Origin of the sequence: Pseudomonas sp. R15(2017), from assembly GCF_002112685.1 — a bacterium.
Taxonomy (GTDB): Bacteria; Pseudomonadota; Gammaproteobacteria; order Pseudomonadales; family Pseudomonadaceae; genus Aquipseudomonas; species Aquipseudomonas glycinae.
Map to the genome: position 1 here is coordinate 1 of NZ_NEII01000016.1, position 55,507 is coordinate 55,507.

Annotated in this window: 56 protein-coding genes and 1 pseudogene (1 of these 57 cut by a window edge); 26 read left to right on the forward strand and 31 right to left on the reverse strand. The window is 61.1% G+C overall.

Annotation, left to right across the window (positions count from 1 at the left end):
* Positions 1-317 precede the first annotated feature (317 nt).
* From CAF77_RS26275 to CAF77_RS26285, 3 genes are all read right to left on the reverse strand, one after another.
* Entirely contained in the window at positions 318-1,694 is a 1,377-nt protein-coding gene (locus CAF77_RS26275) for a VOC family protein (protein WP_064382391.1), read from the reverse strand.
* Between the two features lie 111 nt (positions 1,695-1,805).
* A complete protein-coding gene (locus tag CAF77_RS26280; protein WP_011333489.1) occupies positions 1,806-2,744 on the reverse strand; it encodes an alpha/beta fold hydrolase in 939 nt (312 codons plus the stop codon).
* A gap of 16 nt (positions 2,745-2,760) precedes the next feature.
* A complete protein-coding gene (locus CAF77_RS26285; RefSeq protein ID WP_064382390.1) occupies positions 2,761-4,215 on the reverse strand; it encodes an NAD(P)/FAD-dependent oxidoreductase in 1,455 nt (484 codons plus the stop codon).
* A gap of 190 nt (positions 4,216-4,405) precedes the next feature.
* On the opposite strand from CAF77_RS26285, the gene CAF77_RS26290 reads away from it, so the two are divergent.
* On the forward strand, positions 4,406-5,479 hold the full coding sequence (locus tag CAF77_RS26290) for a diguanylate cyclase (RefSeq protein ID WP_064382389.1): 1,074 nt from the start codon (positions 4,406-4,408) through the stop codon (positions 5,477-5,479).
* Positions 5,480-5,563: 84 nt separating this feature from the next.
* A complete protein-coding gene (locus tag CAF77_RS26295; RefSeq protein ID WP_064382388.1) occupies positions 5,564-6,790 on the forward strand; it encodes a M20/M25/M40 family metallo-hydrolase in 1,227 nt (408 codons plus the stop codon).
* An 88-nt stretch (positions 6,791-6,878) separates the two neighbouring features.
* Here the strand turns inward: CAF77_RS26295 and CAF77_RS26300 are convergent, their stop codons facing one another.
* From CAF77_RS26300 to CAF77_RS26350, 11 genes are all read right to left on the reverse strand, one after another.
* Positions 6,879-7,748, reverse strand: coding sequence for an oxaloacetate decarboxylase (locus tag CAF77_RS26300; protein ID WP_007956238.1), 870 nt, complete (start codon positions 7,746-7,748; stop codon positions 6,879-6,881).
* A gap of 180 nt (positions 7,749-7,928) precedes the next feature.
* Positions 7,929-8,111, reverse strand: a complete 183-nt coding sequence (locus CAF77_RS26305; protein WP_064382387.1) for a hypothetical protein — start codon at positions 8,109-8,111, stop codon at positions 7,929-7,931.
* Between the two features lie 37 nt (positions 8,112-8,148).
* Positions 8,149-8,790: a hypothetical protein gene (locus tag CAF77_RS26310; RefSeq protein ID WP_064382386.1), complete on the reverse strand. Its 642-nt coding sequence runs from the start codon at positions 8,788-8,790 to the stop codon at positions 8,149-8,151.
* On the reverse strand, positions 8,787-9,551 hold the full coding sequence (locus tag CAF77_RS26315; RefSeq protein ID WP_139831642.1) for a hypothetical protein: 765 nt from the start codon (positions 9,549-9,551) through the stop codon (positions 8,787-8,789). Before CAF77_RS26315 ends, CAF77_RS26310 begins: the two co-directional genes overlap by 4 nt.
* Positions 9,552-9,863: 312 nt before the next feature.
* Positions 9,864-10,898 (reverse strand): arginine N-succinyltransferase, encoded by a 1,035-nt coding sequence (gene astA, locus CAF77_RS26320; protein WP_064382384.1) that lies wholly within the window; start codon positions 10,896-10,898, stop codon positions 9,864-9,866.
* Between the two features lie 55 nt (positions 10,899-10,953).
* Positions 10,954-11,970 carry an arginine N-succinyltransferase gene (locus CAF77_RS26325; RefSeq protein WP_085655673.1) on the reverse strand — a complete coding sequence of 339 codons (1,017 nt, stop codon included), beginning with the start codon at positions 11,968-11,970 and terminating at the stop codon, positions 10,954-10,956.
* 118 nt (positions 11,971-12,088) lie between these two features.
* Positions 12,089-13,438: an APC family permease gene (locus tag CAF77_RS26330; RefSeq protein WP_085655674.1), complete on the reverse strand. Its 1,350-nt coding sequence runs from the start codon at positions 13,436-13,438 to the stop codon at positions 12,089-12,091.
* A gap of 87 nt (positions 13,439-13,525) precedes the next feature.
* Positions 13,526-14,278: an N-formylglutamate amidohydrolase gene (locus CAF77_RS26335; protein ID WP_085655675.1), complete on the reverse strand. Its 753-nt coding sequence runs from the start codon at positions 14,276-14,278 to the stop codon at positions 13,526-13,528.
* Positions 14,262-15,593 (reverse strand): glutamine synthetase, encoded by a 1,332-nt coding sequence (locus CAF77_RS26340; RefSeq protein ID WP_085655676.1) that lies wholly within the window; start codon positions 15,591-15,593, stop codon positions 14,262-14,264. Before CAF77_RS26340 ends, CAF77_RS26335 begins: the two co-directional genes overlap by 17 nt.
* Positions 15,590-16,234, reverse strand: coding sequence for an isochorismatase family cysteine hydrolase (locus tag CAF77_RS26345; RefSeq protein ID WP_085655677.1), 645 nt, complete (start codon positions 16,232-16,234; stop codon positions 15,590-15,592). Before CAF77_RS26345 ends, CAF77_RS26340 begins: the two co-directional genes overlap by 4 nt.
* A gap of 2 nt (positions 16,235-16,236) precedes the next feature.
* Positions 16,237-17,091: a MurR/RpiR family transcriptional regulator gene (locus tag CAF77_RS26350; RefSeq protein ID WP_007956246.1), complete on the reverse strand. Its 855-nt coding sequence runs from the start codon at positions 17,089-17,091 to the stop codon at positions 16,237-16,239.
* Between the two features lie 320 nt (positions 17,092-17,411).
* Here CAF77_RS26350 and CAF77_RS26355 point away from each other — a divergent pair, with 320 nt between their 5' ends.
* Both CAF77_RS26355 and cobF read left to right on the forward strand, forming a co-directional pair.
* Entirely contained in the window at positions 17,412-17,984 is a 573-nt protein-coding gene (locus CAF77_RS26355; RefSeq protein WP_085655678.1) for a histidine phosphatase family protein, read from the forward strand.
* The gene (gene cobF, locus CAF77_RS26360) at positions 17,981-18,736 is read left to right on the forward strand and encodes a precorrin-6A synthase (deacetylating) (protein WP_085655679.1); all 756 of its coding nucleotides are present in this window, start codon (positions 17,981-17,983) and stop codon (positions 18,734-18,736) included. Before CAF77_RS26355 ends, cobF begins: the two co-directional genes overlap by 4 nt.
* On the opposite strand, the gene ftrA is transcribed toward cobF, so the two are convergent.
* The gene (gene ftrA, locus CAF77_RS26365; protein ID WP_085655680.1) at positions 18,705-19,694 is read right to left on the reverse strand and encodes a transcriptional regulator FtrA; all 990 of its coding nucleotides are present in this window, start codon (positions 19,692-19,694) and stop codon (positions 18,705-18,707) included. The genes cobF and ftrA overlap by 32 nt on opposite strands.
* Before the next feature lie 100 nt (positions 19,695-19,794).
* On the opposite strand from ftrA, the gene CAF77_RS26370 reads away from it, so the two are divergent.
* From CAF77_RS26370 to CAF77_RS26385, 4 genes are all read left to right on the forward strand, one after another.
* Positions 19,795-20,229 (forward strand): rhodanese-like domain-containing protein, encoded by a 435-nt coding sequence (locus tag CAF77_RS26370; protein ID WP_085655681.1) that lies wholly within the window; start codon positions 19,795-19,797, stop codon positions 20,227-20,229.
* Between the two features lie 253 nt (positions 20,230-20,482).
* The gene (locus CAF77_RS26375; protein WP_007956251.1) at positions 20,483-21,262 is read left to right on the forward strand and encodes an ABC transporter substrate-binding protein; all 780 of its coding nucleotides are present in this window, start codon (positions 20,483-20,485) and stop codon (positions 21,260-21,262) included.
* Positions 21,263-21,390: 128 nt separating this feature from the next.
* Entirely contained in the window at positions 21,391-22,503 is a 1,113-nt protein-coding gene (locus tag CAF77_RS26380) for a succinylglutamate desuccinylase/aspartoacylase family protein (protein WP_085655682.1), read from the forward strand.
* Between the two features lie 66 nt (positions 22,504-22,569).
* Complete coding sequence (locus CAF77_RS26385; protein ID WP_085655683.1) at positions 22,570-23,286, forward strand: alpha/beta hydrolase; 717 nt, start codon at positions 22,570-22,572, stop codon at positions 23,284-23,286.
* A 3-nt stretch (positions 23,287-23,289) separates the two neighbouring features.
* On the opposite strand, the gene CAF77_RS26390 is transcribed toward CAF77_RS26385, so the two are convergent.
* Together CAF77_RS26390 and CAF77_RS26395 are read right to left on the reverse strand one after the other, a co-directional pair.
* Positions 23,290-23,856: a hypothetical protein gene (locus CAF77_RS26390; protein ID WP_064384130.1), complete on the reverse strand. Its 567-nt coding sequence runs from the start codon at positions 23,854-23,856 to the stop codon at positions 23,290-23,292.
* Positions 23,857-23,941: 85 nt separating this feature from the next.
* Positions 23,942-24,709: a hypothetical protein gene (locus CAF77_RS26395; RefSeq protein WP_085655684.1), complete on the reverse strand. Its 768-nt coding sequence runs from the start codon at positions 24,707-24,709 to the stop codon at positions 23,942-23,944.
* Between the two features lie 147 nt (positions 24,710-24,856).
* Between CAF77_RS26395 and CAF77_RS26400 the strand changes: the two genes are divergently transcribed.
* Together CAF77_RS26400 and CAF77_RS26405 are read left to right on the forward strand one after the other, a co-directional pair.
* On the forward strand, positions 24,857-25,396 hold the full coding sequence (locus CAF77_RS26400; RefSeq protein WP_064382372.1) for a chalcone isomerase family protein: 540 nt from the start codon (positions 24,857-24,859) through the stop codon (positions 25,394-25,396).
* A gap of 127 nt (positions 25,397-25,523) precedes the next feature.
* Entirely contained in the window at positions 25,524-26,792 is a 1,269-nt protein-coding gene (locus tag CAF77_RS26405) for an Nramp family divalent metal transporter (RefSeq protein WP_371915553.1), read from the forward strand.
* 86 nt (positions 26,793-26,878) lie between these two features.
* On the opposite strand, the gene CAF77_RS26410 is transcribed toward CAF77_RS26405, so the two are convergent.
* Complete coding sequence (locus tag CAF77_RS26410) at positions 26,879-27,778, reverse strand: LysR family transcriptional regulator (RefSeq protein WP_085655685.1); 900 nt, start codon at positions 27,776-27,778, stop codon at positions 26,879-26,881.
* 114 nt (positions 27,779-27,892) lie between these two features.
* Between CAF77_RS26410 and CAF77_RS26415 the strand changes: the two genes are divergently transcribed.
* Positions 27,893-28,495, forward strand: coding sequence for an NADPH-dependent F420 reductase (locus tag CAF77_RS26415; protein ID WP_085655686.1), 603 nt, complete (start codon positions 27,893-27,895; stop codon positions 28,493-28,495).
* Positions 28,496-28,600: 105 nt separating this feature from the next.
* Here CAF77_RS26415 and CAF77_RS26420 read toward each other — a convergent pair whose 3' ends face one another.
* From CAF77_RS26420 to CAF77_RS26430, 3 genes are read right to left on the reverse strand one after another with little or no spacing between them, the layout of a single operon-like run.
* Positions 28,601-29,782: an acetyl-CoA C-acetyltransferase gene (locus CAF77_RS26420; RefSeq protein WP_085655687.1), complete on the reverse strand. Its 1,182-nt coding sequence runs from the start codon at positions 29,780-29,782 to the stop codon at positions 28,601-28,603.
* Positions 29,783-29,793: 11 nt separating this feature from the next.
* On the reverse strand, positions 29,794-30,459 hold the full coding sequence (locus tag CAF77_RS26425) for a CoA transferase subunit B (protein WP_011333516.1): 666 nt from the start codon (positions 30,457-30,459) through the stop codon (positions 29,794-29,796).
* Positions 30,460-30,483: 24 nt separating this feature from the next.
* Positions 30,484-31,182 carry a CoA transferase subunit A gene (locus CAF77_RS26430; protein ID WP_064382369.1) on the reverse strand — a complete coding sequence of 233 codons (699 nt, stop codon included), beginning with the start codon at positions 31,180-31,182 and terminating at the stop codon, positions 30,484-30,486.
* A 274-nt stretch (positions 31,183-31,456) separates the two neighbouring features.
* Between CAF77_RS26430 and CAF77_RS26435 the strand changes: the two genes are divergently transcribed.
* Entirely contained in the window at positions 31,457-32,335 is an 879-nt protein-coding gene (locus CAF77_RS26435) for a LysR family transcriptional regulator (RefSeq protein WP_085655688.1), read from the forward strand.
* Between the two features lie 10 nt (positions 32,336-32,345).
* Here the strand turns inward: CAF77_RS26435 and CAF77_RS26440 are convergent, their stop codons facing one another.
* Positions 32,346-33,188, reverse strand: a complete 843-nt coding sequence (locus CAF77_RS26440) for an NAD-dependent protein deacetylase (RefSeq protein WP_085655689.1) — start codon at positions 33,186-33,188, stop codon at positions 32,346-32,348.
* A gap of 82 nt (positions 33,189-33,270) precedes the next feature.
* Complete coding sequence (locus CAF77_RS26445) at positions 33,271-34,317, reverse strand: class I SAM-dependent methyltransferase (protein WP_085655690.1); 1,047 nt, start codon at positions 34,315-34,317, stop codon at positions 33,271-33,273.
* A 303-nt stretch (positions 34,318-34,620) separates the two neighbouring features.
* On the opposite strand from CAF77_RS26445, the gene CAF77_RS26450 reads away from it, so the two are divergent.
* Positions 34,621-35,460 (forward strand): DUF692 domain-containing protein, encoded by an 840-nt coding sequence (locus CAF77_RS26450; protein WP_085655691.1) that lies wholly within the window; start codon positions 34,621-34,623, stop codon positions 35,458-35,460.
* Positions 35,453-36,202 (forward strand): DUF2063 domain-containing protein, encoded by a 750-nt coding sequence (locus tag CAF77_RS26455; RefSeq protein ID WP_085655692.1) that lies wholly within the window; start codon positions 35,453-35,455, stop codon positions 36,200-36,202. The genes CAF77_RS26450 and CAF77_RS26455 overlap by 8 nt, the downstream gene beginning before the upstream one ends.
* A gap of 1 nt (position 36,203) precedes the next feature.
* Here the strand turns inward: CAF77_RS26455 and CAF77_RS26460 are convergent, their stop codons facing one another.
* From CAF77_RS26460 to CAF77_RS26475, 4 genes are all read right to left on the reverse strand, one after another.
* Positions 36,204-37,238 (reverse strand): NAD(P)/FAD-dependent oxidoreductase, encoded by a 1,035-nt coding sequence (locus CAF77_RS26460; protein ID WP_085655708.1) that lies wholly within the window; start codon positions 37,236-37,238, stop codon positions 36,204-36,206.
* Positions 37,225-39,405 (reverse strand): hypothetical protein, encoded by a 2,181-nt coding sequence (locus tag CAF77_RS26465; RefSeq protein ID WP_085655693.1) that lies wholly within the window; start codon positions 39,403-39,405, stop codon positions 37,225-37,227. The genes CAF77_RS26460 and CAF77_RS26465 overlap by 14 nt, the downstream gene beginning before the upstream one ends.
* 92 nt (positions 39,406-39,497) lie before the next feature.
* A complete protein-coding gene (locus CAF77_RS26470) occupies positions 39,498-40,802 on the reverse strand; it encodes an ATP-binding protein (protein WP_085655694.1) in 1,305 nt (434 codons plus the stop codon).
* Entirely contained in the window at positions 40,799-41,539 is a 741-nt protein-coding gene (locus tag CAF77_RS26475; RefSeq protein ID WP_007956289.1) for a response regulator, read from the reverse strand. The genes CAF77_RS26470 and CAF77_RS26475 overlap by 4 nt, the downstream gene beginning before the upstream one ends.
* Before the next feature lie 306 nt (positions 41,540-41,845).
* Between CAF77_RS26475 and CAF77_RS26480 the strand changes: the two genes are divergently transcribed.
* From CAF77_RS26480 to CAF77_RS26500, 5 genes are all read left to right on the forward strand, one after another.
* On the forward strand, positions 41,846-42,115 hold the full coding sequence (locus CAF77_RS26480) for a DUF2790 domain-containing protein (RefSeq protein ID WP_007956290.1): 270 nt from the start codon (positions 41,846-41,848) through the stop codon (positions 42,113-42,115).
* Positions 42,116-42,144: 29 nt separating this feature from the next.
* A complete protein-coding gene (locus tag CAF77_RS26485; RefSeq protein WP_064382360.1) occupies positions 42,145-42,441 on the forward strand; it encodes a hypothetical protein in 297 nt (98 codons plus the stop codon).
* A 77-nt stretch (positions 42,442-42,518) separates the two neighbouring features.
* Positions 42,519-43,733, forward strand: a complete 1,215-nt coding sequence (locus CAF77_RS26490) for a cytochrome c biogenesis protein DipZ (RefSeq protein WP_064382359.1) — start codon at positions 42,519-42,521, stop codon at positions 43,731-43,733.
* 218 nt (positions 43,734-43,951) lie between these two features.
* The gene (locus CAF77_RS26495) at positions 43,952-44,224 is read left to right on the forward strand and encodes a DUF4242 domain-containing protein (protein ID WP_064382358.1); all 273 of its coding nucleotides are present in this window, start codon (positions 43,952-43,954) and stop codon (positions 44,222-44,224) included.
* Positions 44,225-44,256: 32 nt separating this feature from the next.
* Entirely contained in the window at positions 44,257-45,069 is an 813-nt protein-coding gene (locus CAF77_RS26500; protein ID WP_064382357.1) for a class I SAM-dependent methyltransferase, read from the forward strand.
* A 52-nt stretch (positions 45,070-45,121) separates the two neighbouring features.
* Here CAF77_RS26500 and pcsA read toward each other — a convergent pair whose 3' ends face one another.
* Positions 45,122-45,844 (reverse strand): phosphatidylcholine synthase, encoded by a 723-nt coding sequence (gene pcsA / locus CAF77_RS26505; RefSeq protein WP_064384128.1) that lies wholly within the window; start codon positions 45,842-45,844, stop codon positions 45,122-45,124.
* A gap of 260 nt (positions 45,845-46,104) precedes the next feature.
* Between pcsA and CAF77_RS26510 the strand changes: the two genes are divergently transcribed.
* The 4 genes from CAF77_RS26510 to ligD all read left to right on the forward strand — a co-directional run bounded on the left by CAF77_RS26510 (position 46,105) and on the right by ligD (position 51,900).
* Positions 46,105-46,827, forward strand: a complete 723-nt coding sequence (locus CAF77_RS26510) for a tellurite resistance TerB family protein (protein WP_085655695.1) — start codon at positions 46,105-46,107, stop codon at positions 46,825-46,827.
* Between the two features lie 167 nt (positions 46,828-46,994).
* Entirely contained in the window at positions 46,995-48,371 is a 1,377-nt protein-coding gene (locus CAF77_RS26515; protein WP_085655696.1) for an iron-containing redox enzyme family protein, read from the forward strand.
* An 11-nt stretch (positions 48,372-48,382) separates the two neighbouring features.
* Complete coding sequence (locus tag CAF77_RS26520) at positions 48,383-49,336, forward strand: methyltransferase (protein ID WP_064382354.1); 954 nt, start codon at positions 48,383-48,385, stop codon at positions 49,334-49,336.
* A 17-nt stretch (positions 49,337-49,353) separates the two neighbouring features.
* Entirely contained in the window at positions 49,354-51,900 is a 2,547-nt protein-coding gene (ligD, locus tag CAF77_RS26525; RefSeq protein ID WP_085655697.1) for a DNA ligase D, read from the forward strand.
* Here the strand turns inward: ligD and CAF77_RS26530 are convergent, their stop codons facing one another.
* Complete coding sequence (locus CAF77_RS26530) at positions 51,901-52,305, reverse strand: hypothetical protein (protein ID WP_170929003.1); 405 nt, start codon at positions 52,303-52,305, stop codon at positions 51,901-51,903.
* 114 nt (positions 52,306-52,419) lie between these two features.
* Positions 52,420-52,734 carry a DUF2388 domain-containing protein gene (locus CAF77_RS26535; RefSeq protein ID WP_039770957.1) on the reverse strand — a complete coding sequence of 105 codons (315 nt, stop codon included), beginning with the start codon at positions 52,732-52,734 and terminating at the stop codon, positions 52,420-52,422.
* Positions 52,735-52,982: 248 nt separating this feature from the next.
* Here CAF77_RS26535 and CAF77_RS29820 point away from each other — a divergent pair.
* A pseudogene (locus CAF77_RS29820) lies at positions 52,983-53,741 on the forward strand (MCP four helix bundle domain-containing protein); the annotation flags it as partial.
* 129 nt (positions 53,742-53,870) lie between these two features.
* On the forward strand, positions 53,871-54,596 hold the full coding sequence (locus CAF77_RS29825) for a methyl-accepting chemotaxis protein (protein WP_371915554.1): 726 nt from the start codon (positions 53,871-53,873) through the stop codon (positions 54,594-54,596).
* A gap of 40 nt (positions 54,597-54,636) precedes the next feature.
* Here the strand turns inward: CAF77_RS29825 and CAF77_RS26545 are convergent, their stop codons facing one another.
* Positions 54,637-55,062 carry a nuclear transport factor 2 family protein gene (locus CAF77_RS26545; protein ID WP_064382349.1) on the reverse strand — a complete coding sequence of 142 codons (426 nt, stop codon included), beginning with the start codon at positions 55,060-55,062 and terminating at the stop codon, positions 54,637-54,639.
* Between the two features lie 432 nt (positions 55,063-55,494).
* Here CAF77_RS26545 and mqo point away from each other — a divergent pair, with 432 nt between their 5' ends.
* Positions 55,495-55,507, forward strand: partial view of a malate dehydrogenase (quinone) gene (gene mqo / locus CAF77_RS26550; RefSeq protein WP_064382348.1) — the 5' portion only. The gene runs 1,637 nt beyond the window's last position; the window shows 13 of its 1,650 coding nt (coding positions 1-13); the start codon lies at positions 55,495-55,497; the stop codon falls past the right edge of the window.

Sequence of the window (55,507 nt, forward strand, 5' to 3'; positions counted from 1 at the left end):
CATGGGAGGTGCTCCTTGCGGATAAAGTTAGGGTGCCCGGGAGGCGAAATCGCCCGGTGGGTGCCTGACTGTTATCAAGGAGCGTGCCAGCTTTTGGTGCGCCCCCGGGAGCCGGGGACTTGACCGCTCTGGATCGAGGCTTTGAGCGTTTTTTGATCAGCCAGGTAGCTCGAAGTGCGCAAGAAGTTGCGCAGTACTGCGCAACTTCTTGCGCACTTGGCTGGAAGCCTTGAAACACATGGCCTCCAGCGGAATTGGTGAGCATTTTTACGAAACAAGTGCGCAACTTCTTGCGCAGTATGGCCAATCGCCGCTGTTCACGCGGAGCGGGCAATTGCAGTGAGGCATTCCTCGATCGAACGTTGCTGGGTTTCGGCATACAGGCCCAACTCATCAATGGTCGAACGCCCCAAGGCCAACTCGAACGCCTGTCGATTGGAATGTTCGCCATAGTGCGCCTGCGCCGCGTCCCCCAGGTTCGACTGAAAAATCCCTGCCGCACTGACTGGCAGGAAATCTTCGTACACCAGCGGTTCGGCTTTCACATAGCCGTCGCGTAATAATCCTTGCAGCGTTACATCTGCGGGACGACCTACTTTGCCTGTCAGGAAATAACGGAAGTACGCCAGTTCCTGCTCGCGCATGCCCTCGAGGCTGTCAGGGAATTCGCTGAAATGCTGGGTCATAAGGGCGTTGTAGCGTGAGGCGTTGGCTTCGTTGGGGAAATCGCCCAGTTCATCGCGCGCCGCGTTCAGCAGGCGGTCGTACAACGCACGGCCCTTGGGGGTCAGCGCTGCGCCACGTTGTTCGATTTCGCCGAAGCGGGCGCTGTGGCTGCCGCGGGTTTGTGTCTGGTCGGTGAAGGCGATCGGCTCGTCCAGCGCCTTGAAACTGGTCTGACGCAACAGGATCGGATGCTGCCGGCGCGGCGGGCCTTCGATCACCGCTTTGGGCGTGATGCCGTGCAGCGGCATCTGTGCCTGGACAACGTCGATGTCCAGTGTGCGCGGGGTCAGGTGGTTGATGTGCGGGCCCTTGAAGGCCACGACATCGGCGATCAAGCGATGCTGGGCGCTGAGCGTCTGGTATTGCGCGGCAGTGACGGTGGCGCTGTGGTGCCAGCGAAAAGTCTCCAGCGCTTGCAGGACAAATTCCCCGGCCTCGGATTCATTCAGACCGCCAGCCGATTCGGCCTGTTCGATCAACCTTAGCGCCGATGGCGTAAAGATCGAACGCTTATCCAGCACCGATTGCGCGAAGGCCCGCAGCTCGGGGTCTTCAATCAATACCAGTCGCAGCAACGAAGTGAACACCCGGAACGGACTGACCTGCAGCGCATCTTCATGCACCGCCCGGAACGCCGTGGAGTGCACCGGCACCCCGGCAGGGGTCAGGTCGTAATAGCCCACCGGTTGCATGCCCATCACCGCAAACAGGCGGGAGAGGGTGGCCAGTTCGGTGGCGGTGCCGACGCGGATGGCGCCGTGGCGCTCCATGTCCAGCCGTTCGATTTCGCCAGTGCTGTGCAGTTGACTGGCGATTTGCGGCTCGCGTGCCAGCACGTCGCGGTTGGTCTCTTCCACCAGTTCCATCAACGCGCCGTACAGCGGCACTTCTTCGCGGTACATGTCGGACATCGCTTTGGAAAAGCGTTGGCGGATCAGGTCGGGGCTGACGAAAGGCTGCACGGTCATGAAAAAAATTCCTGGCACGGTCACGTAAAAGGTGTTGGAAAAGATCGCAGCCTTCGCCGACGCGGGCAAACGAAGAATCCTACGGACTTCATTCTGCCAACGACTGACCGTTTACCTGTCCTGGCGCGAATGCTCCCCCAGAAACTCCCGATACAGACGTGCCGTGTTCGACGGTTGCTCGACCATCGGCATATGGCCGACGCCATCCCAGACATCGACCCGCAAATTGCTGATGCCTTTGCTCCACACCGGCACGCTGCTGACGTCGATCAACCGGTCCTTGCGGCCCCAGAGCAACAGTGCCGGGCATTTGATGTCCGGCAGTTTCGGCTCCATCGGCGGGCTGGCGCGAAAATCGCGGAAGATCTCTTCCAGTTCGTCGCGGCATTGTTCGTAACGCTGGGCGATGGCGTCCAGCACCAGGCCGGGCACCCACGGTGGCGAGGCCATGGTCATGGCATAGAAACGTCGGAATTCTTCCCGGGAATTGATCAGGAACGGATTGTGCCCACGGGCCAGGTGGCGCTCCATGTCGCTGGGCTCGGGCGCAGTGACGCCCGCCGGGTCGATCAGCGCTACCGAAGCGATGCGATCCGGGTAGGTCGCCGCCAGCCACGCGGCGATGTAGCCGCCCATGGAGTTGCCGATCACGTGGACTTTCTCGACGCCGCAGACGTCGAGCAACTGGATCATGCGCTTGGCCTGCACCGGGATGTCGTAGCCACCGCCGGCCTTGAAGCCGGTTTCACCGTGGCCGGCCAGGTCCGGGATGATCACCCGATACTGCCCGACAAAATGCCGGGCAAAGCGCAGCCACAGGTTCTTTTCGGCGCTGTAGCCGTGCAGCATCAAGATGCTGCTCGACGCTTCATAAGGCCCGCCTTGCCAGGTCGACACGGTCATTTCGGCAATCGGCACTTCGATCTTGTGTAACCGGTACAGCCTGGCCTCCAGGGCCGCGCTCAGATCGTAGAGCCAGTGGCCGACCGCCGGGTAACTCAACCAGCTCCAGGCCACGAAAACCGCGAGGGCGACAAACAACAAAAGCATCGTGGGTCTTCCTTGTTCAAGACAGAATGTGGTCGGCCGGTTTCAGCGCCCGGGTCAACCGGTGATAGCTGAAACTGAAGCCGGGAAACATCGCGATCACATGACCGCTCCTGCTTTGATACCAACTGTGGCAGCCGCCGGTTTTCCAGACCGTGCGCTCCATTTCCCGGTGAATCATCTGAGTGTAGGTACGTTCTGCTTCGGGGCGAACTTCGATGCTGCGCAGACCTTTGGCCTGCACCGTGCGGATACAGTCGAGGATGTAGTTCATCTGCGATTCGATGATGAACAGCGCCGAAGTATGCCCGATGCCGGTGTTCGGCCCGGTGACGATAAACAGGTTGGGAAAGTCCGGCAGGCTGGTGCCGAGGTAGGCGCGCGGGTATTGCGCCCACACGTCGCGCAGTTGCACGGCGTTTTTTCCGCTGACCGGGTAGGAAATCACGCCGTCGGTGGCGTCGTAACCGGTCGACCAGACGATCAGATCGACGTCGATGTGCTGGCCGTCCGTGGTGATGATGCCGGTTTCGTCGAGGCTGGCGATGCCTTGCTCGCGGCTGTGCAATGTGACGTTGGGCCGGGTCAGCGCCGGGTAATAGGTGCTGGAGAGCAGCACCCGTTTGCAGCCGATGGTGAAGTCCGGTGTCAGTTTTTTCCGCAACTCGGGGTCAGTCACTTGGCGTTTGAGAAACTTCAGGGCTTGGCGCTGCACCATGTGAATCGCCGGTTTCGAGTATTTGAAGGCGATGACCCGGGTTTCGAATTGCCAGTAGATCATCCAGCGCAGCAGTTTGTAGGCGGGTTTCAGACCCAGCAGCCAGCGCTGGAACCGACCGAACGTACGGTCGGCCCGGGGCAGCACCCAGTGCGCGGTGCGCTGAAACACGTGCAATCGGGCGACCTTCGGCGCAATCGCCGGAATCACCTGAGCCGCACTGGCGCCGCTGCCGACAATCGCTACTCGTTTACCGTGATAGTCGTAGCTGTGATCCCAATTGTTTGTATGAAAGGTCTTGCCCTGAAAGCGATCCTGACCGGGGAAGTGTGGGACAACCGGTTGGCTCAACGGCCCGGTGGCATTGATCAGGAACTGCGCATAAAAAATGCCTTTGGTGCCAGTGTGTACGGCCCAGCGCTTTTCGGTGTCGTCCCATTCGACGCGCTCGACGTTGGCCTCCAGTTCCACCCGGTCGCGCAGGCCGAAGCGTTCGATTACATGGTCGGTGTAGCGGTGCAGTTCGGCCTGTTCGGCGAACATCTGCGTCCAGCGATAAGGCGCAAATGACAAGGAATACAGCGGCGACGGCACATCCACCGCTGCGCCGGGGTAGGTGTTCTGGCACCAGGTGCCACCGAAAAAGTCCCGGCGTTCCAGCAAGCGAAAGTCGTCGATACCCGCCTTGAGCAGATTGACCGCCGCGCATTGGCCGCCAAAACCGCTGCCGATAATCAACACTTGGTAGGTCTGCATGGGCCTCCTTCTTAGAGTCTTTTTTCCATTTTCATCCTTTCATGTATAGCCAATCATTTGCCTGCCGTGTGGTGCTGATGACGGGGTATTCGGCCCGCTGGCCGGTGATGGCTATTTAACGTTGCCCTGATAGACTCCCAGCACATCCGGTCTGCGGTCTGCGCAGTGCCGTCGAGTGGTCGAGGCCCTTATGGGAAGAACGGGAGGAAAGGGACTTTCACTGGCCAGGAGGCTCTATGCATCGCGAATCCTCGGGCTGGTCCTGGGGCTTTTGTGCGTGAGCGTCGCGATGTACCCGCTCGATCCACCCGCCTGGGTCTGGGCGCTGATGCTGTTCAACGGCCTGGTCTGGCCACACCTTGCTTATCAATGGGCTCGTCGGGCGAAGGTTCCTTACCACGCCGAACACCGCAATCTGTTGATCGATGCTTTTCTCGGTGGCTTCTGGGTGGCGTCCATGCACTTCAATCCCTTGCCCAGTGCCACGACCATTTCGATGATGGCGATGAACAACGTTGCCATCGGCGGCTTGCGTTTTCTGCTGGCCGGGGCGGCGGCGCAGTTGCTTGGTGTCGGCGTTGGGCTGGTGGTATTTGCCCCGGCGTTCGTCCCGATGACCACGCCGGCACAGCTTTATGCCTGTCTGCCGTTGTTGACGCTGTATCCGCTGGCGCTGGGCTGGATCTGCTTTCGCCAGGCCTACACCCTTGGCTTGCATAAACGTGAACTTCTGGCCCTGAGCCGCACCGATAGCCTCACCGGTCTGCTCAATCACGGCGCCTGGAAGGATCAACTGGAAATCCAGTTCGAACGCTGCAAGCGCCAGCAGACCGGTGCGGCGATTGCGCTGATCGACATCGACCACTTCAAGGCGATCAACGACACCTACGGCCACGTGGCCGGCGATATCGTTCTGCGTCAACTGAGCAAGATGCTCAAGCAGAACCTGCGCATGGCCGATGTGGCGGGGCGCTACGGCGGTGACGAGTTCTGCGTGATCCTGCCGGACTTGCCGCTGTTCAATGCAGCGCAGGCGATGGAAGCATTGCGTGAGCGTTTTTCCTTTCTGGTGTATGACCAGAATCCGGCGCTGAAAGTCAGCCTGAGCATTGGTCTGGCGGCGCTCGACCCGGCTCACGGCGACGCGACGCGCTGGCTCGATGACGCCGATCAGGCACTGTATGAAGCCAAGGCCGGCGGACGTAACCGGGTGATTTGCTGCAGCGATAACAACCCGCGACGCGAGGTATTTGATTCGGTTTGAACAGATCGGGTGTCGCATCGGGGATAGAGCCTTGGGCGGATGTCAGGTACGGTTCAGTACCCGACACGAAACAAGGATTGATTCATGACGTTCAAATTCCGTCGTTCTCTGCTGGCCGGCCTGTCCCTCACTTTTGCAGCCTCCGGTGTCTTTGCCGAACCGCACAAACAAGTGCTGGCCGATGCCGAGCAATACAAGCCCGAAGCCCTGAAATTGCTCGAACGGCTGGTCAATATCGATTCCGGTTCCGGCTATGAACCGGGGCTCAAGCAAGTCAGCGACATTGCCATCGATGAGCTGAAAAAGCTTGGCGCAACTATCGAGTTGGTGCCGAACATCCCGGAAAAAACCAACCATGTGCTCGCCACGCTCAAAGGCACCGGCAAGGCGAAAATCCTGCTGATGGCGCACATGGACACGGTGTTCAAGGAAGGCTCCGCCGCCGAGCGACCGTTCCACATCAAGGACGGCCGCGCCTACGGGCCGGGTGTGATGGACGACAAGGGCGGAATCGTCGCCGGCATCTATGCGCTGAAAATCCTCAAAAACCTCGACTTCAAGGACTACGCGCAAATCACCTTTCTGCTCGATGCCAGCGAAGAAACCGGCTCGGACGTCGCCACCGACCTGATCAAGAAAACCGCCAAACTCCACGACGTCACCCTCAACCTCGAACCGGGTCGTCCGGCCGATGGTCTGGTGGTGTGGCGCAAGGGCAGCGCCACCGCGCTGGTGGAGGTCAAAGGCAAGGCTGCCCACGCCGGCGTCGCGCCGGAACTGGGGCGCAACGCGGCGATGGAGGCGGCGCATCAGATCCTGCAACTGGGCAAACTCGGCGACGAGGCCAAGAAAACCACCATCAACTTCACCGTGCTCAAGGCTGGCGACCGCACCAACGTGATCCCGGATCAGGCCACGGCCAAGGCTGACGTGCGAGCGGCGGTGCCGGAAGAATTTGACCGGATCGAGAAGGATCTGGCGCGGGTGTCGCAGGACAAGTTGATTCCTGACACGGAGGTGAAGACTTCATTGCAACGCGGTTTGCCGCCGATGCCGCAGACGGCTGAGTCGGATCGCTTGATGGCGATGGCCCAAGGGATCTACGGTGAGATTGGCCGCAAGTTGACCGAAGAAGGTAGTGGCGGGGCGGCGGATGCGAGCCTGTCGGCCGGGGTAGGGACGCCGACGCTGGACGGGTTCGGGATTGTCGGCGGCAACATTCATACGCCGGAGGAATACGCGGAGGTGGAGAGCGTGGCGCCGCGGATTTATCTGTTGTCGCGGATGATTATGGAGTTGGCGAAACGGTAACGGCAGGCAGCGGTTTCGCGGCGGGCGCCATGCGAGTGAACTCGTGATGGCGTCGGGCCGCTCTGCCTCTTTGTAGCGTGGTGCGAGGTTACTCTTTGACGCTCATGTATTCCTTGGCCCAGAGGATGTATTCCTCAGGCTGGGTGTAGGTGTGGGTCAGTTCGGTGGCGCTCAGGTCGGAGGCCTGGGTGAAGATCTGGCGCTGTTCGCGCAGGCTGTCGTAAGTCGCCTTGATCGCCGCGAAGTAAGCACCGTGGCCGTCGATGGTGACGCGCACGCCCAGTTCGGCCAGGCGTTTGTCGTCGCGCAGCGCCGGGTTGCCGTAGGTCACCAGCATCAGCGGGACGGTCAGGTGTTCGGCGATCTGCTCGAGTTGATCGAAGTCCTGGATGCCAACCATGCAGATACCGTCGGCGCCTGCTGCCTGGTATTGCTTGGTGCGGCTGATGATTTCCTGGTTCGGCAGGATACCGGCGTTGGTCCGCGCGATGATCGCCATTTCCGAATCGACCCGGGCTTCCAGTGCTGCGCGGATCTTGCCGACGCCTTCGGCGACGGTGATCAGGTCGGTGGATTTACGGCCGAACTGGGCCGGCAGCAGGGTATCTTCGATGGTCAGCGCGGCGACACCGGCGCGTTCCAGTTCGACGATGGTGCGCATTACGTTCAGGGCGTTGCCGTAGCCGTGGTCGGCGTCGGCGATCACCGGCAATTGGGCGACACGGCCGATGCGGGTGGCCTGCTCAGCGAATTCGCTGAGGGTGATCAGGGCAAAGTCCGGAGCGCCCAGAACCTGCAACGAGGCGACCGAGCCGCCGAGAATCCCAACTTCAAAACCCAGGTCAGCGGCAATGCGGGCGGACATCGGATCGAACACCGAGGCTGTGTGATAGCAGGTGTCGGAAGCCAGCAGCTGACGGAAGTTACGGCGCAAATCTTGATGAGAAAGCCTGGTCATACGAGTTCCACCAATACAAAGGAATGGAAAGGCTTGAGCAAAGGTGTCAACGCCGAAGGTGAAAAGGCTATCACGCGAATGGGTCAAGGATCATGACGAATTTTTACAGGGCGACAAACAAAAGAGGCCGCAGACGTTTACCGTCTGCGGCCTGATTCGCTCCTGGGCGAAGGCAAAAAATTAAGCCTTCTGGATCTCGCCCCAGATTTTTTTTATTTCGTGGATGTTACCGACGTTGAAACGCGGAATGACCAATTGGGAGCAAAGAATCGAGGGCTCATCCGTTTTCAGGTTAGTGTTGATGACGCTGCTGTCTGCACGCAGAAGCGGGACGTCGTTGAAGTTGTACTGAGTCATGCTCATGTGATTTTCCTTTTTTATTTGTGTGGTCGGCATATGGCTAACCGTGGTTGAACAGGGACATCGTCTTCTCGTAAAAAGCGATTTCCTGCATGGCAATGCCGGGGTAGATCGGCACGTAGTTTTCGTCGAAGCACCAGGCTTCTTCGCTTTCTTGTGCCCGCGGAGCATGAATTAACAGACTCAGCGAGGCAGACATCTGTTGCGGCGGCAGTTGGCGATGAATCTCATAAAGTGGCTTCATATGAAGAACTTCACCGGGCGCCAGTTTTAGTTCGTGTTCCTCTCCAAGTTGTGGTCGTACTCCGCAACTGATAGGCGTGTGATCGAGAATTTCGCGTTTGATTGTCGTGTAGCCATCTCCGGCATAACCGACGCAATACATCTCAAAGTCGTGTGTATGGTTCAGACCGTAGATGAATGTATCGCCTTCTTCTTTCGAGTTGACGGGTGACCAGAATCCCAGGCGAACAGTGTATTTTTCGTTTGAGTGCAGCACGAAGGCATAAGCGTTATAAAGCATGTGTTTAACGCTGAAGCCATTCTGCTGGATGCCTTGGTATAAATATTCGCTTAATAAGGTTCTATGCGTAGCTAGACTTTTCAGGTCCTCGATTATTTTGTTGTGGTCACACTCTGTGTCGTACGTGTTCATGCGCTGAATGAACGTCTCGATATTCATTGTGCGCACTCCTGTTGGTAATCGAGGAAGCTGTTCAACTTGTCATTCCGCAACAGCCTCATCACTGGCGCATAAGCCAATGCGGCTTGTCTGTCTTGCTCCGCGATCACATTGAAAGCATTCCAGGCCACAGCCGCATGGCTGTGATAGACGAGTTCTTCGGCAACCTTTCGACGTTGCGGGTCTTGGGCAACTTCCAACAATTCCAGAGCGACCAGGAAGCGCGCTGCGCTTTGATCGTTCGGCAACCAGGCAACTTTTTGCAGCGTCTGTCGATCGTAGACGCTGATGTCTGCACGTCTGTCCACCAGGGTCATCGCACCGAAGGCAATGTCTGGGGCGCATTCATACAGTTCTTTGGTGCCGTCGATGTACAACGGGCTACCCTCGTTTATGGTAACGCTGCCAATATGCTTGAGGCCGTTGTCGTCGATCTGGTAGTGCTGAACGTCGAACGAATGACCGTCAATGGAAAACAAAAAAGTCTTGCCCGGAATCGAGTACATATAAGGCGAAGCTGCGTTATTGCCGGGGATTTTGATGCTGATATTGCCAATGTCGTTGCAATAAAGCGTCAGGTTGTTGTTGTGTAAGTTGGTGATGTTGAGAATGCGTGTCTTGTAGAGAATGTGTTCTGGTGTTTTGTTTTTGTTATTGATTGTTTTTACAAGTTTCTCGACTTCCGCTCGCATGTTGCAAGTTCTGATTTCTTGCAGTAGCTCTGATGGCGAGAGACTGTTGGTTAATAGTTTGGTGATCATGCTGTTTCAGTTTGGTGTTGAGTTGGGGTGACTTTAGTCAGTTGGATGTAAAGTCGCAAACCTTGAGGTGTGAGTAGTTGTGTTTATATATGTTTGTTTATGTTTTTATTTGAAATGGTCGATGATGAAACGAATGGGATGGTTGTTTTCGGGCTGTTTGACTGTTCGCCCACAGCTTTACGCCCGGTGCAAGCCATTGGCTTTGACCGTTTCGGGAGTACTTCAAGGTTTTGCGCTGCGATTAACGAGGAAGGGGGAGGGCGGGGCTGCTGGTGCGATTGTGGAGCAGCCCTTGGTTGGAACGGTTACCGCTCAGGCCGCCACCGCCTGCTGCTGTTGATTGGGTAACGGCACCGCCCGCACCGAATTACCCGGTTGCAATTGCAGGCGTTTGGCAGTGAGACGGTCGATCACCAGACTGCTGCCTATCCGGCGTCCCGCTGCGACGGTAATGCGGCAGTTTTCCAGGCGTCGGTTGTGGATCAGCCACAGCGGCGCCTGATCGTCCGGTGTGCCAATGCTCAGGGTCAGTTCCAGGCTGTCGCGCACCGTGCGGATGCTGCGGATCGGCGCCTCGATGACCGGGCCGCCGTCAAAAATGTCGATGTAGCCTTTATGGGCGAAACCCTCGGCCTGGAGAATCTTCAGTGCCGGCTCGGTGTTGGGGTGGGCCTGGCCGATCACGGCCTGTGCCTGTTCGGTGAGCAGGCAGGTGTACAGCGGCTGGCGCGGCATCAGTTCGGCGATGAACGCCTTGTTGCCCAGCCCGGACAAGTGGTCGGCGTGACTGAAATCCATCTGGAAGAAGTGCCGGCCCAGACTGTCCCAGAACGGCGAACAGCCTTGTTCGTCGGCGCTGCCACGCAGTTCGGCAATCATCTTTTCGCCGAACAGGTGCGGGAACTCAGCGACAAACAGCAAACGCCCCAGCGACAGCAGACGTCCATTGCTGCCGTGGCGCTGATCGTGGCGCAGGAACAGCGAGCACAGTTCCGATTGGCCGGTCAGTTCATTGTTGAGGAACAGGGTCGGGATCTGCCGCTGGATGCCAAGATCTGGTGCCGAGCTGACGGTCAGCCCGACCCGGTAGTTGTACCAGGGCTCGCGCAGGCCGACGGCGCCGGCCAGGGCGCTGACCCCGACCACTCGCTGCTCGTCGTCTTCAAGCACGAACAGATAATCGGCATCGGCCCGCTCGACCTGTTCAGCGAACGCCCGTTGCGCCCAGCGTACCCGGTGGGCCAGGCGATCTTCATTGGCGGGCAGGGTGGTGAACCCCGGCCCGGCCTGTTGCACCAGCGTCATCAACGCTGGCAGGTCGCTGACTTTGACCGGACGGACAATCATGCTGCAACTCCTTTTGCGCGCCAGTTCGGGCACTGTCGTTGGGTAGGGGCGCGGTTCACAGGGCGATTACCCGGATCGTGCCGCCAGCGCGGACGTTGAGCGCCGCGCACAGGGCCGGATTGAGCGCCAGGGGCTGACCGGGCTGAAAATCCAGCTCGGCGACCACGGCCCGAAAACCATGCAGAGCATCGTTGCTCACCAGATAGCGACCGCGAGCATCGATCAGGGGTTCCTCCTGAACCTTGGCTGTCTGGCTAAGGGCGATCGAACGAATATTCGCGGTGCGTGCATATAAGGTCGGGCCGGCATCGAACAGATCGATGTAGCTGTTGGTTTCAAAACCCTCGCGCTCGAGGATGTCGAAAGCTTCCTGGCCGTCCGGGTGGATACGGCCGATGCAGTCCTGCGCCGCCTGCGGCAGCATCGGCACGTAGATCGGATATTGCGGCATCAGTTCGGCGAGAAACGTACGGCTCTGCAAGCCGCACAGTCGCTCGGCCTCGACGTAGGGCAGGTCAAAGAAATGTTTGCCCAGCGCATCCCAGAACGGTGAATGGCCTTGCTCGTCGCTGTAGCCGACGATTTCAGTGATCACTGCTTCGGCAAAACGTGACGCGTGAGCGGCGATGAACAGCAGCCGTGCCCGCGACAGCAATTCGGAAAACGGCGTGCGCACCAGTGCCGCGTCGATGTGGAAACCGCGCAGCAGTGTGTGTCCGCTCAGGTCGTGGCACAGCGACAGCGCCGGCACGCCGTGCTCGATGTTCAGCTCCCGCGAAGCGCTGGTGAAGTGGCGGTTGCGCAGGCTGTAGAACGGCTCGTTGAAACCTGCGGTGGCGAGAATTTCCGAACAGCCGACCAGTCGGCGGCTGTCGATGTCTTCCAGCACGAAGAAGTAATTCTCCGGGCCCTGGGCCACGGCATCGCTGTCGAACGAGGCGCAGGACGCGGCGATTTTTTCGCCCAGGCGTTCGCTGTCGTCCGGCAGGGACGTGACGCCCACCAGGCTGTCGCGCGCCAATTGTTGCAATTGAGGCAGGTCGTTTGGCTCGACTGGACGTAAGACCAGCATGGATGCACTCCTGTATCAAAAGGTTCGGTCCATTCGCCGAACCTGACTATCACTGTCGGTTTCCACGCGTTAAAGCGGCGGTCGCCTGATTTGTTGTCAGACGCCGCTCTTTTTCTTGTCAGCCATTGCTCGGGTCAGGCAGCGCGGTACTGGCGCCGAGCTTGTTCAGGAAGAACAGGTACACCAGACCCAGTGCGATCCAGATCAGGCCGAGTTTCTGTGCATCGACGCCCATGTTGTACATGATGGCCGCGACGATGATGAAGCCGATCACCGGGCAGATCAGGTGACGGATCACCTGGCCGGATTTCTGCCGGCGCCAGTAGTAATTGATCACGGTCAGGTGCAGCAGCATGAAGCCGCTCAGGGCGCCGAAGTTGACCAGCGAGGTCAGGGTGTCCACCGAATTGATGAACAGGTAGCAGATCACCAGCGACAGCACGGCTACCAGATAGATGCTCAGGTACGGTGTGTTGTGTTTCGGATGCACCTTGGCCAGCACTTTCGGCAGCTTGCCGTCGCGGGCCATGCCGAACAGCAGACGCGAGACTGCCGCTTGCGAGGTGATCGCTACCGCCACGCCCCAGGCCAAAGCGGTCGCGACACCGGTCAGGGTCGCCAGCCAGCTGCCGGCAGCGATTTCGGCGATTTCATAGAACGCGGTATCGGCGGATTTGAAGCCCATGCCGGCTGCCAGATCGGTGGCGATCCAGGTTTGTGCGACGAAAATCACACCCATCACCACCAGAGTGATCAACGCCGCTTTGCCGACACTGCGGCCCGGATCGCCCTTGATCTCTTCGGCAAGGGTGGAGATCGCATCGAAGCCGAGGAACGACAGCACCGCAATCGAAACCGCTTGCATCAGCAGAGCGAAGTTGAAGGTTTCCGGGTGATACAGCGGCGCCAGGGTCAACTGGCCGTTGCCGCCACCGTTGTGCAGGGCATTCCAGGCGTAGAACAGGAAAATCCCCAGTACCACCAGCTGTGCCAGCAGGAACAGGATGTTCATGCGGGCGGTAAAGGTGATGCCGCGCAGGTTGACGAAAGTCGCGCTGACCAGGAATGCCAGAATGAAGCCGACCTTCGGGATGTCCGGATACAAGTGGTTGAGCGCCATCGCCGCGTACACGTACAGCAGCGGCGGAATCAGCAGGTAATCGAGCAGCATCAGCCAGCCGGCGATGAAACCGACATGTTGATTCAGGCCCCGCTGTGCGTAGGAATAGACCGATCCGGCAATCGGAAAGGCTCGCGCCATGCTGTCGTAGCTCAGCGCGGTGAAGACCATCGCCACCATGCCGATGATATATGCCAAAGGCACCATCCCCGGTGCCTCGGCATTGACGTAGCCATACACGCCGAACGGGGCGATGGGGATCATGAAGATCATCCCGTACACCACCAGATCGGTCAGTGTCAGGCTACGTTTCAACTCCTGTTTGTAGCCAAACTCTTCTATTTCCATGAAGCGCAACTCCTTGTCAGCCAATCGGTCGTTTTAGTTGTTATATCGGTCCGTCGTTTACAGCGTCAGCGGTGGTTACAACAATCCTTACAACAATGGAGCCAGATAATCCGCCCAGCGAGAAACCGCTTCCGGGCTGCGCAGCAGGTCATTGCGCACCTCGATCAACACCGACTCCAGGCCCCGGGCATCGCCGTGCACCGGCACGGTCATGTCGCCCAGCGGGTCGATCCTGTAGGGCTGGTTGCCGGCGACTTTCAACGGATGTCGCTCCAGACCGTCGAGCATCCGCTGGGCATAGGCCCTGGCCTGACCGAACAACACGCCGACTTCCAGCTCCCGCGGCTGGCCGTAGTACACCGGGGTGAAGCTGTGAATCCCCACCACCCGCACCGGCCGACCTTCGGCCAGACGTGCATCGATCAATTGCTGCAGCCGCGTATGAAACGGCTTGAACAGGCTCTGGCGACGGTATTCGCGGGTGGCCTCGTCAAGCTCACGGTTGCCCGGCACCTGATAGATCTCGCTCTGCGCCGGAATGCTGTCGAGCGCATGCCGAGGGCGGTTGAGGTCGATCAGCAGGCGCGAATAGTTGGCGCTCAACAGCGTGGCGCCCAGTTGCTCCGACAATTGCTCGGCCAGCGCCAGGGCGCCGATGTCCCAGGCAATGTGTTCGCGCGCCGCCGTGTCATCCAGGCCCAGATTGTTCAGGGCTTCGGGGATGTAGCGACTGGCGTGTTCGCACACCAGAATCAGCGGGTGCGTCGAATCTTCACGGCTCAGGTTGTAGACCGGTCGGGTGTACAACCCAAGCTCGGCGGATTCAGTACAGGCGTGCATAGTGCTCACACAGGTCAGCGGGCGAGAGCTGTTCCGTCAGCGCCAGTTCCTCGGTTTTAAGGGCGAAAAAGGTTTCGAGCAACACGCCAGGCAGCGCTTCGACCAGCGCTTCACTGCGACGCAGGCAATCCAGTGCCTGGGCCAGGGAGGCGGGCAGGGCGACGATGCCTCGGGCCTTGCGTTGTTCGTCATTGAGTGAATCGGGTATTTCATCAGTGATGGCGTTTAGCGCCAGACGCTGCTCAATGCCCAGACGCCCGGCAATCAACAGCACGGCCATCGCCAGATGCGGCGAGGCGGTGGCATCCAAGGCGCGGAATTCCAGGTTGTACTGCACTGCCACGGGTTTGCCGCCCAGGCTGACAGTCGGGCAGATGCGCAGCGCCGCTTCGCGGTTTTGCTGGCCCAGACAGGCGTAGGACGCGCTCCAGTGATGCGGTTGCAGACGTTCATACGACACCGGCGTCGGTGCAGTGAACGCGCACAGCGCCGGCAAGTAATGCAGCACGCCCGCCGCCCAGTGCTGACCCAGGGTCGACAGACCATTGCTGGTGCCGGCGTCGTAAAGCATCGGCTGACCGGCCAGGTCCAGCAGGCTGACGTGCAAGTGCACGCCGTTGCACACCGCGTCGGCGGCGGTCTTCGGTGCGAAGCTCAAGTCCAGGCCCATCTGCCGGGCGATTTCACGGGTGATCTCGCGCACGTTCACCGCGCGATCCGCCGCCGCCACGCCAAGGGCGGGACGGCAGGTGATTTCGTATTGATGCTTGCCGTATTCGGGCAGGAACATTTCCGGCTCGACCCCACCGGCGCGCAGCGCACTGAGCAGCCAGCCACCGAATTCCGCACCTTGGCGCTGGGCTTCGAGCGAGAAGGCCAGATGTTCGGCAAACCCGGCGTGCAGGTTGAATTCGTGTTCGAACGCGGCGTTGATCTGCAGGCCAAGCTCATCGCGATAGCGCTCGACCTCATTGCGCAGCAGGGTGCGCGGGCAGGCCGCCCATGGTCGGCCATCGGTTTCGCGGATGTCGCCATGGATGAAATCCAGTGCTGGCGCTGCGGCGTCCGGGCCGTTGCCGACCCTGACGCGGCTGGCCAGATCGGGAATCAGCCGCAGGTCGCCATAAGCGCCCCACGGACTGGTCGAGGCGATGATGTCCTGCGGCGTCAGCGCGCTGTTGGCGGGCACCCAGCCACAACCGGCGGCCTGATAGTGCTCCAGCTCATCGGTTGGAAACGAGCGACCACGGGTGACGCCGATCAGGTCGGTGGTGACGATGGTGGTCATCGGCAACGGCGACAGGCGTTCGCTCATGGCTGCATCTCCTGCAACCGGCCGAGCACGATGTCGGTGTCGGTGATCCAGCAGTAGCCCTTGATCGCATTCAGACAGGCGTCGTGGCGTGCTTCGGTGTACGTCGCGCAGGCGTCCGCCACCAGGGTGACGAGGTAGCCACGATCGGCGGCGTCGCGCACGGCCATGTCCACGCACTGGTCGGTGACGATCCCGGCGATGATCAGGTGACGGGTTTGCAGATTGCGCAGCACGTAGTCGATGTTGGTCGAGTTGAAGACCCCGGACGAGGTCTTGGGCAGCACGATTTCGTTTTCTTTCGGGGTCAATTCGGCGATGACCTGGGCCTGCGGGCTGCCCTTGGGCAGGTGCATGTCCGACAGTTTGTGATCCAGCGAGCGATCGCGGCCGTCGGCGGTCAGGCTTTCGATCAGGGTGTGCAGCACGTTCTGCCGTGTGTCGCGGAAGGCGTTAAGCAGTCGGACTTGATTGGGCACCACTTGCGAGCGCGTGCGGTTGAGGAAGTACGCGGCGTCCGGGCCTTCGAGGTGCGGGTCGAACTGTGGCTCGAGCCAGGCGCGCTGCATGTCCACCAGCAACAGGGCGGTGTGGTCGGTGACAAACGGCAGGTCCCGTGGCGAGCGATGGGGAAGGCTGAACATCCTTATTTATCCTCCAGCAAATGGGTGTCGAAGTCGTTGCGCAGGGCATCGATGCCTTCCAGGCGATCGGCCAGGTCCGGGCAACGCAGGGTCAGGCAGGCAATCAATGCCTCGACCTGGGCCAGCGCCGGGACCATGGTGTCGAACGGCGAGGCCGACTCCACCGGAGCGCTGATGATCATGTCGGCCAGTTCGCGCAGCGGCGAGGCATAGATGTCGGTGAACAGCACGACGCGGGCGTTGTTGTTCTTCGCCGCGCTCGCCACGCGCAAGGCCTGGGTCTGGTAGCGGCGATAGTCGAACACCAGCACCACGTCCTGACGTTGCAGGTCGAACAGGCGGTCGGGCAGTTGCGCGTTGTCTTCCAGCGCAAAGCAACCGGGGCGCAGCAGACGCAAATGATTGAGCAGGTAAGTCGCCATCAAACTGCTGAAGCGTCCGCCGAAGCAGTAGACCTGATGGCGGGTGTCGAGCAGCCAGTCGGCCAGGATTCGTACATCTTCCGGTTGGGTCAGGGCCTGGGTTTCGGCCAGCAGGTTATGGCTATGAGCCAGATAATGGCTCCAGGCATCGTCCTTGTTCTGATGCGAGCGCGGTTGCAACAGAGTGCGCGGCGAGCGCAGGCGATGGTCCATGTCGCTGAGCAGGGCGTCCTGGAATTCGGCGTAACCACCGAAGCCCAGTTTTTTCACCAGCCGCACGATGGTCGGATCGCTGACGCCGGCATGTTCGGCCAGGCGCGCCATCGGGCCAAGCCCGTTGCGTGGATACTGATCGAGCAAGGCGCGAACGACTTTGCGCTCCGACGGCGTCAGGTCAAGGCCGGGGTCGGTGATCAGGTCTCTGAGAGGGGGCATCCGGGCTCCTGCTGGATGGGGTGTTGAATTCGCTTCATAATCCGTTAAAACAGTATTTATGTAACTGACGCTACATGTCTAGTGAATTTTTCCGCGTTTAAACCAAGCCCCAAAATGGGGCGGGATGCCCGTAACGTAAGGGTTACACGGATGTCGATCAGTCTTGTAGTCCATTGCTCGTTGCGGTGTCAGACATTGCCGCTTTCACACACTCAAGACATCCAATCGACTTGCCCGGGGGCTCCCGGTTTACGGCACAATCACCGTTACATCCGCGAATTTGCCGATGACCATCCTGTCTTCCAGCCGAGTGACTTCCCGTGCAGACCACCCGTTTGACATTGATCTGCCATGCCAGAACCGTCGCACAAAAATTGGCGTGTTTTCCTACGAACGAAGCTGTTGAAGAAACGGCGTTGGCGTCCTGCTCGCTGGCTTCGCGTTTCGACACGGCATTCCGTCTGATTTGCGGCCCGGAATTGCGTACCCGCCAGACGGCGGCGTGGTTTGGCCATGAAACGCTCATCGATCAGGCTCTGCGTGATTGCGACTGGGGAGGCTGGCAAGGTCAGTCGATCAAGGCACTGCAACAGAACGAACCCGAGGCGTTGCAAGCCTGGCTCGAAGACCCACATGCCGCCCCTCATGGAGGTGAGTCGGTGGCGCAACTGCGTCAGCGGGTGGCGGCGTGGCTGGTTTCACTGCAAACCACACCGGGACACGTGGTGGCGGTCACCCATCCGTTCGTGATTCGTGCTGCCTTGATGCAGGTCGTGCAGGGTGAGGCGTTTCACAGCATCGATGTCGAGCCGCTGGCGGCGGTCGATCTGCGGTTTGCCGGACGCTGGCGGCTACGCTTGTCCGGCATGAGTGTGGAAGGAGCAGAGCCATGAAGCGATTGCTGGTGATCGGCATCGGTGCCGGCAACCCGGATTACATCACGATGCAGGCGGTGAAGGCGCTGAACCGGGTGGACGTGTTTTTCCTGATGGACAAGGGCCAGAGCAAGGACAAGCTGATCGAGCTGCGGCGGGAAATCTGCGAGCGCTACATCGCCGATCGTACCTACCGCTTCGCCGAGGCCCACAGCCCGGAACGCGAGCGCGGCGAGGTGGACTACAGCGCCAGCGTCGATGATCTGAACCGCGCCAAGCAGCAAACCTTCGAACGCCTGATCAATGACGAATTGGCTGACGGGCAGTGCGGCGGTTTTCTGGTGTGGGGCGATCCGGCGTTGTACGACAGCACAATCCGTATCCTGCAGGCGATTCTGGCCTCGGGGCGATGCGAGTTTGAATTCGAAGTCATTCCCGGCATCACCAGCGTTCAGGCGCTGGCGGCGCAGCACAAGGTGCCGCTGAACAGCATCGGCCGCTCGATTGAAATCACCACCGGCCGACGCCTGGCGGCGGGGCAGGTAAGTGACACGGACAGCCTGGTGGTGCTGCTCGACGCGGAAGATTCCTACCACCAAGTGGCAGATCAGGAGACAGAGATTTACTGGGGCGCCTACCTCGGCACGCCGGATGAAATCCTCATCCATGGCAAGCTCGGCGACGTTGCCGATGAGATCGAGCGGGTACGCAAAGCCGCGCGGGCCGAGCATGGCTGGATCATGGACACCTACCTGTTGCGCAAGCCTTGACCTCACGACCGAAGCGCTCGCGATACACCGAAGGTGGCACCCCGACCACGCTGCGAAACGCCACACGAAAGCTTTCCACTGAACGATAGCCACAGCGCAGGGCGATCTGCTCGGTGTTCTGCGGCGTGCTTTCCAGCAATTCCCGGGCTCGGGCCAGACGCTCGTGTTGCAGCCACGCTTTGGGGGACTGGCCGCTGGCCTCCGTGAATTTGCGCAGGAAGGTGCGTTCGCTCATCGCCGCTTCGCTGGCCAGATCGCGCACTTCCAGCGGTTCGTGCAAGCGCTCGCGGGCCCACTGCATCACGCGTGACAGGTCGCTGCGCGGTGTCGGGCTGACCGGTGTCGGAATGAACTGCGCCTGACCGCCGGTGCGCTGCGGCGACATCACCAGCCGTCGCGCCACCGCGTTGGCGATCTGCGTGCCGAAGTCCCGCGCTACCAGATGCAGGCAGGCATCGATCCCGGCTGCGCTGCCGGCCGAAGTAATCAGTTGGCCGGAATCGACGTACAGCACGTCCGGATCGACATCAATGGCCGGGAAGCGCTCGGCCAGCTCCGAGGTGTAGCGCCAGTGAGTAGTAGCGCCACGGCCGTTGAGCAATCCGCTGGCCGCCAGAACAAACACGCCCGAACAGATCGACAGCAACCGGGCGCCGCGGGAATGGGCATCACGCAATGCTTCAAGCAAGACTTCCGGCACCGGTGCATTGCGGTCGCGCCAACCGGGAATGATGATGGTGCGCGCATCCGCCAGCAGCTCAAGACCGCCATCGGCCAGCACCTGGATCCCGCCCATGGCGCGCATCGGGCCTTGATCGACCGCCGCAATGCAGTGCTCGTACCACGGAAAGTCGAACTCCGGCCGGGCCAGGCCGAAAATCTCCACGGCAATGCCGAATTCAAATGTGCAGAGGCCATCGTAGGCCAGAATCGCGACCAATCCAGGTGAATCAGGCATTTGGCGGAAAATTCCCGGTGAGTGTCTTGTGCGCCACTGTAGCCGCAAGCGGCGGCTCGATAAAGTCTGTTCATCCCCACAGACAAAGGAGTGATTCAACATGCCCAGCCTGGTTCGTGAAATTCCTGCCGCCCCTTCGGCCATTGCCTTGATGCATTTCAGCAACCGTCTGACCTTCGAAACCGATTGTTCCGACGTCTTCAGCAGCCAGGAAGCCGGTGATGTCGACTTTGTGCTGGTGGACGTGCGCGGGCCGTTGGCCTACGAACGTGGTCATGTGCCGGGAGCGATCAATATTCCGGGGCGTTTGCTGACGGCGGAAGGGCTGGCGAACTACCCGAAAAACACACTGTTCGTGGTTTATTGCGCCGGTCCCCACTGCAATGGCGCCAACAAGGCCGCGGTGAAGCTGGCGGCGCTGGGTTATCCGGTCAAAGAGATGATCGGCGGGGTGACCGGTTGGCTGGATGAAGGCTTTCAGTTGAGCGTAACGGCACCGCGCGTCGCCACTGCCCCGATCGCTTGCGATTGTTGATAGCCGGAAAGTTGCCGCTTCGGCGGCACTTTTGTCGGCTTTGTCCTACAACCCGCGCACCGCTCTGACGCACACTTTTCCCAGGTGATGGCACTCGCCGATTTTCTGTAAGTATTTGTCGCTTAAAAACAATTTGCCCCGTGCGCGCCGCCATAGACTGCCGGCCACTTCGGTTTCTTTGCGCTGTACAGCCCTAGGCCGAACCTGATAATCGAAAGCTGCCAATAAAAGCCTCCGCACACGGGAGTAATAAATGAAAAAGCTGGTTATGTTCGGTGCCCTGGCACTGTCGATGTTGTCCCTGACCGCCGTGGCCGAAGACGCCAAGCCGATCCGTATCGGTATCGAAGCCGGTTACCCGCCATTCTCGATGAAAACCCCTGACGGCAAACTGGCCGGTTTCGACGTGGACATCGGCGATGCGCTGTGTGAGCAGATGAAAGTCAAATGCACCTGGGTCGAGCAAGAGTTCGACGGCCTGATCCCGGCGCTGAAAGTGAAGAAGATCGACGCGATCCTGTCCTCGATGACCATCACTGACGACCGCAAGAAAAACGTCGATTTCACCATCAAGTACTACCACACCCCGGCGCGCTTCGTGATGAAGGCAGGCTCCGGCGTGAAAGACCCGCTGGTCGAGCTCAAAGGCAAGAAAGTCGGCGTGCTGCGCGCCAGTACCCACGACCGCTATGCCACCGAAGTACTGGTGCCGGCCGGCATCGAGCTGGTGCGTTACGGCTCGCAGCAGGAGGCCAACCTGGACATGGTGTCCGGTCGTATCGACGCAATGCTGGCCGACTCGGTCAACCTGAGCGACGGCTTCCTGAAAACCGACGCCGGCAAAGGCTTCGAATTCGTCGGCCCGACCTACGAAGACGCCAAGTACTTCGGCGGCGGCGCCGGTATCGCCGTGCGTAAAGGCGATACCGAGCTGGCGGAAAAATTCAACACCGCCATCAACGAAATCCGCGCCAACGGCAAGTACAAGCAAGTGCAGGACAAGTACTTCGACTTTGACGTATACGGCCATTAATACGCCGTAGAAAAAAGTGGCCCCGTTGATGCGGTGGCCACTTTTTTTTCGCCCGTGATTTATCCTGTCAGCACATTTTCAATGCGGTCATTGCCCCGGCAGCGACCACAGAATTCCCGGAGTTCCCCATGCGACGCATCGACCATCTTCTGCCCTGGAACCACCTGGGCAGCGAACGTTCCCTGAGCGTGTTCCGTTACGGCGCCGGCCCGCGCAAGGTCTACATCCAGGCCAGCCTGCACGCCGATGAACTGCCGGGCATGCGCACCGCGTGGGAACTGAAAAAACGCCTGGCCGAGCTGGAAAGCAACGGCCAGTTGCAAGGCGTGATCGAACTGGTGCCGGTGGCCAACCCGATCGGCCTCGATCAGCATCTGCAAGGCAGTCACATGGGCCGTTTCGAACTGGGCAGCGGCAAGAACTTCAACCGCTCCTTCGTCGAACTCAGTGCGCCGGTGGCCGAGCGCATCGGGAGTCAGTTGGGCGGTGATGCCCAAGCCAACATCGCGCTGATCCGCCAGGCCATGGGCCAGGTACTCGATGAACTGCCAGCCCCGGCCTCGCAACTGGAAGCACTGCACCGTCTGTTGCTGCGCCACGCCTGTGAGGCCGACATCACCCTCGATCTGCATTGCGACTTCGACGCCGCAATTCATATTTACGCACTGCCGCAGCACTGGCCACAGTGGCAATCCCTCGCCGCACGGCTGAAGGCTGGCGTGGCGCTGTTGTGTGAAGATTCCGGCGGCAGTTCGTTCGATGAATCCTGCTCCTCGCCGTGGTTGCGCCTGGCCCGAGCCTTCCCGAACGCGGCGATTCCACCGGCCAACCTCGCCACCACCCTGGAGCTGGGCAGCATGGGCGACACCCGCGTCGATCAGGCTCAGGCCAACTGCGAGGCGATCCTGGGCTTTCTCGCCGAACAGGGCTTCATCAGCGGTGAATGGCCAACAGCGCCGGAAGAATGCTGCGAAGGCATGCCGTTCGAAGGCACCGAATACCTGTTCGCACCGCACCACGGCGTGGTGAGTTTCCTGCGTGATGCCGGTGAGTGGGTTGAGCGCGGCGATGCGCTGTTCGAGGTGGTCGATCCGCTGAACGACCGCGTGACCACCGTGCGCGCCGGCACCAGCGGCGTGTTGTTTGCCATCGATCGCGGTCGCTATACCCAGCCGGGCATCTGGCAGGCGAAGGTGGCGGGGCGTGAGCCGATTCGAGTCGGGAAACTGATCAACGACTGACACCCCATCCTCCGGATCACAGTGTTAGGCTCTGCCCCGAACCCTGCACTGTGTGAAGGAAGGCTTATGTTGAAGGTGTTTGCGCTGTTGACGCTGCTCGCGTCCACTGCCGTTCAGGCTCAGACCTCGCTGCAAAACGATCTGCCGCTCGACTACCTGGCCCAGGTGCACCCGGACGCCGAACAGCGTCCGCTGGTGATTTTCCTGCATGGCTATGGCAGCAACGAAGCAGACTTGATCGGTATGAAATTTCAGCTGCCCAAGCAGTACAACTACCTGTCGGTGCAGGCACCGATGGCGTTGGGCGAAGGACGTTATCAGTGGTTTCGCAAGAAGGGTGAAGGTGCCTACAACGGCGAGACTGATGATCTGAAGGCCAGCAGCCAGAAACTGCGGGCCTTTATCGCCGCAGCGGCGCAGAAATATCACGCGCAACCGGAGAAGGTGTACCTGATCGGTTTCAGCCAGGGCGCGATGATGACCTACGAGGTCGGGTTGCGGCAGCCGGCGGCGGTGGGTGGCATTGCGGCGTTGAGCGGGCGGCTGTTGCCGGTGCTCAAGAGCGAGCTGAAGTCAGAGCAACAGCATCCGCCGCTGGACATCTTCATCGGCCACGGCACGGCGGATGACCGGGTGCCGTACAGCGGTGGCACCGAGGCCGATGCATTGTTGCAGAAGCTGTCGTACAAACCGCAATTTCATGCCTATCCCGGCGTCGGCCACAGCATCAGCGCGGCCGAGCTTCGGGATTTGAACGACTGGTTGCAGCAACTCAATCCCTGAGCATCACTTTTCCTTGAGGATGGTTTTCACCAGTGCCTCGTGACCGCTCTTGTCGCTGGCCCGGGAAATCACCTGGACCAGCGCCATGCGCGTGCCTGAACCGGCCAGCAACGTGGTGTTGAGGGTCTGGCCGCCGCCCTGGGTGGCGGTGCTGTCGACCTGACGCAGGCCCAGGCCATTGCCTTTGCGGGTCAGGCTCTTTTCACTGAGCTTGTTGAAGTCCGGCAGGGCCTTGCGTTGGGCGTCGATGAAATCGGAGACGGTGCCGTCCAGAAACGCACTGTCGTTGTCCTTGACGTTTTTGCCTTCGGGAATCTGGTTTTCGGCGACGATGACTACAGTCTTGGTGGCGTCGTTGCTGTACATGGTGCCCTTGGCGCCGGTCGGACCGGCCGGCAGCGGGTCGCCGACAAAGCCCTTGGGCAGGACGAAACTGAATTTGCCTTCCAGCATCGAGACTTTTTCGGTGACAGCCTTCTCTTTGGCCTTGGCTGCCTGAGCATTCATGGCGCCGAAACCGGCCACCGCCGCCAACAACAGGACGACGGCTTTCTTGCTAAGCAATGACATTTGAATCTCCGAAGATGGTCGCGCTTGGGCGGCGATCATCCCATGGAGCGTGCCCGGCACTCCAGCGCGGTTTGTCCGGCCGGGGTCAGTTCGGCGCCGGCGCCGGTTTGGCCAGCAGTTGTCGGGTGACGCCCAGCATCGCCACCGAAACGGCCACTGCCACGCCGAAGCCGGCGAAGCCCAGGCCTGGAACCGTAAGCGCCAGCACCAGACAAAACGCCGAAAACGAATACATCCCCGTCGCTGTCGCCCGCAACAACGCGGCGGTAAACGCCGGGCCACGGGTCTGCTGGGAAAACACCGCCATCACGCTGCCCAGTACCGGGAACACCGCGAGCAGACCGCTCCAGCGCTCGCCGACGGTGCTGGCCAGCATGGTTACCACCAGCGTCAATGCGGCTCCGGCGATCATCCGCCAGACCAGTTTGTCCGATTTCGGCGCCGGGCCGCTGACCACCGGTTGCACCTTGGGAAACAGATGCGGCGCGGCGAGGAGGGCGGTTGCGGCGGCAGCGACCGAGAAAGGCAATGACGCGGGAATCAGCGACAGAATCAGCGCCAGCACGGCCCAGACCGATAAGGAAACCACCAGCGCCAACGGCCAGTTCGCCCGCTGCGCCACCTGCGCATAAGTGATGCAAAACGCGATCATCGCAAACATGGCCGACAGCGCCGCCACCGCCGATTGCGCGGCAAACGCCGGGCCCTGCTCAATGGCGAGGAAAAACAGAATCGGCCCGACCACCACCGGCAACCCCGACAGCCACCCGGCGACACTCGGGCCCCAACGCTTGCCCGCGAGGGAAATCAGCAGCAGGAAACCGGGAATCAGCAGCAGTTTAAGGATCAGCACGCAGGTGTCTCCGTCGGGGGCAGTGGAGCCACGTTAGCATTGTCATTGGCGGATTGCTGTATATGCATGCAAAACATGTATACAAAATAACAGGCGTGATAGCGGACTATGCTGTGAGTGTCAGGGTTTACCGGAGTCGATACCGCGATGAGCAATACACCGAAGTTGTTGCGTGGATGCTGCGGTATCGGCTTGTGGGCCTTGCTGCTGACACCGACCTGGGCTAGCTGGCAGGACGCAGTCCCCGGCGCGCAAATCATCGGCACCGGCGATTTCAGCGTGTTCGGCTTCGACGTCTACAACGCCCGGTTGTGGAGCGCGGCGCGACCGCTGGCCGACGGCCAACCCTTTGCCCTTGAGCTGATCTACCGACGCTCCATTTCCCGCGACGATCTGGTGAAGGCCAGCGTCGACGAGATCAAGCGTCTGGCCGGTTCCTCCCTCAGCCCGGTGAAATTGGCCGTGTGGCAAACCCAGATGCAGCAATCATTTGTCGACGTGCAGGCCGGTACGCGGATCACCGGAGTGTATTTGCCGGGCCAAGGTGCGCGGTTCTTTGTCGGGCAGCAGTTGCAGCATGAAATTAATGATCCGCAGTTTGCCCGGGCATTTTTTGACATCTGGCTTGACCCGCGAACTCGCAGTCCCGAGCTGCGCCAGCAATTGCTGGGCGACGCCAAACCCTGAGTCCATCACATCGGCGCTTGGGCGCGCCGACTGAAACGTCTAAGCTGCGCCTTTCGACTTGTTTCTGGATGTGTTCGTGAAATTCAGTTTGCCCAAGATCGCCACGGCGCCGTTCTGCCCGCCGGAAGTGGCCGGCAGTGTCCCGGTCGATCCCAACGCCTCGTTCTTCAAACGCGTGCTGCGCTTTGCCGGCCCCGGTTTGCTGGTGTCGATCGGCTACATGGATCCGGGCAACTGGGCCACTGCCATCGAGGCCGGTTCGCGCTTCGGTTACAGCCTGTTGTTCGTGGTATTGCTGGCGAGCCTGGCGGGCATGGTTGTGCAATGCCTGTGCTCGCGGCTGGGCATCGCCACCGGGCGCGATCTGGCGCAGCTTTCCCGCGAACGCTACAGCACTCCGACGGCGCGGCTGCAATGGGTGCTGGCGGAAATCTCGATCATCGCCACTGACCTGGCAGAAGTGCTCGGCTGCGCGCTGGCGTTTCACTTGCTGCTCGGTTGTTCGCTGACGTTCGGTATCGCTCTGACCGCATTCGATACGCTGCTGGTGCTGGCCCTGCAAAATCGTGGTTTCCGCCGGCTGGAAGCGATCATGCTGGTGCTGGTGGGGACCATCGGCGCGTGCTTCTTTGTTGAATTGCTGTTGATCAAACCGTACTGGCCGGACGTCGCCCAAGGCTTCAAACCGTCGCTGTCGGCGATCAGCGATGCTGCGCCGTTGTACCTGGCTATCGGCATCCTCGGTGCCACGGTGATGCCGCACAACCTGTACTTGCACACTTCGATCGTGCAGACGCGGCTGATCGGCAAGGATCTGGCCAGCAAGCAGGACGCAGTGAAGCTGGCGCGCATCGACACCATCGGTTCGCTGGCGCTGGCGTTGCTGGTCAACGCGGCGATCCTGATACTCGCGGCGGCCGCTTTTCATCAGTCCGGGCACACCGACGTGGTCGACATCCAGGACGCCTATCACTTGCTCGACCCACTGGTGGGCGGCGCGCTGGCCAGCGTGCTGTTCGGCGTGGCGCTGCTGGCGTCGGGGCAGAGTTCGACCTTCACCGGCACCATCGCCGGGCAAGTGATCATGGAAGGCTATCTGAACCTGCGGATCCCTTGCTGGCAGCGGCGCCTGATTACCCGTGGGCTGGCGCTGATCCCGGCATTCATCGGCGTGTGGCTGATGGGCGACGGCGCGGTGGGCAAGTTGCTGGTGCTGAGCCAGGTGGTGTTGAGCCTGCAATTGCCGTTTGCGCTGTATCCGCTGATTCGCATGACCAACGACAAACAACTGATGGGGCCGTTTGTGAATCGGTTGCCAACCAAGGTTCTCGCGTGGGGATTGTTTGTGCTGATCAGCGGGGCGAATGCGTGGTTGATCCTGCAATTGGCGGCGTAATCGGCATGATTGGCCCCACGCTCCGCGTTCCAATGGGACGCAGAGCGTCCCGGGCTGCATTCCCACGCGGAGCGTGGGAACGATCATTACGATAATGAGCCAAACGCTTCGACCACAAAATCAATGAACACCCGGGTCTTGGCCGGCAGCAAGGTTCGGCTCGGGTAGTACAGCGAAATCGCTCCGGCATCGCATTGCCAGTCGGGCAACAGCTGCACCAATTCACCGCGTTCGATCTGCGCACTGACATCGGGCAGCACCAGCATCGTCACGCCCAAGCCCAGCAGCGCGGCCTTGCGCATGGCCATCGGGTCATTCAGCACAATGGTTGGGTTGAGCAAGGCGCTGGCCTGTTCACCGGCTTCGTTGTGCATCTGCCATTGGCGCAGGCGCCCGGTGCGCAGGCCGCGCATGACGATGCCCTGATGCTCGGCCAGATCCGCCGGATGTTGCGGCAGAGTGCGACCCGCCAGATACGCCGGCGACGCCACCGCGAGTACTTCGGCGGACGACAATGGCCGGGCGACCACGCCGGGCGTCAGCTCGAATCCGCCGCCGATCGCCACGTCATACCCCTCGGCGATCAAATCAACCTGACGATTTTCGAAGTGCCATTCCGGGCGAATCAACGGATAGCGCGCCAGAAACTCCGGCAGCAGCGGCAGCATGTGATCGATGCCGAACGTCGGCGGCAGGCTGATCTTGAGCACACCCGCCGGCTCGCCGCGCTCGGTCGCCACCGTAGCAATCGCGGCCTGCAAGGCATCGAGGTTGCCGCCGATACTCGCCAGAAAACCTTCACCAGCCTCGGTCAGCGACAGCTTGCGGGTCGAGCGCTGGAACAGCCGCACGCCCAGATTACGCTCAAGAATCGCCACGTTGCGACTGACCGCCGCCGGGGTCAGCGCCAGCAACCGTGCGGCGGCGGAGAAGCTGCCGGTCTCGGCGCTGCGGACGAAAGATTCCAGATTGGCAAGGGTTTCCATAGGTTCAACCTGATAGCAATACTTGAAGATCATTCAAGGCATTACCGGCTAATCAAGTGGGAATGGCAAGCGCAAGATTCGCTTCGAGTCTTACCCCACTTTGAGGAGAACACCATGAGCACTATCGGAATCATCGGCGCTGGCGCCATCGGTTCAGCGTTTGCCAAAGCCTTGTCGCGTCAGGGCATCCCGTTGGTCATCGCCAACAGTCGCGGGCCGGAGACCCTGGCTGAACTGGTCGCAGAACTCGGCCCGACCGCTCGCGCCGTTACCCGTGAAGAAGCCGCCGCCCAGGACATCGTGCTGGTCGCGGTGAACTGGTCGAAACTGCCAACCGCACTGGCCGGTCTGCCGGACTTCGGCGGGCGGATTGTCATCGACGCCAACAATTCGATTGAAGCGCCGTCGTTCAAACCGGTGGATTTGCAGGGGCGGCCGTCCAGCGAAGTGTTCGCCGAATGGGTGCCGGGGGCGCGGGTGGTCAAGGCGTTCAACCACTTGCTGGCGCGTTTGCTGGAAGCGGATCCGGCGTCGGAGGGCGGCAAGCGCGTGCTGTTCCTGTCCGGGGATGAAGCTCAGGCCAAGGCTGAAGTGGGTGCGTTGATCGATCAGCTCGGTTTCTTCGGTATCGATCTGGGCGAGCTGAGCGTGGGTGCGCGACTGGTGCAGTTCCCCGGCGGACCATTGCCGGTGCTGAATCTGGTGAAGTTCGCCTGACGGCCGGGCAAAAAAATACCCGGTGCGACGTGAGTCGTACCGGGTTTGTTGCCAACGGGCCATGGATGTCGTGGATCCACTGCCCGCTGTTGAACCTCTTTGCGCTTACGCGCGTTCCAGCGCCAGGGCCACGCCCTGACCGCCGCCGATGCACAGGGTCGCCAGGCCCTTTTTCGCATCACGCTTGATCATTTCGTGCAGCAGGGTCACCAGCACGCGGCAGCCCGATGCACCGATCGGGTGACCGAGGGCGATGGCGCCGCCATTCACGTTGACCTTGTCCAGATCCCATTGCAGATCCTTGGCCACTGCCAGCGATTGCGCGGCGAAGGCTTCGTTGGCTTCGATCAGATCCAGCTGGCCGATGTTCCAGCCGGCCTTGTCCAGGCAGCGGCGAGTGGCGGACACCGGGCCGATGCCCATGATCGCCGGATCGACGCCCGCGTTGGCATAAGCGGCGATTTTCGCCAGCACCGGCAGGCCCAGGGCCTTGGCTTTTTCGGCGCTCATCAGAATCACGGCGGCCGCGCCGTCGTTCAGTGACGAAGCGTTGCCGGCGGTGACGCTGCCGTCCTTCTTGAAGGCCGGACGCAGTTTGGCCAGGGATTCGGCGGTGGTTTCGCCGCGTGGCTGCTCGTCGACCTTGAACGCCACCGGATCGCCTTTGCGCTGCGGGATCAGGATCGGGGTGATTTCATCGACAAAGCGACCGGCCTCGATGGCCGCAGCGGCTTTCTGTTGCGACGCGGCAGCGAAGGCGTCTTGCTGCTCGCGGCTGATCTCGTATTTCTCGACCAGATTCTCGGCGGTGATGCCCATGTGGTAATCATTGAACGCATCCCACAGGCCATCGCTGATCATGGTGTCGACGATTTGCGCGTGCCCCATGCGCAGACCGGTGCGCGCGCCCGGCATGACGTAGTTGGCCAGGCTCATGTTTTCCTGGCCGCCGGCGATGATTACGTCTGCGTCGCCGCAACGGATCGCCTGTGCACCGAGGTGCAGGGCCTTGAGGCCCGAGCCGCAAACCTTGTTCAGGGTCATGGCCGGCACGGTGTGTGGCAGACCGGCCTTGATCGCCGACTGGCGCGCCGGGTTCTGGCCGGCGCCGGCGGTCAGCACCTGGCCCATGATCACTTCATCGACCTGGGCACCGTCCAGTCCGGTCTGCTCAAGCAACTGGCGGATGACCGCTGCGCCCAGATCCACGGCGGAGACGGTGGCCAGCGATCCCTGGAAACTGCCGATCGCGGTGCGCGTGGCGGCAACAATGACGACGTCTTGCATTTTCGAATTCCTCACTCGGCAGCGAACTGCATTTCCGGTACGTGATCCGGGACGATCAGTTTACCAGCGGTTTTGGCGACGATTTCCTCGACGCTGACGCCAGGTGCGCGTTCCTTGAGGACAAAAGCGCCATTTTCGATTTCCAGGTACGCAAGGTCAGTCAGCACGCGCTTGATGCAACCGGCGCCGGTCAGCGGCAGGCTGCATTGGCTCAGCAACTTGGACTCACCGTCCTTGGACGCGTGGGTCATGATGACGATGATGTTGTCGGCGCCGGCCACCAGGTCCATCGCGCCGCCCATGCCCTTGACCAGTTTGCCCGGGATCATCCACGAGGCGATGTTGCCTTGCACGTCCACTTCGAACGCGCCCAGCACGGTCAGGTCGACGTGACCGCCGCGGATCATCGCGAAGGACTCGGCGGAGTTGAAAATCGATGCGCCGATGCGCGCGGTTACGGTCTGTTTGCCGGCGTTGATCATGTCGGCGTCGATGGTGTCTTCAGTCGGGAAAGGCCCCATGCCGAGCAAGCCGTTTTCCGATTGCAGCATGACTTCCATGCCTTCGGGGATGTAGTTGGCGACCAGGGTCGGAATGCCGATACCGAGGTTCACGTAGTAGCCGTCCTGCATTTCGCGGGCGACGCGTTGAGCCATTTGTTCGCGGGTAAGTGCCATGTTCTTGTTCTCCGTCAGCCTGGATTATTTGCGGATGGTGCGTTGTTCGATGCGTTTTTCGAACGTGCCGCAAATGACCCGGTCGACGTAGATGCCGGGGGTGTGGATCTGCGACGGATCCAGTTCGCCGGGTTCGACGATTTCTTCGACTTCGACCACGGTGATCTTGCCGGCGGTAGCGGCCAGCGGGTTGAAGTTCTGGGCGGTGTGGCGGTAGATGACGTTGCCGAAATGGTCGGCTTTCCAGCCTTTGACGATGGCGAAGTCGCCGGTGATGGACTCTTCCATCAGGTACTTGCGACCGTGGAATTCACGTACTTCCTTGCCTTCGGCGACCGGGGTGCCGACGCCAGTAGCCGTGAAGAACGCCGGGATGCCGGCGCCGCCTGCGCGCATTTTCTCGGCGAGGGTGCCTTGCGGGGTCAGTACGACTTCGATGTCGCCTTTGAGCAATTGCTCTTCGAACAGCTTGTTTTCGCCGACGTAAGAGGCGACCACCTTGCTGATCTGGCGGTCGGTCAGCAGCACGCCGAGGCCGAAGCCATCAACGCCGCAGTTGTTGGAGACGACGGTGAGGTCGCGGGTGCCCTTGCGCTTGATCTCGGCGATCAGGTTTTCCGGAATGCCGCACAGGCCGAAGCCGCCGGCGATCACGGTCATGCCGTCTTCAAGACCTGCCATGGCTTCCTCGTAGGAATACACGCGCTTGTCGAAACCTGCCATATGCACCTCTTTTATTGTTTGTCGGGCGGCTGGCTAGCCGAATGACTGGAGTGTCGCGCTGAAGGATATATTTGTTAAGTTGATTTTTAAGGTTGATTGATTGATAAAGCTCAATAATCGGCCTCATTTGATCGTTCCCACGCTCTGCGTGGGAATGCCTCTAGGGACGCTCCGCGTCCAGTGACGCGGAGCGTCACGGGCTGCGTTCCCCCGCAGACGGTTCGACGCCTCGACGTGGGAACGATCAAGACTCTGATAGGGAAGCATAGCGTTCATGACCATCAAGCAGATCCGCGCCTTTCTCGCCGTCGCCCAAAGCCTGAGCTTTGCCGTGGCCTGCGAGCGCCTGCACTTGTCGCAATCGGCGCTGAGCCTGACCATCAAGGCGCTGGAAGAAGGCCTGGGCGGGCGCCTGTTCAGCCGCAACACGCGCAACGTGGCGCTGACCCCGGAGGGCGAATCGCTGCTGCCGCTGGCCCGGCGCCTGATCGCCGACTGGGACAATGCCGAAGACGAAATGCGCCAGCGCTTCAGCCTGCAGCGCGGGCGAGTGACGCTGGCGGCGATGCCGTCGTTTGCCGGCAACCTGCTGCCACCGATCCTCAAGACCTTCCGTGCGCGTTATCCGAACGTCAATGTCACGGTCAACGACGTGATCAACGAGCAAGTGCTGGAAATGGTTCGCGATCGTCAGGTCGAACTCGGCGTGGCCTTCGAGCCAATGCAGAACACTTCGCTGACCTTCACGCCGCTTTACCGGGATCGCTTCGTTGCCGTCGTGCCGCAAGATTCGCCGCTTGCCAACCGTAGTGACATCGATTGGCAGACCTTGCTGCAGGAACCGTTCATTACCCTGCAACGACCGTCCACGGTTCGGGTGATGCTGGAAGAACACTTGCAGGCCCGGGGCATGAAGCTGCCGGTGGAATTTGAAAGCCATCAACTGGCGACGGTGGGGCGGATGGTGGCGAGCGGGCTGGGTGTCAGCGCGGTGCCGGCGTTGTGTGCCGGGCAGATGCGCGAGTTGGGAGCGCATTGCCTGACCTTGCACGAGCCGGTGGTGGAGCGGGCGATTGGCGTGCTGACGGATCCGGGGAATGAACTGTCGGCGGCGGCGCAGGCGCTTTTTGACATTCTCAAGGCTGAACACTGACCTGGGCAGGTCATGAAGTCAGGCGTTGTGTCAGTAACGGTAATAGCTGTTCGCAGGACGCTTCAATCTTCAAATCCAGCAACTCATCCGCCCGCGTTTTCCCCAGATTGATCGCGATCAGCGGCTTGCCCCGGTCCGCAATCACCCGGCACAGGCGAAACGCCGAATACGCCATCAACGACGAACCCACCACCAGCATCCCGGCGGCATTTTCCGCCAGCGCCATGGCCCGCGCCGCCGTTGGCTGCGCCACGTTCTCACCAAAAAACACCACGTCCGGTTTCATTCGTTCCCCTGCGCAATGCGGGCAATGCGGCACCTGAAAGCGCGCCTCGAAAGCCGGGTCGAGCAGGGTGTCGCCGTCCGGTGCCTGCACGGCATCGACGCCTGCCAGATACGGGTTCTGCGTTTCCATCAGTTGCTGAATCGAGTCCCGCTCGCTGCGCTGACCGCAATCCAGGCACAACACCCGGTGCAGGCTGCCGTGCAGTTCGATGACGTCGTGACTGCCGGCCTGATCGTGCAAGGTATCGACATTCTGAGTAATCAAACCGCCGATCCGCCCGTGGCTTTGCAGACTGGCCAAAGCCTCATGGGCAGCGTTCGGCCGTGCCTGGCGCACGCGCGGCCAGCCGAGCATGGCCCGGGCCCAATAGCGGCGGCGCGATTCCGGGGCGGCGAGGAATTCCTGGTACATCATCGGCTGCCGGCCACGGCGTACGCCGTCGGTGTCGCGGTAGTCCGGGATGCCCGACGGCGTGCTGATCCCGGCGCCGGTCAGCACAATGAAGTCGCCGTCGGCCATGACCTGTTGCAGGTAGTCGAGCGGGTCGGGAAGGGGACGGTCGAGCATGATCAGCGCTCCGCAGGCGAAAAGTGCCTTGCAGGTTAGCACTGACGGACGCTCCCCGGCAGGCGCGTCCTGTGCCCGGTTTTTACTTGCGCGCCTCCAGAATCAGGTTGAATGGCGTCTGCGTCGCCCGCCGGAAGTGTTTGAAGCCGGCTTCGGTAAACACCTTGCGCAAGCGTGACTCGCCCGCCTGCGCACCAAGGCCGAGGCCCACCTCCTGGGACAGCGAGTTCGGCGTGCAAATGAACGTCGATGCCGCATAGAACAAGCGCCCGACCGGCGTGATGTTTTCGTCCAGGGTGTCGTTGGCGAACGGCTCGACCAGCAGCACCGTGCCGTCGTCTTTCAAGGATTTAAACGCATGCTTCGCCGCACCGACCGGATCGCCCATGTCGTGCAGGCAGTCGAAATAACAGATCAGGTCATAGTCGTCGCCGGGGTAGCTTTTCGCCGTGCCCTGGAAGAACCGCGCGCGACTGCTGACGCCGCCTTCTTCCGCCCGTTGGGTGGCGACGGTGATCGAAGGCGCGTGATAGTCGAAGCCGACGAACCGCGAGTTGGGATAGGCCTGGGCCATGATCACCGTGGACGCACCGTGACCGCAGCCGATATCGGCGACCTTGGCGCCTGCTTCGAGTTTGGCCACCACACCGTCCAGCGCCGGCAGCCATTCGGCGATCAAATGCCCCTTGTAGCCGGGGCGGAAGAAGCGCTCGGTGCCGGTGAACATGCACGGATGGTGATCGCCCCACGACAGGGCGCCGTTGCCGCGCATGGCTTTGACCAGTTTGTCCTTGTCATGGAAAAACGACGCCACCACGCCTAGCCCGCCGGCCACGTACACCGGCGAATCTTCCTTGGCCAGGGCCAGCGCCTGTTCTTCCGGCAAACGAAACTTGCCGTCGTGGTGTTCCATATAGCCGGACGCCGCGTGGGCGCTCAGCCATTCGCGCACCAGTCGCGGGTTGCAGGTGGTTTTTTCGGCAAGGGTTTCGGGGCTGATCGGCTGACTGTCGGCCATCGCCCGGTAAAGGCCGAGTTCTTCGCCGACAATGACATTGGCCAGCATCGCCGCGCCGCCCATGTCGTTGACCAGTTTGCCCATGAATTCGTTGAGTCTGGCCTCGTCCATTTCATGTGCTCCATTGACAGGATCACAGTCCGGTGGCGTTGTGGGTCGAGGCATTCACCACCGGGCGGTGGTCGTGGAAACGGGCAGGGCGACACTGCTGTCCTGCGTCCCCCTCGACTGGGTACTGATTGAGTCTAGCCGCTGTTGGAATCCGTGGTGGTTATGTATCGCTGTGTATCTCTGCGGCTGCTGGATACACAAGGTGCCAATTGTCCCGACGGTCGAACACAGCGGCGACACAGTGGACGCATTAACTGCAATGGTCAGTCGCTGATCTGGCGGCTCCCAGCAGAGATCTAGCCCATGCAGACTCCCCACCCCACCTTGCAGGCCAGCGTCGGGCTCGGCCTGCGTCGCGGCTTGATGAAAGACCTGCAAGCCGCGCGCACCGGCGATTTCGATTTTCTGGAAGTCGCCCCGGAAAACTGGATCGGCGTCGGCGGTGCCCATGGCGCCGCGTTGCGCGAACTGGCCGAGCGATATCCATTGTCCTGTCACGGGTTGTCGTTGTCGCTCGGCGGCTCGGCGCCGCTGGACGTCGATTTCCTCCGGGAAGTGCGGACCTTTCTCGATCATCACAAGGTGCCGTTGTACAGCGAACACCTGAGCTATTGCAGCGACGACGGTCACCTCTACGACCTGCTGCCGTTGCCGTTCACCGAAGAAGCGGTGCGCCACGTCGCCGCACGGATCCGCCAGGCCCAGGACATTCTCGGCCGGCGGCTGGCGGTGGAAAACGTTTCCTACTACGCCGCGCCTCGGCAGGACATGGACGAAGTGACCTTCACCAACGCCGTGTTGCGCGAGGCCGATTGCGATCTGCTGCTGGACGTCAACAACGTCTACGTCAACTCGATCAACCACGGTTTCGACCCGCAGACGTTCCTGGCCGCCATCGAACCGGGCCGGGTGGTCGGGATGCACGTGGCGGGGCACTTCGACGAGTCCGACACGCTGAAGATCGATACCCACGGCGCCTCGGTCAAACCGGTGGTCTGGTCGTTGCTGGCCGACGCCTATGCCCGATTCGGTGCGCAGCCGACGTTGCTGGAGCGGGATTTCAATTTCCCGGCGTTTTCTGAGCTGGTGGCCGAGTTGCAAACCATTCGCCGCCTGCAAACCGAAGGAGGCCCGCGTGGATAATCTTCTGCTGCAACAACAGGCCCTGACCCGCTATTTGCGCGATCCGGACCATGAAGCGCCGCCCGCCGACATGAACGCGGCGCGGGTCAATGTCTATCGCGATCTGGTGTTCAACAACGTCTCGCAACTGCTGGGCGGTACGTTTCCGGTGCTGATCCGGATCATCGGCCAGGAACGCTGGCGCACGTTGATTCGTGGCTTCCTGCGGGACTACCGCGCACAGACACCGAAATTCGGCGAGATCGCCGAGGAGTTTGTCGGTTACCTCGCCTCGGAGCCTGCCGTATTGAGCGACGGAAAATGGCCGGCGTTTCTGGTGGAGCTGGCGCATTACGAATGGGTGGAAATGGTGTTGCAGCAGTCCGACGCCGAACCCTTGCCGGCGAGCGATCCGGCGCAGTTGCTGGATCGGCCGTTGCAGGTTTCGGCACTGGCCTGGCCCTTGGCGTACACCTGGCCGGTGCAGATGCTCGGGCCGGATCATCAACCGGCCACGCCACCTGTCCAGCCGACGCTTTTGCTGGTGCGGCGTACGACGGACTGGAGTGTGAAGTTTTCCGAGCTGAGCCCATTGGCCTGGCGGTTGTTGCAGCGGATCGAGGCGTTCCCGTTGCTGAGCGGTCGCGAGCAACTGCAAGGGCTGGCGTTGGAGGCGGGGTTACCCGCAACGATGTCGTTCAAGGACAGCGGACTGGCGTTGCTGCAGCAACTGCATGAGGACGGTGTGATCGGCGTTGTCTGAGTCAGACATGAGGTTGCAGCCAGCGTGGCGGATCAGGATGAAGGCGATAGAAGCGACGCAGTTGTTCCATGTCTTTCTCGAACCAGTCGCCCAGCCATTGTCTGTATTGCCTCTGAGCCGACGATTGCACAGAGGGTTGCCCGATGCAGTCGGACACCACCTGCGCGGCCTGCATGCCGGTCATCAAGGCCTTGAGCACGCCATGGGAAGACGCCGGGTCAAGCTGACTGGCCGCGTCACCGACCATGAAGTAGCCGTTACCGGCGACTGCCGTGCTGATCCGCCACGTTACATCGGCGCCGTGGGTGGCGCCTTGCGTGGGCAAGTGTTGCAGCTGCTCTGGAATCGCCGGGCGGCGCAGGTTCGGCGCGTCGAAGGCCAGATGCGTCCAGTGCGTCAATTGCGCCTGCACGTTTGCGATCCACGTCCATCCACCGGGAACTGCTGACAAGTGCGGTGCGTGCCGATAAGCGAGTGGACAACCCCGGACGTAACCGTAGCGGGCAATCAGGCGTGGCGAACAGCGGCGGATGGTCAATCCCAGCTGTCGATGCAGCCAGGCTGACGCGCCGCTGGCATCGATCACATAGTCGGCGTGCAACGGGCCTGAATCGGTTATGACACCGCGCACGCGACACTTCTCGCCAAGGACGGCGAGAGCGCGACACGGCTGGTGCACCATCACCCCCAGCGCTGCGGCGTGCTGCAATAACGCTGTGTCCAGCGTTGCCCGGGGAATCTGAAAGCCTCGCCATGAACCCTTGTCGTCACTGCCGAAGCCGTTGAAGCGCAGCGGCCCGTTCCATTGCACCCAGTGCCCGTTGAAACGCAGCGCATCCTGCACACACAGTTGCCCGGCGACGCCCAGTTGCGCCAACACGGGTTCGATGCCTGGATGCAGGCTCTCACCGGGGCGAAATCGCGGGAATTCCTGACGCTCGATCATTGCCACGTGCAGACCGCGTTGTGCGCAACCGATCGCTGCCGCCGATCCCGCCGGACCGCCACCGATCACCACGACATCAAAGGGCTTCAAGGGCGAGTTGCCACGCAGCATTTTCGTATTTGACCAGTATCGTTTCGGCGCAGACGAACAGTCGCACTTGTTGTTTGACCTGCACATCCCTCCATTTGAAGTCTTCGGCAGGGATGCTCATGACGCCGCGTTCGTACATCAGGAAGCGAAAGACCCAACCGCGCAACACGATGCCGACCTGCTGTTGCGCCGATTCCAATTCCGGATCGGGTCGCTGCACCTGGATGAAGGACAGCAACGGCCACGTATTACGCAAGGCCTTGTCGGTTCCCGCACCGAGTACGTTGTACACGCGGTACATCGAGAGCACCCGGTCTTGATATTCCTGCTGGGTGATTGCGCCGGTCAGTTGCAGGGAGAATCTGTTTTCAAGGGCGACTTGTGTGTAATCGCTGTATTCGTAGGCGCGATAGCGGACGAACGTCCGGCCCTGATGCTGGATCAGCTGCGCGGGTGGTTGGTTGTCCCAGGCGACGGCGCTTCTTCCGGTTTCCGCATCGGTCAACGGGATAATGGTGTGCAGGCTGGAGCGGGGCTCGAAAGTGCTCGCGGAGTCGGGTGCCAGGCCTGGCCAGAAAGAGCCCAGTGCTGCGCAGATTCTGGCGTCCTCGGGAAAAGGACTGGCCATCTGGTAACCGGCGAGATGGTCGATCCAGCTACCGTCCGGGCTTTGCTCACGCACTCGGCCTACCCCCCAACCCGGGGCGAAAAGTCCGGCTTCGCCGTCCGGCAATGTGGAAGGACGGTCGATGCCGACAGGGTGCGCGCCGGTCAGCGGCCATGAGACCGACTTGCGCGGCAAACCGACAATCGCGGTGACTCCCCGATCCTCCGGGGAGAATGGCTGACCCGCGAGTGTCAGGTTGGCGCAATAACGCACATTCGATAACGCCTGCAGTCGGGCATGCCAGATGATCGAGCCGGTGAAGGCTGGCACCTGGCTGGCCCAGTGCATCAGGCGCCGTGGGTGGCAAAACGGAAAGAAATCCGGGGTGGCAATGATCGAATAGGCAGGTATCGATTGCAGGTGCCCAAGCGACGGGCAGCGCGCACGGATATAACCGTCGGCCGTGCCGTCCCGATAGTGCAGGGCGCGATAGCCGCCTTGTCTCACCAGCTCGGCGACACCCTCGCGGTGGTTCAGATCTTCGATGGTGCCATTGTCGTGCAGCATTGACCGACCATGGATCATGCCCCCCGAGTCCCTGGGCATCGTGAATGACAACAACTGGCCCCGGTAACAGGCCTGCTCGGCGAGCCGGAGTCTGGGCCGGGGCAGCAGTAGACTCGACCCCGATCCGCGCTCCACCTCCAGCGTTGCCAGACCATCGGTGATGACAAAGGGGTATTGGGAAATATCCGGTTCTTGCCAGCCGGTGTCGCTGTGACGCAGATGGATGTGGCGAATCTTTTCATTGATATGAAAAGCTTTGAATTTCACCTCCAGATCCAGTCCCGCAAGGCATTCCTTGCCATCGAACAGCTTGTGCATCGGCACCCAGAATTTCAGTGCAGGATCGACGTCCGGCTGAGCATCCATCGGGCCGAACTGTTCTTGATTTCCTTGGCGTTGCACGGCGATATAGGCGCTGTAATGCACCGGCATTATGCGAATGCCATAGGGGTCGTCCTGAACGAACGGCAAGAAGCAGCGCAGCTCGGGGGCGTACAGGGCGCTGGTATTGCCCACACGCGCAATTCCGGTACGCGAGTAACACAGATCGGCGTGCTCACCATGCACCGTGTCGGCGGCGCAACGGTACTCGCTCGCAAACACTGCCACGACCAGCGGTTCGCCCTGGGCTTGTCGCTGCAAATCCTTTTGCGTGGGCGCTCGGACACCGAAAATGTAGTTCAGAACTGCTTCGATCTCGTTGGGGGTTGGGTAGGTTTGCAGGGGCTGACCACTTGCATCGCGCGTGACCCTCGGCGACGCCAGCGCATGGAAGAGCAGGCTTTGAGCAGGCCGGGCAGGTTCGATCGCCCGATTGCCGGCCGGGCAAAAGTCTTCAAAACCGGGAACGGACCGTTCGACACGCAGCGGTTTGAGCAGCTCGGCCTTGAGCGGTACGGCGAGAATATCCAGACCATGAGCCAGCATCAGCGAGTGCCAGCCGCCCGGCGCGAGCCGCCGACAGGCTTGAGTGACAGAATCGAGCAGAGACATGGTTCACCACGCGACGGCTGAGCGAGGTGTCATCCCACAATAATTCTGCCTGGCCGGCTACTGTCAGATCTGACAGTAGCGACCGCTGGTGCTCAGCTCAATGGCAGTTTCAGCTCCGCACACAACCCGCCACCGTCGCGATTGCTCAGCGTCAGCGAACCGCCCAGCGCCAGCGCCAGTTGCTGGGCGATCGCCAGCCCCAGCCCGGTGCCGCCGGTGCTGCGGTTGCGCGAGTTTTCCACGCGGTAGAAAGGCTCCATCACCTGGGCCAGCTCTTCTTCGGCGATGCCCGGGCCGCGATCCATGACCTTGATCGACAGTTCGTTCCTGTCGCGTTGAATCAGCAGCTCGGCAGCGCCGGCGAACTTCAGCGCGTTGTCGGTCAGGTTGACCAGCACCCGGCGCAACGCGTGGGGACGGGTATCGATGACCGCCTCACTCTTGCCGCTCAACTGCACTTCCTTGCCCATGTCCTGATAGTCGAACACCAGGCTGTCGAGGAACGAATCCAGATTGGTGCGTCGGCTTTCTTCGGTCGAGCCGTGGATGCTGCGGGCGTAGGCCACACCTTCGCGCACCAGATGCTCCATCTCGCCGAGGTCGTTCCACAGTTTGTCTTTCTCGGCCGAATCGTCCATGAACTCCGCCCGCAGCTTCATGCGGGTGATCGGGGTTTGCAGGTCGTGGGAAATCGCCGCCAGCAGTTGCATGCGCTCTTTCAGGTACGCGGCGATGCGCGCCTGCATCGAGTTGAAAGCGCGGGCGGCGTAAGCCACTTCGTTCGGGCCTTTTTCGTCGAGGTTGATCGGGTGCGCGTTGGGATCAAGTGTTTCCACGGCGTTGGCGAGGCGGGTGAGAGGGCGGATGGCGATGCGCACCGCCAGCCAGGTACAGGCGAGCATCAGCGCCAGTTGCCCGAGCAACACCACCGGCAGCCACGGCGACAGCGGCACCATCGACGGGCGCACATCGATGGTCACCGGGCTGCCGTCGCTCAGGCGCAGGTGGCCCTGAAAGTGTTTTATCGGGCCGGGAATATCGGTGAACGTCAGCGGATAGGCCTCGCCAATTGCGTCGGTAATCGAGGTGACGGCAATCGGCACGTCCTGCGGGTCCAGCGGCGTGCCCGGTTCGCCTTCGCTCAGCAGATAACCGTAGTTCTTGCGCGCCAGGCGTTTGAGCCACATCGGGCGTTCTTCGGCGGGCAGCCGATCAAGAATGGCAATCGAGGTCGAGACGTCGGTTTCGAGGTTGCCGAGCATGGTGTTTTTCGCGCTTTCGTAGCGCTCGTAATATTGCGCGCCGAACGACAGCGCCTGAGCGAGGATCAGCCCGATCAGGAAAATCAGCGACAAGCGGGAGGCGAGGGTGCGCGGCCAGCGCAGGGCGACATTCATGCGGGGGCTCCGAGGACTTCGACCGGCAGCGAGAACACATAGCCTTCGCTGCGCACGGTCTTGATGTAGGCCGGTTCACGGGCGTCATCCAGCAGGCGCTGGCGCAGACGGCTGACCAGCAGATCGATGGAGCGGTCAAACAGATCGGCGTCACGGCCCTGGGTCAGATTCAGCAATTGATCGCGGCTCAGCACCCGTTGCGGATGGTCGAGGAACACGCGCAACAGACGGTATTCCGCGCCACTCAGCGCGACCATGGTGCCGTCCTTGTCCAGCAGATGCCGAGCCGATGTGTCGAGCTGCCAGCGACCGAACGCCAGCAGCCGACCGCTTTCGGTCACCACCAGGTTCGGCGGCAGCATCCGGGTGCGGCGCAGCACGGCATTGATCCGCGCCAGCAGTTCGCGGGCGGCGAACGGTTTGGTCAGGTAATCGTCAGCGCCCATTTCCAGACCAAGGATGCGGTCGGTTTCATCGTTGCGCGCAGTGAGCATCAGGATCGGTGTGGCCCTGTGTTTGCCCGAGCGCAATTCGCGGCACAGCAGCAGGCCGTCGTCGCCGGGCATCATGATGTCGAGCACGATCAGGTCGACGGTGTTGGCTTCCAGAAAGCTGCGCATCTGCCGGCCATCGGCAACCACCGTGGTGCGCAGGCCGTTCTTCTTCAGGTAATTGCCGACCAGTTCGCGAATCTCGCGGTCGTCGTCGACGATCAGGATGTGATCGACATGTTCCATGGGGCCAAACCTCAATCAAAGGGGATTGCCGGGCAGTCTATCGAGCCTGCGCGAGGCCGCCTGCCTGCCTTTGTATTGCAGTGTATCCAGCGCTGTGACGGATACATGCCGACGCAAAAAGCGGATTTTTACAGGGTTTTGTATCGCTGTGTATCCCGGGCGCGTGCGGATACGTAGCGATTTATACACGGCATTTGCCGACACATGCGCGATACCTCGCGAGCTTTAAATGAGCTCCATCGAGGCACACACAGAACGCCTCGGCCCAATCAACGATTCAATCATTGAAGCCCCGAGGAAAACGCCATGAACACCAAGACCAAATCGATCGCTGCCGCTTGCCTGTTTGCCGCTTTGAACATCTGCACCCTGTCGGCCCGAGCCGAAGCCGATGTCACCCCGCAAACCTACTCCTACGGCAGCCACCTGGACATCCAGAAAGTGGTGTCGCTGAAACAGGACAACTCGATGACCTGCGGCATCGTCGACGCCCGCCTGACCTACCTCGACTCGGCCGGCAAGACCCAGGTGCTCGACTACCGCAAATTCGCCGACGGCTGCAACGAAGACAACTGATTACCCACCTCTATAAAAGGAACATCGCCATGAACAACGTATCGCGCTATCTGACCGCTGTTGCCTTCTCCCTCGCCGGTGTCGCGGCCCACGCCAACGCTGCCGTCGAACAGAACAGCTGTGGCAGCAGCACCTGCTTCCAACTGGCCCCGGTGGCCAAGCCGGGCAGCGACGGCCTGATCGCCGCCGACGGCTCCAGCCGCACGCCACAGGGCCAGACACTGGCCGCCGACGGCGCCAGCCGTACGCCGCAAGGCCAGACGCTGGCCGAGAACGGTGCCAGCCGTACGCCACAAAGCCAATGGCTGGACAGCCAGACGGCTTGAGGATTGAAGGGGGCTGCCCGTAACGGGCGCCCCCCGAACCACTCAACAGACCACCCCTCATTCAAAAGGTGAACCTCATGTTTCTCATCGCTTTCCTGGGCGGTCTGTTGACTGTCCTCAGTCCGTGCATCCTGCCGGTGGTGCCGTTTCTGTTCGCCGGTGCCGACCGCACCCGTTCTTCGATCCTGCTGACCCTCGGCGGCATGGCCCTGACCTTTGCCCTGATCTCCAGTCTGGCGGTAGTCAGCAGCGAGTGGGTGATTCAGGCCAGCAACACCGGTCGCCATATCGCGCTGGCGGTAATGGTGCTGTTTGCGCTGTCGCTGATTTCCGCCCGTATCGGTGACTGGCTGGCCCGACCCTTCGTGCTGCTGGGCAATCGTCTCGACCCCGACGCCCGGAAAAAGACCGGGCCCATGGCGTCGATCATGATCGGTGTCGCCACCGGTCTGCTGTGGGCGCCGTGCGCCGGCCCGATTCTCGGCGTGATCCTCACCGGCGCCATGCTGCAAGGCGCCAACGCTCACACCAGCCTGTTGCTGCTGGCCTACGGCGCGGGTAGCGCGCTGTCGCTGGGAACGCTGATCTTCGCCGGTCGCGGCTTGGTCAACCGGCTGAAGCCGTCGATTCCGTTCACTGGCTGGTTCCGCCGTGGTGCGGGTGTTGCGGTGCTGGCGACGGCGGCGGTGATCGCCACCGGTGCCGACAACCTGCTGTTGGCCAACACCTCGTCCCAAGGCGTGGCGTCGGTCGAGAAAAGCGTGCTGGAAAACGTGCCGAAAGTGGTGGACTACTTCGTCAGCAAAGTCCGTGCAGACTCGACCGAAGACGAGGCGAGCAAAGGCGCGATGCCGTCGCTGGCCGGCGCAGTGCAATGGTTGAATTCGCCGGAACTGACGGCCGATTCCCTGCGCGGCAAAGTGGTGCTGGTGGACTTTTGGACCTACGACTGCATCAACTGCCAGCACACCCTGCCGTACGTCAAAGAGTGGGAGAAGAAGTACGGCAAGGACGGCCTGGTGGTGATCGGCGTGCACACCCCGGAATACGGTTACGAGCGGATCATCGACAACGTCAAGGATCAGGTGCACAAGCTCGGCATCACCTACCCGGTGGCCATCGACAACAACTACGCGATCTGGCGCAACTTCGATAACCAGTACTGGCCGGCGCATTACCTGGTCGACGCCAAGGGGCAGGTGCGTTACACCCACTTTGGTGAAGGCAGTTATCAGGCGCAGGAGCAGATGATTCAGCAACTGCTCAAAGAGGCCAAGGCGCCTGCGGCCTGATCAATGAAAGCGAATGGTCCGGGGTAAATCTTCCCGGGCCGTTTCGCTTTTCCCGTATCTGTTTCGAGGCCTTTACAAAATCCCGCCATTCATCGGCCAACGCCCGGTTTTATGGGCTCTCCGGACGATTGACAGGGACGCCGGCCAGCGCCCGCGCGATAGTGGCGGAGCAGGGTCGATGCCGGCCTTGTCACTGATAAAAAGAAAGCGAGGTTGCCATGCCGAAGTTCGTGATTGAACGCGAGATTCCAGGAGCCGGAAAGCTATCGGAGCAAGAACTCAAGGCCGTATCGCAAACGTCCTGCAACGTACTGCGTGAACTCGGCCCAGAGGTGCAGTGGCTGCAGAGTTATGTGACTGCCGACAAGATTTATTGCGTGTACATCGCACCCAACGAGGAACTGGTGCGCGAACACGCCAGGCGTGGGGGATTTCCGGCCAACAGCGTGTCCCGGGTGACGAGCATCATCGACCCGACGACCGCCGAGTGACGCTTGACCCTTCTGCCGTGGAGCACCCATTCATGAGTACCCCCATTGATCTCACTGCCCTGAAGGAACGTCAGAAAGTCGCCTGGGCCAGTGGCGACTATGCCTTGATCGGCACCACGCTGCAGATCGTCGGCGAAACCCTCGCCGAAGCCTGCGACCTGCGCTGCGATGAAGAAGTGCTGGACGTTGCTGCCGGTAACGGCAATGCCACGCTGGCGGCGGCGCGCCGGGGTTGTCTGGTGACGTCCACCGACTATGTCGCGGCGCTGCTGGAACGCGGGCAGGACCGGGCGCGCGCCGAGCATCTGGACGTGACCTTTCAAGTCGCCGATGCCGAAGCGCTGCCGTTTGCCGATTCCAGTTTCGACGCAGTGCTGTCGACCTTCGGCGTGATGTTCGCCCCGGATCAGGCGAAAGCGGCCAAGGAGCTGGCGCGGGTCTGTCGCCGGGGCGGACGGATCGGCCTGGCCAACTGGACGCCGGAAGGCTTCGTCGGCCAGATGTTCAAGACCCTCGGGCGCTATCTGCCACCGCCACCCGGTGCGCAGCCGCCCTCGAACTGGGGCGCGGAAGCCTGGCTGCATTCGAACTTCGATGATCGCCAGTTCCAGGTCCAGGTGACCCGCCGCCACTTCAACTTCCGCTATCGCTCGGCGGCGCACTTTATTGATGTGTTTCGCCATTGGTACGGCCCGGTGCACAAGGCGTTCGCGGCGTTGCCGCCTGAGAGCGGGCAGGCGCTGGAGGCGGATCTGACGCTACTGATCGACGGGTTGAACCGGGCGGGAGCGGAATCGATGGTGGTGCCGAGTGAATATCTGGAGGTCGTCATCACCAAGCGCTGAAACCATTGTGGGAGCGAGCTTGCTCGCTCCCACAGGGATCCCTACAGAGCTTCTATTTCAGATGCGCACCGTCAAACCACTCCAGCGCCGTGCGCCAGATGCAGATGCCGAGAAAGTACGCCGACGCCAGCAGCCACAGGCCCATCACCAGCGGGTTGATTACCGGGTGGTTCAGCACCAGCGACAGACTGCACAGCAACCAGATCGCCGTCACAGCAATGTTGATCGGCATGAACCGACGTACCCGGAACGGGTGCAAAAACTTCATCCGGGTCACGGTCAGCAGCGCCAGGCCAATCACCGTCAGGAAGGTGATCCATGGCCCCGGATCGATGATGTACAGGCACAAGGCAACCACGTTCCACGCAGCGGGGAAACCGACGAAGTAGTTGTCCTTGCTCTTCATATTGACGTTGCAGAAGCAGAACAGCGACGACACCAGAATCAGCGACACGGTCAGCAGCTGGGTGTAGTCGGGCAGGGGAATGTAGCGATAGATGAACAGTGCCGGAATGAACACGTAGGTCAGGTAATCGATCACCAGATCGAGGATCGATCCATCGAAACTCGGCAGCACCGACTGCACGTTGACCTTGCGCGCCAGCGCCCCGTCGAGGCCGTCGACGATCAGCGCCACGCCCAGCCACATCAGGCAGTGGGTCGGCTGGTTTTCCAGCAGGGCAAGGGTGGCCAGGAAAGCGGTGACCACGCCGGTCGCGGTGAAACCATGGGCGCCCCAGGCCTTGAGCCTGGCGATGTGGACGGTCGATATCACGAAGGCGTTCTCCAGAAAGTGCAGCAAGCCGCGTAAACCCTTGGGCAGCAAGGGCGGCGACCAACCGGGTCGGGGTTGCAGCTATCGACCGGTCGGGCCGGGTCAAGGTTCACCCATTCGTGAAGATTAGCTGGCCGGGGAAAAATTTCTCTGGAGAATCACTCGCCCATGGCCACGTCAGCCCAACGGTGCTGGCGCAACGCATCAGGAGGGCTATCGTTGCCTGACGCAGTCATACCCCTTTGCCTGAGGACGACGTCATGAACACCAGCGATCTGCTCGAACAACTGCTGCGAGGCCAGGCCTCGGCGGGACAACCAGGTGGCGCGTCGGCCGGTGGGGGACTGGGCGGGCTGCTCGGTGGTTTGCTGGGCGGTGGCGGTGTTTCCGGGGGTGGATCTCCGGCTGGCGGACTGGGTGGCCTGGGCGGGTTGCTTGGCGGATTGCTCGGCGGTGGCGGCGCGTTGGGTGGTGGCACGCAGCGTCGTTCCGGCGGCACCAATTACGCGGCGCTGGCCTCGCTGGGCATGATGGCGTTCCAGGCGTATCAGGCCTGGCAACGCAGCCAGGCGTCCGCCGCGCCGCAGCAAACCCCGCAAACCGCAGACCTGCTGTCCGGCCCGCAAGTCGAAGAACACAGCCACGCCGTTCTGCGGGCGCTGATCGCGGCAGCCAAGGCTGACGGGCGGATCGACGAGTCGGAAAAACACCTGATCAGCAGCGAAATCAGCAAGCACACTGACGACCCGAATCTGCAGCAATGGCTCGACGATGAAGTCGCCAAACCGCTGGATCCCACCGAAGTGGCGCAGGCGGCGCAGAACGATCCAGCCATGGCCGCCGAGATGTACCTGGCCAGCGTGATGCTGGTGGACGATCAGCAGGACGCCGAGCGCAATTATCTGGATGAACTGGCGGCGGCGTTGCAGATTGACCCCGAGTTGCAGGTTCACTTGGAACAGCAGGCCAAAGGCACGGCCTGACCCTCTCATCCCACAGCCTTCGACCGCTCTGTTCAAGCAAGGAGCGAGCCGAAGGCTCCGTCCGTCAGGGCAATTTTCAAGCCGATTGAATTTTTGACGCGCCAAGCCTCTCTGCTGCATTAGAGGCGAGTGACTGAGCGTCCTGCCAATCGATCGAGAATATTGCCATGACTGTCCTGACTCACCTGCAAGCTGCCCCCGCCACATCGCGACCGCTCGACTCTTCGGGTGAGTTGCGGCGTATCCATGAAGCACTTTTAGCCGACGAACATCCGCAGCTACTGGCGCGCGCCTTTCTGGAAGATCAACTGCTGCAAGCCGCGCAGTTGAAGGAAGAACTGCCATCGGACACCACGCAGTGGCATGCCTGGGTGGCCGAGCACTGCGCCGATGTCGCCCGGCAATACGCCGACTACCTGCAACAACGCAAGGCTGGAGGCGCACGGCAGTTCTTCAGTTGCAAGGCTCACGCGCAGTATTTCCTGCAAGCGGTGGCGCCGACCAAACTGGTTGATGGCGCCTGGCTCTACGGCTTGCTCGGACAGTGGCGCGATCCGCGCTTCAGCAGCCTGATCAGCACTTATCTGGAAGAACTGGGCGAGGGCAATCCGGCCCAGAACCACGTGGTGATCTACCGCCAGCTGCTAGCCGAACAGGGCCTCGAGCCCAGCAGTCCACTGCCCGACGAACGCTACCTGCAAGGCGCGCTGCAATTGGCCCTGGGTGCCTGCGGCATGGATTTTGTCCCGGAGGTGATCGGTTACAACCTTGGCTACGAACAGTTGCCCTTGCATCTGCTGATCAGCAGTTACGAGCTCAGCGAACTGGGGATTGATCCGTACTATTTCACCCTGCACGTGACCATCGACAACGCCAGCACCGGCCATGCTCAAAAAGCCGTTCAGGCCGTCCTGGATCTGTTGCCTCTGGAAGCCGATCGCAGCGATTTCCTGCGCCGGGTATCGCTGGGCTATCGACTCAATGATCTGGGGCAGGGCAGCCGCGCAATCATCGAGGGCTTCGATCTGGAGCGCGAGTTGTTGGCGATGCTTGAACGCAAGTGTCCGTTCGCGCAACACATGCACTCCGACTATTGCCGCTTCGAAGGCAAGACCGTCAATCAGTGGCTGGCCGATCCGCAGCAGCTCTCCGGGTTCCTGCAGGCCATGCAGGACAAGGGCTGGATCAAGCGCCACGAAGATCCACAGAACAGCCGCTTCTGGCAATTGATCGATGGCGATGGTGCCGCGATGTTCGGCGTGTTCAGCGCCTATGAAAAACAACTGGTGCATGACTGGATTGCCGGTGACTGGATTTCTTCGGACAAACCCGTCGCGTTCCGCCGCCGCCCCTCGGTCCCCGCGCCGATCGAGGTGCCCGAACAGGACCCCGATGTGCAGCGCCTGAATGCGGCACTGCAAGGGCAGAATGCTCACAGCAAAATCACAACGTTGATCCCCTGGCTCGCCCCGGCACGCCATGCGCATCCGGCCGGGCTGCTCGCCACTCGCCGTTTCATCCAACTCAAATCCGGCCTGCGTTAAGGAAATCATCAATGAATCAGGAAGAACAACTGTCTGCCAACGATTTGGTGCTGCTGCAACTGGGGCGGCGCTTGCAGGCCGACGGCTATCGTTTCATCACCCCGACTCCGCTGACTCATCAACGGGTCAACCAGCGCGACGAAGGACAGGCCGCCGATGGCCTGCGGGATGTGTTCGGATGGTCGCGTCCGTTCGAACCCGGCCTTCTGTCTGCCGATGAACAGCGACAATTGCAGGACGCCCAGGTGATTGATGCGTTCGACGGGCGCTTGAAGAGCCGGGTGCGCTGGTCGAGCCTGGATGACTTGCTGTTCGTGCATTCCGGATTCCCCACCGATGCCGCCGACTCAGTGTTCTTCGGCCCGGACACCTATCGCTTTGCCCAACTGATTCACAGCCATTTGCAGCAGAACTTTGCGCCGATCCACCGTGCGGTGGACATCGGTTGCGGCGCCGGAGTCGGCGCGATCCTGATTGGCCGTGCCCGGCGCGAAGCGCAAGTGCTGGCGGTGGATATCAACCCCGCCGCGCTGCGCCTGACCACGATCAACGCGGCGCTGGCCGAAGTGGCCAACGTCGAGGTGCGCGCCAGTGATGTACTGCAAGGCGTGGACGGTGAATTCGACCTGATCGTCGCCAACCCGCCGTACATGGCCGATCCGGCCGGACGAGCTTACCGCCATGGCGGTGGGACGCTGGGGGCGGGCCTGTCGCTGCGCATCGTCGAACAGGCGCTCAATCACCTGACCCCCGGCGGCTCGCTGCTGCTCTACACCGGTGTGGCGATGGTCGATGGCCGCGATCCTTTCCTCGACACGGTATTGCCACGGCTGGATGAAAAACGCTTCGGCTGGACCTACCGCGAACTCGATCCCGATGTGTTCGGCGAAGAGTTGCTGAATCCCGGCTATCAGCGCGTCGACCGGATTGCCGTGGTCGCGCTGACGGTGACTCGAACAGGTTGAAACAAGGCAGGTGCAGGATGAGCAGGAATCTCGACGACTACAACCGGATGCGCGACTTTTCGGCGACCTCTGAACCGGCGGCTGAACGACGTCGGGGCAAGAAATCCGCCGGCGACCACGCCCTGCAGTTCTGCATTCAAAAGCACGATGCCTCGCACCTGCATTACGACTTTCGCCTGGAACTCGACGGCGCGCTCAAGAGCTGGGCGGTGCCCAAGGGCCCGTCGCTGGATCCCAAGGTCAAGCGGCTGGCGGTGCATGTCGAAGACCATCCGCTGGACTACGCGACGTTCGAGGGCAGCATTCCCGAAGGGCATTACGGCGCCGGCGATGTGATCGTCTGGGATCGCGGCGTGTGGATTCCGCAGGAAGACCCGGAGAAAGCCTACGCCAAGGGCAAGCTCAAATTCGAACTGCGCGGCGAGAAGCTTGCCGGGGTGTGGAACCTGGTGCGCACCCACATGCCGGGCAAGAAAGAGCAGTGGTTTCTGATCAAGCATCAGGACAGTGCCGCACGCCCGCAAAGCGATTACGACGTGCTGGTCGCCGAGCCCGACAGTGTGCTCAGCGAGCGCACGATCGTCGACAAGCCCCGGCTCAGTGCGAAGCAGGTCAAACCCCTTCAAGGCCCGGCGAAAGCACCGCGCAAGTCGGCCTCGGGCAAGCTCACCGGGGCGCACAAGGCCAAAATTCCCGCGCAGCTGAAGCCTCAGCTCGCCACGCTGGTAGAGAGTGCGCCGGAGGGCGATTGGCAATACGAAATCAAGTTCGACGGCTATCGGATCATGGCGCGCATTGATCAGGACGAGGTGCAGTTGTTCACCCGCAATGGCCATGACTGGACGCACAAATTGCCGAAACAGGCGCAAGCCCTCGCGGCGCTGGGCCTGGAGTCGGCGTGGTTGGATGGTGAGATGGTGGTCGCCGACGCCGACGGCGTGCCGGACTTTCAGGCCCTGCAAAACGCGTTCGATTCGGGACGCAGCGAAAACATCGTCTATTACCTGTTTGATCTGCCGTATCTGAACGGTGTCGACCTGCGCGAGGTGCCGGTGCAGGAACGGCGCGCAGCGCTGGCCACGGTGCTGAAAGCCCACGAAGATCCGCTTTTGCGCTTTTCCGAAGCGTTCGACGAAACCCCGCAGGCGTTGCTCAACAGCGCCTGCCAGATGCGCATGGAAGGCCTGATCGGTAAACGCCTCGGCTCGCCTTACGTGTCGCGCCGCAGCAGCGACTGGATCAAGCTCAAGTGCAAGCATCGCCAGGAATTCGTGATTGTCGGCTACACCGATCCGAAAGGCGCGCGCAGTTCGTTCGGCGCGTTGCTGCTGGGTCTGCATGATCGTGACAGCGGCGAGTTGCGGTACGCCGGCAAGGTCGGCACCGGATTCAATGAAACCACCCTCAAGAGCATCCTCGCGCAGCTCAAGCCATTGAAGGTGAAGAAACCGGCGGTGATCAATCCGCCCAGCGGTTTCGAGGCCAAGGGTGTGCACTGGCTCAAACCGAGTCTGCTGGCGGAAGTGGCGTTCGCCGAAATGACCCAGGACGGCTCGGTGCGTCACGCCGTGTTCCATGGCTTGCGCGAGGACAAACCGGCCAAGGACATCACCGAGGAGCGCGCCAGACCCATGAAGATTTCAAAGACTGAATCTACCGCGCCGTCGCAATCCGGCTTGGCCGACGGCAAGGTGCGGATCACTCATCCCGACCGGGTGATCGATGCCAGCAGTGGCACCACCAAGATGCAGCTGGCCGAGTATTACGCCAGCGTCGCCGAATGGATTCTGCCGCAGCTCAAGGACCGCCCGGTGGCGCTGGTACGTGCGCCGGACGGTATCGCCGGTGAGCTGTTCTTCCAGAAGAACGCTGAGAACCTGGCGATCCCCGGCATCCGCACGCTGGACAAAGAACTGACCGGCCAGCCGGTGATGCTGATCAACAACGCCGAAGCCTTGATCGGCGCGGTGCAGATGAGCACGGTCGAATTGCACACCTGGAACGCTACCACCACCGATCTGGACAAGCCCGACCGCTTTGTCCTCGACCTCGACCCGGACCCGGCGCTGCCGTGGAAAAGCATGGTCGAAGCCACAGCGCTGACCCTGACTGTGCTGGATGAGCTGGGCCTCAAGGCGTTTCTCAAGACCAGCGGCGGCAAGGGCATTCATCTGGTGGTGCCGTTGACCCGCAAGCATGGCTGGGACGAGGTCAAGGATTTCAGCCACGCCATCGTCACGCACATGGCGAAATTGTTGCCGGAGCGTTTTTCAGCGGTGTCCGGGCCGAAAAATCGTGTCGGGCGGATCTTCATCGATTACCTGCGCAACGGCCTGGGCGCCACCACCATTTGCGCCTACGCGGCGCGTACCCGTGAAGGGTTGCCGGTGTCGGTGCCGCTGTTTCGGGAAGAAGTCGGCGAGATCAAGGGCGCCGATCAATGGAACGTGCGCAATGTTCACGAACGGCTGGCGGAAGTAGGCGATGAACCCTGGGCGGACATCAAGAAAATCCGACAGAGCATCACGGCCGAGATGCGCAAGCGGGTGGGCATGAAAAAATGATCAGGTACCGCGCAGCAAGTCGTGGGCGTTGAGCAGGTCGAAGGCGACTTGCGGATTGTTTTCCAGGCCACGGCGGATGGCGGCCGGGATGGTTTTTCGGGTTTTGCGGCAGAGCCCCGGAAGCTCCTCGACCTCGATTTCGATGCCTCCGCGCACAGTCCGTACTTCACCGAACTTCGGTGCGATCAGCACACGAATGCCTAGCTGATCGAACATCTTGCCTTGCAGCCGCTCGAGGTCGGCGAGGTCTTTGAGGTTTTCCAGACGCTCGAGCAGACGCTTTTCTTCCTCGCGGGTCAGCAACAGGATGCGCACATCCGCGCCGGGCGTACCCAGCAGCGGATCACGCCCGCAGATGCACAGACCCGGCGGGCAAGGGGAGCGGAGTGAGGCGGAAATCGTCATGGCCTCCATCATAGAGGCCGTTCGACGGTTTTGCCCATGGTCGTTCGCCAGCCGTCCATCGGCAGGGCGTAACGGTGGCAAGTCCGTCAGCCACCATCATCGAACGTGCCGTGGTTATTGCGACAGACCTTCGTAGTGAACCAGGATGGCATTGGCCAGCTCTTCATCGCTGGCGTTCAGGCCAGGATTGTCCTGACGCACCTGTTGCAGTACCGATTCCAGGTACACGCCACGGATCGTTCCGCCGCTGGCGACGAATGCGGACAAGTCGTCACGGGCCGGAATCACCATTTTGTGATCCTTGAAGGTCGAGTACAGCGACGCGGAAACCCCCGCTGAAGTAGCCACATCTCCCGCGTCCACGCGGGCGAATGCCGAACCGAAAGGCAGGCACAGCATAAGAGACGAAACGAGTAATAAACGGCGCATGACGGTGTTCCTCCAGCAGCGTAAAGCGAAAAGGAATTACCACATAATGTGAGAGGTGCCGGACAGCCCGGGAGTTCCATGCGCCATGCCGGGCGGTAGTGGCCGTAGAACGAGAACCATCGCACAGTCCGCGTTTTTACCGAATGTAACGACATACCCTGCGACGCTCTAAAGCGGCGGATTCACGTAAATAGGCTTAACTGAAGCGTTGAAAGGCGCCGCGTGGCGCAGCCTGGGAGGAAATCACGGTGTCGATCAAACTGCGTTTGGTGTTGCTGATTGCGACTAGCCTGCTGACGGCGTTGATCGTGAGTCTGGTCAGTTACGTCGGCAATCAGCGGATGGCTTCGGCGGTCAGTGACAACGCGGTCAGCATGAGCGCGCTGCGCAATCACATGGAAGCCGACATGATGCACGACGCCCTGCGCGCGGACGTGTATTCGGCGATGCTGGTGGGGCTGGGCAAAAGCACCAGTTCGGCGGACGAGGTGCGCAGCTCCGTCGAAGAGCATGCGGCGCATTTTCGCGAGGTGCTGGGTGAAAACCTCAAGCTGCCGGTCAATCCCACGATCAAGTCCGCGCTCGAGCAGATCAAGCCAAGCCTCGACACCTACATCAGCGCCGGCGAGCAGATCGTCGGTCTTGCACTGGAAAACCCGGACAGCGCCCAGCAGCAACTGGGGACCTTCAATACCGCGTTCAGCCAGCTCGAAGAACAGATGGCCGCTCTCAGCGAGCTGATCGAAACCAATACCCGGCAGACCAGCGAAGGAACCGAGGCGGCGATCCACAATGCCAATATCGCCCTCGGCATTGTCCTCATTGCCAGCCTGTTGCTGCTGTTGGTTCAGGGCCGCTGGGTGATCCTGAGCATCATGGGGCCGCTGAAGTCCGCCAGTCGCATCGCCGAAAGCATCGCCCACGGCAACCTCAGCGAACCGATCGCCGAACCGTCCGGCAAGGACGAAGCCAGTGCGCTGATCCGCACGCTCGCAACCATGCAGCGCGATCTGCGGGACATGATCGGTGTGGTGCGAAGCAACGCCCACGGCGTCAGCGGCATGAGCGAACAACTGAGCCACGGCTGCCATCAGGTGGCCGACAGCAGCCAGCAACAAAGCACCGCCGCCGGCACCATGGCAGCTGCCGCGAGCCAGATGACCGCCAGCATCGAGGAAATCACCCGTCACGCCGAGCGTGCTTTGAACATGGCCAGCCAGGCCGAATCACTGGCGAAAAACGGCGGGCAGGTGATCCATCAAGTGGTCAGCGATATGGACGACATCGCCCGTTCCGCCCAGCAATCGGCACAGGTGATCCGCACCCTGGATCAGGAATCCGAAGGCATCTTCAATATCATTCAGGTGATCAAAAGCATCGCCGACCAGACCAATCTGCTGGCACTCAACGCAGCCATCGAGGCCGCCCGGGCGGGCGAGCAGGGCAGAGGCTTTGCGGTGGTGGCCGATGAGGTGCGCAACCTGGCTGCGCGCACCAGCGCCTCGACCCAGGAAATCGCCGCGATGGTCGCGCGCATCCAGAACAGCACCCGCGAGGCGGTCAGCAGCATGGAGGCCGGTGTCGCCCAGGTCGACAAGGGCATGGCGGTCACCGCCGACGTCGAACGCGCGATCCGCGAAATCCTCGAGGCCACCCTTAGCACCACGCAACTGGTCAACGACATTACCCGCACCATTGGCGAACAGAGTCAGGCGAGCAACGAGATCGCCCATCAGGTAGAGATGATCGCGGGCATGTCGGAGGGCAACAGCAAGGTCATCGGCCAGACGGCCAATACCACAGACGAGCTGTCGAGTCTGGCGGGGCGGCTGGCGCAGTCGGTGGATCGGTTCAGGTTGTGAGAGCAGGCTCTGCCGCCTTGTCAGCGGCAGAGCTCATGCTTCAGAACTTGTACGCCTGACGCCCCACCAGCAGCCATTTGCCGGACTGCTTCTGCCAGATCTGGAAATTCTCGATTTCCGTCGGCACGACCTCGGTGCCTTTCAGTGCCTGCGCCGAAAAGTGATGGCGCACCAGCGCAGTGTCCCCGGACAGGGTGATGGTCTGGTTTTGCATCTCCAGGGTCTTGAACGCGCTCTTGCCGGTTTCGATATCGGCAATGAAGGCTTTCTTGTCCTGGATCTTGCCGCTGGAGTGGCCGTAGGTGAGGTTGTCGGCGGTCAGGGCGTTCAGCTCGGCGATGTCCTTGTGCAGCATCGCCTGGGTCAGATGGTCGACGGCCTGGGCGACGTCCTGTTCCGCCGGGGCGGCGGCGACGTAGCCGCTGAAAACACAGAAAAGACCGAGCAGCACTTTGCTTTTGTTCATGAAAATTCCTTGTTGTTGTAGGTTTCGGAACGACTGGATCATTTGTCAGTCGTCGTACAACTTATCAGGAACAGGACGGGGTTTGAAAGCGCTTGAGGAACCAATGGAAAACTATCCGGTCGCGAACAGACGCGCGGGTTTGCCATGACGTGATATTCTTCGCGCCACTTGTTTTGACCCCATTCAGTCTGGCGCGCTTTTCGGCGGGCCAGACAGAACCCCTGTCGCTCAAGTAGCTGAAGCCAATAATGATAAGAAGTCAGTTCAGAAGGGACATATAACTGAGGTCGACGCAGCCTGTCGGCCTTGTGTGCCCACCCGTCAAAATTGAAGTGTGCCGGAACCTGCGACGCTGGCCTGAGTGTCGCGAAAAAGGGGACCTCATACGTACAACAGCGGCGGGCGGAAGGCGTTTTATCATAGGTGCAACAGATGTTTAAAAAAG

What these genes read in the sequence shown, in the direction of transcription:
- CAF77_RS26275 (WP_064382391.1), bottom strand. Translation starts at nt 1,694, where the DNA reads ATGACCGTGCAGCCTTTCGTCAGCCCCGACCTGATCCGCCAACGCTTT.
- CAF77_RS26280 (WP_011333489.1), bottom strand. Translation starts at nt 2,744, where the DNA reads ATGCTTTTGTTGTTTGTCGCCCTCGCGGTTTTCGTGGCCTGGAGCTGG.
- CAF77_RS26285 (WP_064382390.1), bottom strand. Translation starts at nt 4,215, where the DNA reads ATGCAGACCTACCAAGTGTTGATTATCGGCAGCGGTTTTGGCGGCCAA.
- CAF77_RS26290 (WP_064382389.1), top strand. Translation starts at nt 4,406, where the DNA reads ATGGGAAGAACGGGAGGAAAGGGACTTTCACTGGCCAGGAGGCTCTAT.
- CAF77_RS26295 (WP_064382388.1), top strand. Translation starts at nt 5,564, where the DNA reads ATGACGTTCAAATTCCGTCGTTCTCTGCTGGCCGGCCTGTCCCTCACT.
- CAF77_RS26300 (WP_007956238.1), bottom strand. Translation starts at nt 7,748, where the DNA reads ATGACCAGGCTTTCTCATCAAGATTTGCGCCGTAACTTCCGTCAGCTG.
- CAF77_RS26305 (WP_064382387.1), bottom strand. Translation starts at nt 8,111, where the DNA reads ATGAGCATGACTCAGTACAACTTCAACGACGTCCCGCTTCTGCGTGCA.
- CAF77_RS26310 (WP_064382386.1), bottom strand. Translation starts at nt 8,790, where the DNA reads ATGAATATCGAGACGTTCATTCAGCGCATGAACACGTACGACACAGAG.
- CAF77_RS26315 (WP_139831642.1), bottom strand. Translation starts at nt 9,551, where the DNA reads ATGATCACCAAACTATTAACCAACAGTCTCTCGCCATCAGAGCTACTG.
- astA (WP_064382384.1), bottom strand. Translation starts at nt 10,898, where the DNA reads ATGATTGTCCGTCCGGTCAAAGTCAGCGACCTGCCAGCGTTGATGACG.
- CAF77_RS26325 (WP_085655673.1), bottom strand. Translation starts at nt 11,970, where the DNA reads ATGCTGGTCTTACGTCCAGTCGAGCCAAACGACCTGCCTCAATTGCAA.
- CAF77_RS26330 (WP_085655674.1), bottom strand. Translation starts at nt 13,438, where the DNA reads ATGGAAATAGAAGAGTTTGGCTACAAACAGGAGTTGAAACGTAGCCTG.
- CAF77_RS26335 (WP_085655675.1), bottom strand. Translation starts at nt 14,278, where the DNA reads ATGCACGCCTGTACTGAATCCGCCGAGCTTGGGTTGTACACCCGACCG.
- CAF77_RS26340 (WP_085655676.1), bottom strand. Translation starts at nt 15,593, where the DNA reads ATGAGCGAACGCCTGTCGCCGTTGCCGATGACCACCATCGTCACCACC.
- CAF77_RS26345 (WP_085655677.1), bottom strand. Translation starts at nt 16,234, where the DNA reads ATGTTCAGCCTTCCCCATCGCTCGCCACGGGACCTGCCGTTTGTCACC.
- CAF77_RS26350 (WP_007956246.1), bottom strand. Translation starts at nt 17,091, where the DNA reads ATGCCCCCTCTCAGAGACCTGATCACCGACCCCGGCCTTGACCTGACG.
- cobF (WP_085655679.1), top strand. Translation starts at nt 17,981, where the DNA reads ATGAAGCGATTGCTGGTGATCGGCATCGGTGCCGGCAACCCGGATTAC.
- ftrA (WP_085655680.1), bottom strand. Translation starts at nt 19,694, where the DNA reads ATGCCTGATTCACCTGGATTGGTCGCGATTCTGGCCTACGATGGCCTC.
- CAF77_RS26370 (WP_085655681.1), top strand. Translation starts at nt 19,795, where the DNA reads ATGCCCAGCCTGGTTCGTGAAATTCCTGCCGCCCCTTCGGCCATTGCC.
- CAF77_RS26375 (WP_007956251.1), top strand. Translation starts at nt 20,483, where the DNA reads ATGAAAAAGCTGGTTATGTTCGGTGCCCTGGCACTGTCGATGTTGTCC.
- CAF77_RS26380 (WP_085655682.1), top strand. Translation starts at nt 21,391, where the DNA reads ATGCGACGCATCGACCATCTTCTGCCCTGGAACCACCTGGGCAGCGAA.
- CAF77_RS26385 (WP_085655683.1), top strand. Translation starts at nt 22,570, where the DNA reads ATGTTGAAGGTGTTTGCGCTGTTGACGCTGCTCGCGTCCACTGCCGTT.
- CAF77_RS26390 (WP_064384130.1), bottom strand. Translation starts at nt 23,856, where the DNA reads ATGTCATTGCTTAGCAAGAAAGCCGTCGTCCTGTTGTTGGCGGCGGTG.
- CAF77_RS26400 (WP_064382372.1), top strand. Translation starts at nt 24,857, where the DNA reads ATGAGCAATACACCGAAGTTGTTGCGTGGATGCTGCGGTATCGGCTTG.
- CAF77_RS26410 (WP_085655685.1), bottom strand. Translation starts at nt 27,778, where the DNA reads ATGGAAACCCTTGCCAATCTGGAATCTTTCGTCCGCAGCGCCGAGACC.
- CAF77_RS26415 (WP_085655686.1), top strand. Translation starts at nt 27,893, where the DNA reads ATGAGCACTATCGGAATCATCGGCGCTGGCGCCATCGGTTCAGCGTTT.
- CAF77_RS26420 (WP_085655687.1), bottom strand. Translation starts at nt 29,782, where the DNA reads ATGCAAGACGTCGTCATTGTTGCCGCCACGCGCACCGCGATCGGCAGT.
- CAF77_RS26425 (WP_011333516.1), bottom strand. Translation starts at nt 30,459, where the DNA reads ATGGCACTTACCCGCGAACAAATGGCTCAACGCGTCGCCCGCGAAATG.
- CAF77_RS26430 (WP_064382369.1), bottom strand. Translation starts at nt 31,182, where the DNA reads ATGGCAGGTTTCGACAAGCGCGTGTATTCCTACGAGGAAGCCATGGCA.
- CAF77_RS26435 (WP_085655688.1), top strand. Translation starts at nt 31,457, where the DNA reads ATGACCATCAAGCAGATCCGCGCCTTTCTCGCCGTCGCCCAAAGCCTG.
- CAF77_RS26440 (WP_085655689.1), bottom strand. Translation starts at nt 33,188, where the DNA reads ATGCTCGACCGTCCCCTTCCCGACCCGCTCGACTACCTGCAACAGGTC.
- CAF77_RS26445 (WP_085655690.1), bottom strand. Translation starts at nt 34,317, where the DNA reads ATGGACGAGGCCAGACTCAACGAATTCATGGGCAAACTGGTCAACGAC.
- CAF77_RS26450 (WP_085655691.1), top strand. Translation starts at nt 34,621, where the DNA reads ATGCAGACTCCCCACCCCACCTTGCAGGCCAGCGTCGGGCTCGGCCTG.
- CAF77_RS26465 (WP_085655693.1), bottom strand. Translation starts at nt 39,405, where the DNA reads ATGTCTCTGCTCGATTCTGTCACTCAAGCCTGTCGGCGGCTCGCGCCG.
- CAF77_RS26470 (WP_085655694.1), bottom strand. Translation starts at nt 40,802, where the DNA reads ATGAATGTCGCCCTGCGCTGGCCGCGCACCCTCGCCTCCCGCTTGTCG.
- CAF77_RS26475 (WP_007956289.1), bottom strand. Translation starts at nt 41,539, where the DNA reads ATGGAACATGTCGATCACATCCTGATCGTCGACGACGACCGCGAGATT.
- CAF77_RS26480 (WP_007956290.1), top strand. Translation starts at nt 41,846, where the DNA reads ATGAACACCAAGACCAAATCGATCGCTGCCGCTTGCCTGTTTGCCGCT.
- CAF77_RS26485 (WP_064382360.1), top strand. Translation starts at nt 42,145, where the DNA reads ATGAACAACGTATCGCGCTATCTGACCGCTGTTGCCTTCTCCCTCGCC.
- CAF77_RS26490 (WP_064382359.1), top strand. Translation starts at nt 42,519, where the DNA reads ATGTTTCTCATCGCTTTCCTGGGCGGTCTGTTGACTGTCCTCAGTCCG.
- CAF77_RS26495 (WP_064382358.1), top strand. Translation starts at nt 43,952, where the DNA reads ATGCCGAAGTTCGTGATTGAACGCGAGATTCCAGGAGCCGGAAAGCTA.
- CAF77_RS26500 (WP_064382357.1), top strand. Translation starts at nt 44,257, where the DNA reads ATGAGTACCCCCATTGATCTCACTGCCCTGAAGGAACGTCAGAAAGTC.
- CAF77_RS26510 (WP_085655695.1), top strand. Translation starts at nt 46,105, where the DNA reads ATGAACACCAGCGATCTGCTCGAACAACTGCTGCGAGGCCAGGCCTCG.
- CAF77_RS26515 (WP_085655696.1), top strand. Translation starts at nt 46,995, where the DNA reads ATGACTGTCCTGACTCACCTGCAAGCTGCCCCCGCCACATCGCGACCG.
- CAF77_RS26520 (WP_064382354.1), top strand. Translation starts at nt 48,383, where the DNA reads ATGAATCAGGAAGAACAACTGTCTGCCAACGATTTGGTGCTGCTGCAA.
- ligD (WP_085655697.1), top strand. Translation starts at nt 49,354, where the DNA reads ATGAGCAGGAATCTCGACGACTACAACCGGATGCGCGACTTTTCGGCG.
- CAF77_RS26530 (WP_170929003.1), bottom strand. Translation starts at nt 52,305, where the DNA reads ATGACGATTTCCGCCTCACTCCGCTCCCCTTGCCCGCCGGGTCTGTGC.
- CAF77_RS26535 (WP_039770957.1), bottom strand. Translation starts at nt 52,734, where the DNA reads ATGCGCCGTTTATTACTCGTTTCGTCTCTTATGCTGTGCCTGCCTTTC.
- CAF77_RS29825 (WP_371915554.1), top strand. Translation starts at nt 53,871, where the DNA reads ATGGCAGCTGCCGCGAGCCAGATGACCGCCAGCATCGAGGAAATCACC.
- CAF77_RS26545 (WP_064382349.1), bottom strand. Translation starts at nt 55,062, where the DNA reads ATGAACAAAAGCAAAGTGCTGCTCGGTCTTTTCTGTGTTTTCAGCGGC.